Origin of the sequence: Mycobacterium sp. 852002-51152_SCH6134967, from assembly GCF_001667105.1 — a bacterium.
GTDB lineage: Bacteria > Actinomycetota > Actinomycetes > Mycobacteriales > Mycobacteriaceae > Mycobacterium > Mycobacterium neumannii_A.
Genome location: NZ_LZIK01000019.1, coordinates 55,860 through 111,974, shown reverse-complemented (window position 1 = coordinate 111,974; position 56,115 = coordinate 55,860). Strand labels below are relative to the sequence as shown.

Here is a 56,115-nt window from a genome sequence, read left to right as displayed (position 1 = left end):
GTCGCGGGCGGAGCGCTCGGCGTGGTCGGCTTCTTCGTGATCCCCATACTCGGACTCCCGATTGGCTTCGTGCTGGGCATCTATCTCTCTGAACTGACCAACCGGCACGACCGGCGCGTGGCGTGGGTGTCGACGAAGCATGCGCTCAAGGGCGTCGCCTTGTCGGTCGGCGTCGAAATGGCCGGCGCATTGCTCGCCACCGTCGTTTGGGTCATCGGGGTGTACCTGACGCAGTAGCTTGCAGGCATGGCCAAGCTGCGTTTCGGATACTTCATCGCACCGTTCCACCGCGCCGGCACCAACCCGACGCTCGCGCTGCAGCGCGATCTGGAGCTCATCGAGCACCTCGACGCGCTGGGCTTCGACGAGGCGTGGATCGGCGAGCACCATTCGGCGGGAAGCGAGATCATCAGCTCACCCGAGGTGTTCATCGCGGCGGCCGCGCAGCGCGCCAAGAGGATCCGGTTCGGCACCGGCGTCATCTCGCTGGCGTACCACAACCCGCTGTGGGCGGCCGACCGGCTGATGCTGCTCGACCACCTCACCCACGGCCGCATCATCGGCGGCATGGGGCCCGGCTCGCTGCCCACCGACTCGGCGATGATCGGCCTGACGCCCACCGACACCCGTGAACTTCTGGAGACCAACCTCGACATCGTCGTGCGGTTGCTCAAGGGTGAAACGGTCTCGGCCAAGACCGCCACCCACGAACTCCACGACGCCAGACTGCAACTGGCGCCTTATGCGGAGGACGGCATCCCGCTCAGTGTCGCCGCGGTGGCCTCGCCGACCGGGGCGCGGCTGGCAGGCAAGCACGGAATCGGCCTGCTGTCGATCGGTGCGACGCTCGTCGTCGAGGGATTCGATGCGCTCGCGCATCACTGGGGGATCGCCGAGGAACGGGCGGCCGCGTTCGGCACCACGGTCGACCGCCGCAACTGGTCGCTGGTGTGCCCCATGCACATCGCTGAAACCGACGAACAAGCGCGCGCCGACGTCCGCTTCGGTATCGAGCCGTGGTTCAACTACTTCCAGAAGGTCGCCGCATTCCCGCAGATGACGATTCCCGGGGACCGGATCGACGACATGATCGACATCATCAACAACGCGGGCGCCGGAGTGATCGGAACACCCGAACGAGCCCGCGCCCAGGTGCAGCGGCTGTGGGATCAGTCCGGCGGCTTCGGGTGCATGCTCCAGATGGGCCACGAATGGGCCAATCCCGCCGCCACCAAGCGCAGCGCGGAACTGTTCGCCGCCGAGGTCATACCGCACTTCCAGGGTCAGGCCCAGCCGACGCTCGACGCCGCGGCGCGCGCCCGCGATGTGCGCGAGAACCTGGCCCAGACGCAGCTGTCCGCAATCGAGCACATGACGCAGAAGTACGAGGCCGAAAAAGGCGGGGCCTGACCGGATTTCAGCCGAGCAGGACGGTGCGCAGCCGCACGACCTCATCGTCGGTGACGCCGGCGGCCTCGAGGTAGCCCCGCACCGAGCCGTAGTTCTCGACGATCGAACGTCGGGCGGTTTCGAGGTAGTCCTCGCGCACGCCGAGCACCTCCTCGGTAAGCCGCGCCTCGGCGAAGGTGACGATTTCGTCGGTGGTGTCCTCTGACCGGTTGCGGATCGACTCGAGGATGCTTTCGCGAAGCTGCGGTACTGCCTCGTTACTGCGCAGGAAGTCGGCCAGGATGGCATCGCGCTGCACACCGACCGCCTCGAGCACGGTTGCGACCGTGAAGCCCGTGCGGTCCTTACCGGCGAAGCAGTGCGCGATGACCGGGCGCTGCCCGGCGAGCATCGAAATGACCTGGCGCACAGCCAAATGCGCACCGGGCAGCGTCGGGAACTTCTGGTACTCCTCGGTCATGAACCGGCCCGCAGCCACCGTCACGTCTTCGTCGTCGGGTTTTTCGGTCATCATGCGCTGGAAGCTCTGCTCATGCGGCGCCTCCGCGCCGGGTTTGGCAAGCTCGTGAAACGGCAGCCGGTGTATCGCGACGCCGTCGGGCACCCGCCCGGGCCCGCGCCGCTCGACCTCACGATCCGAGCGCAGGTCGGCGACATCGGTGATGTTCAACCGGCGCAACAGCTCGCGGCCCACCTCGTCCAGACCGCTCAGCTCGCTGGACCGGAAGAACTGCCCGGGTCTGATACCGGTCTCCTCCGAGATGTCGCGGAAGTTCCACGCCCCTGACAGGGCGTCGGGGTTGCCCGCCACCTATCCGGCTCCTCCGGCCACCGCCGCGCCTCCGGCCACCGCCGCGCCTCCGGCCGCCGCGGGACCCGATTGGCGGCTCGCCGCGGGACCCGATTGGCGGCTCGCCGCCGTCGCGAAAGCGCTTTTCTCCCTGCCGAGTTCGGCGCGGGCGATGGTCCGCATATGCACCTCGTCCGGCCCGTCGAACAGCCGCATCGCGCGGTGCCAGGCGTACAGCCGGGCCAGGGGCACGTCGTCACAGATCCCCATACCGCCGTGCACCTGGATCGCACGGTCGATGACGTCACACGCCATCTGCGGGGCGACCGCCTTGATCTGGGCGACCAGCACCTGCGCGTCCTTGCTCTTATTGCCCTGCTCGTCGATGGTCCACGCCGCCTTGTGGCACAGCAGGCGGGCCTGGTCGATCTGGTTGCGCGACTTGGCGATCGACTCGCGCACCACCCCCTGCTCGGACAGCGGCTTGCCGAACGCCACGCGGTTCTGCACACGGTCGATCATCAACGCCAGCGCCCGCTCGGCCGCGCCGATCGCGCGCATGCAGTGGTGGATACGCCCCGGGCCGAGGCGGGCCTGGGCGATCGCGAACCCGCTGCCCTCTTCGTGGAGCAGGTTCTCGGCCGGCACCCTCGCGTTGTCGAAGACGATCTCGCAATGCCCGTGCTGGTCTTGGTAGCCGAACACCGGAAGCGAACGTTGGATGTCGACGCCCGGGGTGTCGGTCGGCACGAGGATCATCGACTGCTGCTGGTGGCTGGCCGCATCCGGATTCGTGCGGCCCATCACGATCATGATCTTGCAGCGCGGATCGGCCGCGCCGGTGATCCACCACTTGCGACCGTTGATGACGTAGTCGTCGCCGTCGCGCAGCATCGTGGTCTCGATGTTGCGGGCGTCGCTGGAGGCGACCGCGGGTTCGGTCATCGCGAAGGCGCTGCGGATCTCGCCGGCCAGCAGCGGTTCGAGCCATTGCTTGCGCTGCTGCTCATTGGCGAACAGGTGCAGTGTCTCCATGTTGCCGGTGTCGGGGGCCGCGCAGTTGGTGACCTCGGGCGCGATCTCCATGCTCCAACCGGTCAGCTCGGCAAGCTGCGCGTACTCGAGGTTGCTCAGACCCGACTCGGCGGGCAGGAACAGATTCCACAGCCCGCGTTCCTTGGCGAGCTTCTTGAGGTCCTCGACGATCGGCGGAACGGTGTGGTCCTTGGGACCGGCCTCTTCGCGGTAGCGGTGGTACTCGGCTTCGGCGGGGAAGACGAATTCCGTCATGAATTCGCCCAGGCGCTGGTGGTAGTCCTGAGCCTTGGCCGACATCGCGAAGTCCATGCCCGCCACGATATGTCACCTCCTCAGACGGGTTTGTGCTGCGTCGGGCTTTGCTCGGACTCCCACTTGGCCTCCAGGCTGCGGGTCACCCGGGTGCCCGCTGCGTATTCGACCTGGAACGTCGTACCGTCGTCGAGCTCGTAGGTGATGACGGCCGTGCCGTCGTTGACGTCCTTATGCACCACCTTGGACGGGACGGGTTCGGCGCCGCGGTCGACGAGGACGATGTCGCCGGGCGTGACGTCCTCGATGCGGTCGTTCTCGGAGATGTTCGACATCCATCGACCGTAGCAACGTCGCTGGCGCGAGGGTTCGCGCACTCTGCGATGCCTCCGTCCCGATGGACCCCGAAATACGCTGACAGCGAACCTATTTCACGGCGCCGGTGTGGCCACAATCACGTTCGTTTAGCTTGCCTTCGCACCGAGAAAGGCCGAGTATCGAATACGTAATCTGGACTGAATCCAAACTAAGCGATAAGGATGGTGCTCGCGAATGGCATTGTTGACAATCGGTGACCAGTTCCCCAGGTACGACATGGCGGCGGTGGTCGGCGGTGACCTCTCCGAGGTCGATGCCAAGCAGCCCGATGACTATTTCACCCGCGTGACCAGCGAGGACCACGAGGGCAAGTGGCGGATCGTCTTCTTCTGGCCGAAGGACTTCACCTTTGTGTGCCCGACGGAGATCGCCACGTTCGGCAAGCTCAACGACGACTTCGAGGACCGCGACGCGAAGGTCATCGGCGTGTCCGTCGACAACGAGTTCGTCCACTTCCAGTGGCGCGCTCAGCACGAGGACCTCAAGAAGCTGCCGTTCCCGATGGCTTCGGACCTCAAGCGCGAGTTGTCGCTGGCGACCGGTGTGCTCAACGCCGACGGCGTGGCCGACCGGGCGACGTTCATCATCGACCCGAACAACGAGATCCAGTTCGTGTCGGTGACGGCAGGATCCGTGGGCCGCAACGTCGAGGAGGTGCTGCGTGTGCTCGACGCGCTGCAGTCCGACGAGCTGTGCGCCTGCAACTGGAAGAAGGGTGATCCCACGATCAAGCCGGCCGAGCTGCTGGCAGAGGCGGTGTAACCATGAGCATCGACAGCATCAAGGAAGCGCTTCCGGAGTACGCCAAGGACCTGAAGCTCAACTTCGGCAGCATCGTCAAGACGACCGAGCTGTCCGAGGAGCAGTTGTGGGGCGCCCTGGTGGCGACCGCCGCGGCGACCAAAAACGAGCGACTGCTGCGTGAGATCGCCGAGGACGCTCTGGACATCCTGAGCCAGGAGGCCTACAACGCCGCCCTCGGGGCGGCCGCGATCATGGGGATGAACAACGTCTTCTACCGCACCAAGGGCCAGCTCGACGGCGCCTATGACGACCTGCGGGCCGGGCTGCGGATGAACATCATCGGCAATCCCGGTGTCGCCAAGGAGGATTTCGAGCTGTGGTCGCTGGCGGTGTCGGCGATGAACGGATGCGGCCATTGCGTCGCAGCGCACGAGAAGACCCTGCGCGACGCTGACGTGTCACGCACGGTCATCTTCGAGGCGATCCGGTTGGCCTCGATCGTCTCCGGCGTGGGCCAGGCGCTGCAGACCGCCGAGGTCCTGACCTCGGTCTGACCTGACACGAGAAAGCGGGGGCACCGGTAGGGTGCCCCCGCTTCGCTCGTTGCGCCTCAGCGGTGCCAGGTCGGCTGCTCCACCTCGATATGGTCGATCCGGTGGCCGTGCGTTCCCGACTGGACTCCAGGAGCGTGGACGTTCGGCGTGGCGACGATGCCCGGCCGCGGGGTGTTGTCGGGGGTGTAGGTACCCGCGCTGGCGGCTCCGGCGAAACCGAGTGCCCCGGCGAGGATTCCGGCCCCGAGGACCGGCAGCGCGACGACGCGGGCGAAGCGGCGAGTGGTGTTAGTGTTCATTTCGAATTCTCCTTTGGTTCTTGCTTTTTGGTCTGGCCGACCGGGTAATTCCGGCGATGACTCGAGAGTGCTGCAGCGCGGGCCCGTTGTATGTCCGGCGAACGGCGGTCGAACCGGATGAATCTCGTGTCCCCCAAATGGGGGAAGTGAACGCGCCGCTATGCCAAGCTGATCGCGTGGTGAGCAGCACGGCCGGTGACAAGATCCGGGTGGTGGTGGGTGACGACCATCCGATGTTTCGCGACGGGGTGGTCCGCGCGCTGGTCTCCAGCGGCCAGATCGAGGTGGTTGCCGAGGCCGACGACGGAGCGACCGCGCTCCAGGCCATCCGCGAGCATTCCCCGCAGGTGGCCCTGCTGGACTACCGGATGCCGGGCATCGACGGGTCCGAGGTGGCGGCCGCTGTCATACGGGACGAGCTGCCCACCCGGGTGCTGCTCGTCTCCGCGCACGACGAGTCCGCGATCGTGTATCAGGCACTGCAGAACGGCGCGGCGGGATTCCTGCCCAAGGAATCCACTAGGGCGGAGCTCGTCAACGCAGTACTCGATTGCGCCAAGGGACGAGATGTCGTCGCACCGAGCCTGGCCGCCGGCCTGGCCGGTGAGATCCGCAAGCGCTCCGAACCCAACGGCCCGACGCTGAGCCCGAGGGAACGCGAGGTGCTCCGGCTGATCGCGTCCGGGACCAGCATCCCGGCGATGGCCAAGCAGCTGTTCCTGGCGCCATCGACGGTGAAGACCCACGTGCAGCGGCTTTACGAGAAGCTCGGCGTCAACGACCGTGGCGCGGCCGTCGCCGAGGCGATGCGCCGCAAGCTGCTGGACTGACGCCGTCGTGGTGGACCGGATCGCGGGCTTCTTCGCTGCGGAGCCCGTGCGCGTTTCCGCGGTGCTGCGGCTGCCGCTGCTCGCGCTGATCGCTGTGCTGGTGCTGATCTGGGAGGTCGACCACTGGCTTCCCGGGCTGTACGCGGTGGTGCTCGGGATATGGGCGGTGGCGGCCGTGCTGTGGCTCGTCGCGGTGTTGCGCGGCCCGGTGCCCTGGTGGGGAGGCTGGGCGTCCACCGGCGTCGACGTCCTGATGATCCTGGTGCTGTGCCTGGTCTCCGGTGGCGCCACCGCCGCGCTGCTCCCCGTCTTCTTCCTGCTGCCCATCGCGGTCGCGTTCCAGGACCGACCCATGCTGACCGCGCTGCTCGGAATCGGCACGGCGACGGCCTATCTCGGGGCCTGGGTGGTGTACTCAAAACGCGACGACTCGGTCGGGTTGCCCGATGTCGTCTACACCCAGTTCGGCTTCCTGGTGTGGGGCGCGGTGGCGATGACCGCACTGTGCGTCGTGCTGGTCCGTCGCCAGGCCCGGGTGGCGAAGCTGCAGGCGGTGCGGCGCCAACTGGTCTCCGAGGCGATGCAGGCCGACGAGCGCCACAACCGGGAGGTCGCCGAGAATCTCCACGACGGACCGCTGCAGACACTGCTCGCCGCGCGCCTCGAACTCGACGAACTTCAGGAACACAACGACGATCCCGCGTTGGAAGCGGTTCGCGAGGCGTTGCAGCAGACCGCCGCGGCGCTGCGCTCGACGGTGACCCAATTGCACCCTCAAGTGCTGGCCCAGCTGGGTCTCACTCCAGCGCTACGAGAGCTGTTGCGACAGTTCGAATCCCGCGGTCACTACGAGATCGAGGCGGACCTCGACGATGTGGGCAAGCCCGACTCGCAGCAGTTGCTCTATCGGGCGGCTCGCGAACTGCTGGCCAACATCCACAAGCACGCCGACGCGACAACGGTGCGGGTGGGACTGACGCGGCGAGGGGACCGAGTCGTGCTGACGGTCTCCGACGACGGCAAGGGGTTCGACCCGGCGATCATCGAGCAGTACGTCGCCGACGGTCATATCGGCCTGGGCTCACTGCTGGTCCGGTTCGACGCCATGGGCGGGTCAATGCGGGTGAATTCGGAACAGGGCTACGGCACGCAGGTCACGGTTACCTCGCCGCCCGAACCGTCGCTCGGTGAACCGGCCGAGATCAGGACGTGAGGCCGCGGGCGATGACGAGGCGCTGAATCTGGTTGGTGCCCTCGAATATCTGGGTGATCTTCGCCTCCCGCATGTACCGCTCGACGCGGTAGTCGCGGGTGTAACCGGCACCGCCGAACACCTGCACCGCGTCGGTGGTCACCTGCATAGCGGCGTCGGTGGCGATCAGCTTGGCGACGCTGGCTTGCTGTGAGTACGGCCGGCCCTGATCGCGTCGACGCGCGGCGTCCAGGTACGTAGCCCGCGCACTGGCGACCGCGGCGGCCATGTCGGCCACCAGGAAGCCGAGGCCCTGATGGTCGATGATCCTGCGCCCGAACGTCGTTCGCTCGTTGGCGTAGGCGACCGCCTCGTCGAGCGCGGCCTGGGCCAGCCCGGTGGCGACCGCGGCGATGCCCAGCCGCCCGGAATCCAGTGCGGAGAAGGCGATCTGCAGGCCTTGGCCCTCGGCGCCGATCAGCCGGTCCGCGTCGATGTGGGCGTCGGAGTAGAACGCTGAGGTGGTCGGGATCGCCTGCAGGCCCATCTTCTCCTCGGGCTTGCCGAAGCTCAGTCCGGGCAAGTCACCGGGCACCAGGAAACACGAAATGCCCTTCGAGCCCTCGCCCGTGCGCGCGAACAACGTGTAGAAATCGGCACGCCCGCCGTGGGTGATCCACGACTTGGAGCCGTTGATGACATAGCCGTCTTCGGCTTTGGCAGCCGCGCAGCGCAACGCCGCTGCGTCCGAACCGGCCTGCGGCTCCGACAGGCTGTAGGCCCCGATCTGCTCACCCGACAACATGCCGGGCAGCCAGCGCCGCTTCTGCTCTTCGGCGCCGAACATCAGCAGGGGATGCGACGACAGGCTGTGCACGCTGACCGCCACCGCGACGGCCGCCCACCGGGCCGCCAACTCCTCGAGCACCTGGAGGTAGATCTCGTAGGGAACCCCACCACCGCCCCACTCCTCTGGCTGGGGCAGGCTCAGCAGTCCGGCCGCACCCAGTTGCGCCATCACGCCTTCGGGATAGCGTTCAGCCTTCTCGTAATCGTCGACGATCGGGTCGAGCACCTTGTCGGCGATGTCGCGGGTCAGCGCGATCAAATCATCGGCGTCCGGGGTGGGCAGCAGCCGGTCGACAGCCATCCGATGGCCTCCCGTGGTTGTACTGGTCGAGACCACCATAGGCGGGCCCGGCCGGCGGCTACCGCGCCGTCAGTCGCTGCGTCGCCACCAGGCGGCGAAGTACAGCACCATCGCCCCGGTCAACGCGAGCAGCACCCACAGCACCAGGATCTGATCGATCCACGCGCCCGGCGGCGGCGCGCCGGGCATGAAGTTGCGGATAGGAATGATCGCGAAGAGCGACGCGGCGTACCACGTGCCGAAGGGCGGGAGGAAGTTGCGCCGCCCGCGCAGCATCTCGATCGACACGAAGAGAGCCAGCGCGGGCAGGGTTATCAACACCAGGCACAGGCCCACATCGAAGGCGAGCGGTCCCTTCGCGCGCTTCAACGTCACCGTCTCGTAGTCGCCGTCGTCAGCCGACTGGGTGGCCGGCCCGCTTCGCGTGCTGGTGATGTCCCACCCGTCGAGTCCGCCGGTCACCACCACCCGAGCGGGCTCGAACGTGCGGTCGTCACCGCTTCCGACGATGATGTCGGCTCCCAGAGCGCCGACCGTGTACGAGTCGAAAGGCCACTTGTCCGGGTCGCCCTTCGCGGACAGCGTGGCGCTGATCTGGGCAGGCAACTGGCCCTTCGGCGTCTGCAGGTCGTCGATGTCGATGTTGATCTCGTTGATGAACAGCCGCACCGCGATATCGGTGTTGACCACGTTGAGGTCGTCGTTCATGTGGTTGTCCGACGGGAAGACCACGACCTCGACGTCGATCTGATTGGCGACCGTGTGCAGTTCCGACAGGGTGACCTGGACGATGTTGTCTCCGCTGTCTCCGAGGTCAGGAGGACCCAAGGAGACGGGCTCGCCGGAGAGATAGTGATAACCGACCAGCGACGTGATGTAGACGACCAGGATGATCAGCACCGTGGCGATGTCGGCCAGCCGTGCGCGTCGGCGATTACGGGACTTCGGCAACGACGCTTCCGGCACCTTCGGGATGTTAATTCGCGCCGGCGCCGTTTCCGGTGCGCCGTGCCGGTGGAAATCCGCGACTGACCGTACCGATTTAGATGTGACCAGCGGTAGCGGTTAAGGTGTTCCGTCATGACAGAGCAGACGCATGCTGATGTCGCCGCCGGGGCGGCCCCGACGGTTGGGGTGGTACGCGAATCAGAAGCCGACGAGCGCCGCGTCGCGTTGGTGCCGAAGGCCGTCGCGTCGCTGGTGAAGAGCGGTGTGGCCGTCATCGTGGAGTCCGGCGCGGGCGAGCGGGCCCTTCTGCCCGACGACCTCTACACCGCAGCGGGCGCGACGATCGGTGACGCATGGAGCACCGACGTCGTGGTCAAAGTTGCGCCACCGACCGCCGAAGAGGTCGCCAAGCTCACGAGCGGGCAGACGCTGATCGGTTTCCTCGCCCCACGCAACGACGACAACCAGATCGCCGCCCTGAAGGCCGCAGGGGTGCAGGCCTTCGCCGTCGAGGCGATCCCGCGCATCTCGCGCGCCCAGGTGATGGACGCGCTGTCGTCACAGGCCAACGTTGCGGGCTACAAGGCCGTGCTGCTGGCGGCTTCGGAGTCGACGCGGTTCTTCCCGATGCTCACCACGGCCGCAGGCACCGTGAAACCGGCGTCGGTGCTGGTGCTCGGCGTCGGCGTGGCGGGGCTGCAGGCGCTGGCCACCGCCAAGCGGCTCGGCGCGCGCACCACCGGCTACGACGTGCGCCCCGAGGTGGCCGATCAGGTCCGCTCGGTCGGCGCGCAGTGGCTCGAGCTGGGCATCGAGGCGGCCGGGGAGGGCGGCTATGCCCGCGAGCTCTCCGACGAGGAACGCGCACAACAGCAGAAGGAACTGGAGCAGGCGATCACCGGCTTCGACGTCGTGATCACCACCGCGCTGGTGCCCGGCAGGCCGGCGCCCCGACTGGTGACCGCCGCCGCGGTCGAGGGGATGAAGCCGGGCAGCGTGGTCGTCGACCTCGCCGGCGAGACGGGCGGCAACTGCGAGCTCACCGAGCCGGGGCAGACCGTGGTCCGCCATGGCGTCACGATCGCCTCACCGCTGAACCTTCCGGCCACCATGCCCGAACACGCCAGCGAGCTGTACTCGAAGAACCTGACCTCGCTGCTGGAGCTACTGATCAGCGACGGCAAGCTCATGCCCGATTTCGATGACGAGGTGGTGGCGGCCTCCTGCGTCACCCGGGGAGAAAACTGATGTACGACAACCTGCTGGCCAATCTCGCGATCCTGGTGCTCGCCGGGTTCGTCGGGTTCGCCGTGATCTCCAAGGTGCCCAACACCTTGCACACACCGCTGATGTCGGGCACCAACGCAATCCACGGCATCGTGGTGCTCGGTGCGCTGATCGTGCTGGGCGATCTGCCCGCAGACGCGCCATGGGGTGTGCGGACGATCGCCTTCGTGGCGCTGATCTTCGGCACGCTCAACGTGATCGGCGGCTTCCTGGTCACCGACCGGATGCTGGGGATGTTCAAAGGGCGACGGCCCGCCCAGAACACCGAGCCCAAAGCTGTTGAGGCGGCTGACAAGTGAACTATCTGGTCACCGTCCTCTATATCGTCGCGTTCTCGCTGTTCATCCTCGGCCTGTCCGGGCTGACCGGACCCAAAACCGCGGTGCGGGGCAACTGGATCGCGGCCACCGGTATGGCCATCGCCGTGATCGCCACGCTGATCAAGGTGCGCGACACCGCGCCGATCAACTGGGTGCTGATCGCGGCCGGATTGGCGCTCGGCGTGATTCTCGGTGTGCCACCGGCCAAGAAGACCAAGATGACCGCGATGCCGCAGTTGGTGGCGCTGTTCAACGGCGTCGGCGGGGGCACGGTCGCGTTGATCGCGTGGGCGGAATTCATCGAGACCGATGGCTTCGCGCATTTCACGCCCGACCAGCATCCGACGGTGGCGTTGGTGGCGGGGTCGCTGCTGGCCGCGATCATCGGGTCGGTGTCGTTCTGGGGTTCGCTGGTGGCGTTCCTCAAACTGCAGGAGTCGATCCCCAAGAACGTCGAGAAGCGACTTGTCGCTTCCGCGAAGGTGTTTCAGGCCGCCAACGTCGTGCTGCTGCTCGGTGCGACCGCCGCCGCGATCTACATCGGGCTCAACGCCGGAACCGGTAGCCCCGGGTGGGCGATCGCTCTGGTCCTGGTGTTCGCCGGCCTGATGGGCCTGTTCGTGGTGTTCCCTATCGGCGGCGCGGACATGCCGGTCGTCATCTCGTTGCTCAACGCGCTGACTGGATTGTCCGCGGCCGCAGCGGGTCTGGCGCTGGACAACACCGCGATGATCGTGGCGGGCATGATCGTCGGCGCATCGGGTTCGATCCTGACCAACCTGATGGCCGTGGCGATGAACCGGTCGATTCCGGCGATCGTGTTCGGCTCCTTCGGCGGCGGCGCCGAGGCGGTGGCCGGGCCGGGGGGCGACCAGGGCACGGTCAAGGCCACCTCCGCCGCGGACGCCGCGATCCAGATGGCCTACGCCAACCAGGTGATCGTCGTCCCCGGTTACGGGCTGGCCGTCGCGCAGGCCCAGCACACCGTCAAAGAGATGGCCGACTTGTTGGAAAGCAAAGGCGTCGAGGTGAAGTACGCCATCCATCCCGTCGCGGGCCGTATGCCCGGGCACATGAACGTGCTGCTGGCCGAGGCCGACGTCGAGTACGACTCGATGAAGGAGATGGACGACGTCAACGGCGAATTCGGCCGCACCGACGTCACTTTGGTCATCGGCGCCAACGACGTCACCAATCCGGCCGCGCGTAACGACCCGTCGAGCCCGATTCACGGCATGCCGATCCTCAACGTCGACGAGTCGCGTTCGGTGATCGTGCTAAAGCGGTCGATGAACGCGGGCTACGCGGGCATCGAGAACCCGTTGTTCTTCCTCGACCAGACCTCGATGCTGTTCGGCGACGCCAAGAAGTCGGTCACCTCGGTGATCGAGGAACTCAAGGCGCTCTAGCGCTACCTGCGAGCCGTAAGCTCAAGCGGGTGACGGAGCGACGTTCGCCGGTCGAGGTCCTGCTGGCCCGTGCGGGCGGCGTGCGCGGACTGGTCTACTCCGCGCTGCCGGTCGCGGTGTTCGCGGTATCGTCGCCGACGCTGGGCCTCCTGGTGGCCACCGGAGCCGCCGTGGGCGCCGCGGCCCTCGTGGCGATCGCGCAACTGCTGCAACGAGGTTCGATACGGCCCGCCCTGTTCGGCTTCGCCGGGGTGGCGGTCTGCGCGGTCGTGGCCTTGATCACCGGCCGCGCCAAGGACTTCTATCTGCCGGGGATCTGGATGTACCTCGGTCTGGCGATCGCGTTCACCACGTCGTTGGTGGTGCGGCGTCCGCTGGTCGGAGTCGTGTGGGCGTGGATCACCGGACGCGACAGTGCCTGGCGGCAGGTCCCACGGGTGCGCCTGGCTTTTGACATCGCCACCGCGGTGATGGCCACGTCGTCGTGGTCGCGCTTTCTGGTGCAGTACTACCTCTACGACACCGACCGGGAGGGACTGCTCGCGGTGGCCCGTGTCGCGATGGGGTGGCCGATCTTCGTGATCACCTCGTCGGTGATCTACCTCGCGATCCGCACGGCGCTGCGCACGCTGCCGCGCGCTGCCTAACAGCGGGCGATTCAGCCGGTGCCGGTCGGGTAACCGGACGGCATGGACATGCACGCGCTTCTTCAGATGCCCGAATCGGCCGACTCACTCGACGCGGTCGCGGACCGGACGGCCGATGCTGTCGACCGGATGCTCGGTGACGGCGCGTTGGCACGGGGACTGCGCGGCTCGTGGCTGGGTCACCCCACACATCCGCTGATGGTCACCCTGCCGATCGGCGCGTGGATGTCGTCGATGGTGCTGGATCTACTGTTCAAGGACCGCGACGCCGCGCCGCAGCTGATCGCGATCGGGCTGGCCGCGACACCGCCCGCAGTGCTGGCCGGGCTGGCGGAGTTTCCCACGCTGGGGACGCGGCAGAGGCGAGTCGGCCTCCTGCACGCGGCGGGCAACACGGTCGCGGCAGTGGCGTTCTGGGTGGCTTATCGGAAGTACAAGCGCGGCAAGGTGGGTGCGGCGCGCACGTTCAGCGTGCTCGGGTTGACCGCGGTCTCAGTGGGCGGCGCGCTCGGCGGACATCTGTCCTACGCCCAGGGCGCGGGTGTGCACCGCTGGCAGTTGACGGGTTAAACCGGCGGATAAGCAGGCGGCGGGTACACCCCGCGAAGAATCCACGCGAACCAGTTCACGCCGTACTCCAGCTCGTCGCTCGCGTCATAGTCCGGATTCGGATCCATGGGGTCACCTCTCGAGTACGGGCCGGTAATGACCGAAGTCTAGACCCGCCGTGCGGCCGGCGACACCCCCAACACCTACACTTCCAACCAGTTGATTGACACCCGGACGAGGTTCCGGCCTGCATATAGTGAGTCGCCATGCCCTCTGCGGACGCCGCCACCCCGAACGGGAGGACCCGTCGCGACGAGTTGTTGGCCGTCGCGACCAAGCTCTTCGCCGCGCGCGGCTACCACGGCACCCGGATGGACGACGTCGCCGACGCGGTCGGCCTGAACAAGGCGACCGTCTACCACTACTACGCCAGCAAGTCGCTGATCCTCTACGACATCTACAAGGGTGCCGCCGACTTCACCGTTGACGCGCTGCACGACGACCCGTCGGCGTCCGCGCGCGAAACGATCTACCACTTCACCCGCCGGCTGCTCGTCGGCATCGCCAGCGATATCGAACGCGCTGCCGTCTACTTCCAGGAGGGCCCCTACATCGGCGAGTGGTTCACCGAAGACCAGGTGGCCTATATCCGGGAGAAGGAGACGCAGGTCTACGAACACGTGCGCGACGTCATCGACCGTGGCATCGCCAGCGGCGAGTTCTACGACTGCGATTCGCACGTCCTTGCGCTCGGCTACATCGGCATGACACTGGGCGCCTACCGCTGGCTGCGGCCGCACGGCAGGCGCACCGCACAGGAGATCGCGGTCGAGTTCAGCACGGCGCTGCTGCGCGGTCTGATCCGTGACGAGACCGTGCGCACCGAGTCGCCGCTGGGCATCGAGGTCGACGCATTGCCCGGGGAACCCGACACCGCGACCGCACCGTGAAGTCACTGCTGCTGTCGCGCCGCGACCTCGACTTCCTGCTGTATGAGTGGTTGAAGGTCGAGGAGTTGACCGAGCGCGAGCGGTTCGGCGAACACTCGCGCGAGACCTTCGACGCGGTGCTGGAGCTCTGCGAGCAATTGGCGACGCGGTACTTCGCGCCGCACAACAAGAAGAGCGATGCCAACGAGCCGACCTTCGACGGCGAGAAGGTGACCGTCATCCCCGAGGTCAAGGAGGCCTGGGATGCGTTCGCCGAGGCCGACCTCATCGCGATGTCGATGGAACACCGTCTCGGCGGCGCGCAGCTGCCCGCGACCGTGGCGCAGGCCGCCTTCGCCTGGTTTTCGGCGGCCAACCTGAGCACGACGGGCTATCTGATGCTGACGATGGCCAACGCCAACCTGCTGGCCCGCTTCGGCACCGACGAGCAGGTCGAGGAGTTCGTCAAACCGATGCTGGCCGGGCGGTTCTCGGGCACCATGGCGTTGTCGGAAACCCAGGCGGGTTCGTCGCTGGCCGACATCGTCACCCGCGCAGAACCGACCGACGACGGCACCTACCGGCTGTTCGGATCGAAGATGTGGATCTCGGGCGCCGAACACGAACTGACCGACAACATCGTCAACCTGGTGCTCGCCAAGATCCCCGGCGGGCCACCGGGAACCAAGGGCATCTCGCTGTTCATCGTGCCCAAGTACCTGCCCGGTGCCGACGGCGCGATCGGCGAGCGCAATGACGTCGTCCTGGCCGGGCTGAACCACAAGATGGGTCAACGTGGCATCACGAACACGGTGCTCAACCTCGGCGAGGGCGCGTACACACCCGGCGGGAAGCCGGGTGCGGTCGGATACCTCGTCGGTGAGCCGCACCGCGGGATCGCCTACATGTTCACGATGATGAACGAGGCGCGCCTCGGCGTCGGGATGGGTGCGGTGGCGCTCGGTTACACCGGCTATCTCAAGTCGGTTCAGTACGCCCGCGAGCGCCCACAGGGACGACCGGTCAGCGACAAGGACCCGTCGACACCCCAGGTGCCGATCATCGAGCACGCCGATGTCAAGCGAATGCTGCTGGCCCAGAAGGCCTATGCCGAAGGGGGGTTGGCGTTGCTGCTGTACTGCGCCAAGCTCGTCGACCTCCAGCACAGCGCGGCCTCCGATGAGGAGCGCGACAGCACCACGTTGCTGCTCGAGATGCTGACACCGGTCGGCAAGAGTTGGCCCTCGCAATGGTGTCTGGAGGCCAACAGCCTGGCGATCCAGGTGCACGGTGGCTACGGCTACACCCGCGAATACGACGTCGAGCAGCACTACCGCGACAACCGGCTCAACCCGATCCACGAAGGGACACACGGCATCCAGAGCCTGGACCTGTTGGGCCGCAAGGTCCCTGCGCGCGGGGGTGCCGGGCTGGCGGCGCTGGGTGCGGCCATCGGAGCGACGGTTGCCGAGGCCGGCCCGCTCGGCGGCCGGATCACCGAACACGCAAGTCTGTTGGATGCCGCATTGCAGCGCCTCACCGCCGTCACCGCCGAGATGTTCGGCTCCGGCGACGTCGAGGCCGCGATGGCCAACAGCGTGATCTACCTCGAGGCGTTCGGCCACATCGTCGTCGCCTGGATGTGGCTGCAGCAGGAGATCGCCGCGCACGATCACAGCGGAGACTTCTATGACGGCAAGCGTCAAGCCGCCCGCTACTTCTTTCGCTACGAACTACCCAAGACCGCACCGCAACTCGACCTTCTCGCCAGCCTGGACCGCACCACGCTGGACATGCACGAGCGCTGGTTCTGACCTCTACCCGAAGCGGATGACCTGACGCACGGCGCGGCCATCGGCCAGTTCGTCCATGGCGGAGTTGATTTCGTCGAGCGTGATCGTCGACGACACCAGCGACTCGACCGGCAACCGTCCCGCACGCCACAATTCGACGAAGTGGGGGATCTCGCGGGAGGGGACCGCCGAACCGAGGTAGCTGCCGATCAGCGAGCGTCCCTCGGCGACAAAACCCAAGGGCGACAACGACACCCGCGCATCGGGTGGAGGCAGGCCGACCGTCACAGTACGCCCGCCCGCGGCGGTGAGCTCCACCGCGGTCTCCAGGGCGCTGGGATGACCGACGGCCTCGATCACGACGGCCGCTTTGAACCCCTTGTCCTGAGCATCTTCCGGGGTGTAGGCCTCGTGCACTCCGAGGCCGCGGGCCCGCTCGAGTTTGTCGGGCAGCTGGTCGACGCCGACCACACGGACGTCGTCGGCAGCCAGTGCGGTGAGTACCGCGGCCATCCCGACGCCGCCGAGGCCGACGACGGCCACGGTGTCGCCCGCTCGCGGTCGGCCGGCGTTGATCACCGCACCGCCCCCGGTCAGCACCGCGCAGCCCAGCAGCGACGCCACCGCCGCGGGCACGTCGTCGGGCACCGGCACGACCGAACGGCGGTCGACGACTGCGTGGGTTGCGAAACCGGAGACGCCGAGATGGTGATGGACGGGTTCGCCGTCGCGCGACAACCGGCGCTCACCGGTCATCAGCGTGCCTGCCCCGTTGGCCGCCGAACCCGGCTCGCAGGGCGTGAGACCGTCCGTCGCACACGCCGGACACTCACCGCACCGAGGCAGGAACGTCATCACCACGCGGGCGCCGACCTCCAGGTCGGACCCGCCGGCGCCGATCTTTTCGACGATCCCGGCCGCCTCATGGCCGAGAAGCATGGGCACGGGCCGTACACGGTTGCCGTCGACCACCGACAGGTCGGAGTGACACAGACCCGCGGCCTCCACCTGCACCAGCAGTTCCCCGGGGCCGGGTGTGGCGAGGTCGAGTTCACCGACAGTCAAGGGTTTCGACTCCGCATACGGCCTCGGCAGGCCGATTTGTTCGAGTACGGCGCCGCGAATTCTCATCTCTACAGCTTGCCGTCACGTCTGCTGAGTCGACAATCCAGTGGCGTGGCTGATGCCGCCGTCGCGGAAGCCGCGCGACTCGGACTCCTTTGAGGTAGCCGAAAGGGGCCATCTGCAGAGGATGGCCGCATCGGGCGATGCGTGCGCCACATGCCCACTCCTACGTTTGCGACATGACTGAAGTCGCCGATATGAGGTCGAGCAGCGAACCTTGCGGAAAGCCGCAATCGGCTGCGTGGCTGCAACCGCGCACCGTCGGACGCCTGCGCGCCAGCGGCTTCACGGTCTCGGCCCAGAACGTCGTTTGGCGCGGCATGCCGGCGATCGTCCACCCGCTCGCCATGGGACGGGCGACACGCACCTGACTGCCTTGACTGCGAGACTGCTGCCATGGCCGGTAGCGAGCAGACACACTCCAGCGCGGACTTCCCCGTGCACTGGCCAGTGACCACCAGGTGGGCCGACAACGACATGTTCGGCCATCTCAACAACGCGGTGTACTACGCGCTGTTCGACTCGGCGATCAACGGCTGGATCAACACCAGCCTCGGGATCGACCCGCTGACCGTGCCCTGGCTCGGCGTCGTGGCCGAATCGGGGTGCCGGTACCTGGCCGAGCTTCGGTTCCCGGAACCGCTGACGGTCGGCCTGGCGGTCACCCGGCTGGGCACCAGCAGCGTCACCTACCGGTTAGGGCTCTGGCAGCACGACGGCCCGACAGCGGCGGTCGGGCACTGGGTGCACGTCTATGTGGACCGGGGCGGTCGGCGGCCGGTGCCGATCCCGGCGTCGATCCGCGAGCTGCTGGAAAAGGCGCGCGTGGAGTAGTCGATATGCTCGTCGGATGCCGCTCGTGAGTAAAACCGTCGAGGTGGCGGCCTCGGCCGAGGCGATCATGGGGATCGTCGCCGACTTCGAGGCCTACCCCCAGTGGAACGAAGAGATCAAAGGGTGCTGGGTGCTGGCCCGGTACGACGACGGCCGGCCCAGCCAGTTACGTCTCGACGTCGTCGTGCAGGGGCAGGCGGGCACGTTCATCACCGCGGTCTACTACCCGGGCGAGAACCAGATCTTCACGGTGCTGCAGCAGGGCGATCATTTCGACAAGCAGGAGCAGAAGTTCTCGGTGGTTCCGATGGGCCCCACCTCGCTGCTGACCGTCGACCTCGACGTCGAGACCAAGCTGCCCATCCCGAAGCAGATGGTGAAGAAGGCGATCGGGGACACGCTGGACTACCTGGCCGACAACCTCAAGGCCCGCGCCGAACAGCTGGCCTCCAAGTAGCGCCGCTTCGTCAATCGGGCAGCGCATCCAGCCACTTCTCGAAGTCGCGGCCCGCGAGCATGTCGGCTTCGGCCCGCAGGTCGAGCACCCGCTTGCGAATCCGGTCTGCGGTCGAGCGCGGGGTGTCACCCGGGCCGTAAAGTCCGCGCCGCAGCCGCCGCACCCGGCCGTGTGCCATCTCCCAGCGCAAGGCGTCGGAGACCCACTTGGGCTCCGGTCCGGGGAGTGTGAAGTTGTAGTAGTCGAGTGCGTCGATCAAGTCGGGAATCGTCGTCGGGCCGTGCTGGGACAGATGGAACGTCAGCACGTACCGCAGTTCGACGCCGTAGATGTGCCGCTTGCTGGCCATGGCCACGACTGTGCCGCGAGCCACCGACAGTTCCGGCCCGCCGGGCGCGTCATCCCCAGGCGGTCCCCAGGCGGCTCGCCACCGCCGGGCATATCGACTGCCGACCATTCGCCAAGGTGCCCACCTCGCAGCGAAAAATTCGCTGCCAGCGAATTTTTGCTGATAGGCGGGCACTCGTCTAAATGGTGGGCAGCGGGTGGTTCCTGTGGACGGATGATCTGCGCAAGGCGCCGATCTGGGTGGGGCCGGTCTGCAACGACCGGTCTCTGGCAGCCGGTCTGCGAAGGCGAGTCTCGTCCTGGAGCCTCAGCTCCACAACCCCGTCTCGTCGAGGCGCGCGATCAGCCGCTGGGCCCCGTCGGTGAACTCGCCGGCCGTCAGTGCGACCACGGTGTCGACGTCACGTCGGCGCAGCGCCGCGATGAGCTCGCGGTGCGTCGCCACCGCCGAAACCCCCCACTGCGGGTCGCCCGCGTAGATCTGCCCGGGCAGATAGCGCGCGACGTGCAGAAGGAACCAGGCCAGCTTGATCCGGCCGCTCGAGCGGTTGAACGCGCGGTGGAACACGAACTCCGCGGCAGCAATCTCCTCGACGTCGTGGCGTGAGACGGCGAGCTCCAAGTCGTCGTTGAGCCGGTCCAACTCGTCGATCTCGTCGGTGGTGATGCGTTGGGTGGACGTGGCCGCGAGCTCCCGCGCGATCGAAGCCTGCAGCCAGAAGATGTCCTCGACGTCGGCGCGTGACAGCGGCACCACCACGTGGCCGCGGTGCGGTTCGAGCTGCACCATGCCCTCACCGCGCAGCGTGCGCAGCGCCTCGCGCACCGGGGTGATGCTCACTCCGAGCGCCGCGGCGGTCTCGTCGAGCCTGATGAAGGTGCCCGGCCGCAGCACGCCGGTCATGATGTCGGCGCGCAGACGCGCCGCGACCTCGTCGGACAGTTGTTCACGCCGCACTCCCCGCGGCGGCCTGGGAAGCCGTGCGGTGGGTGCGTTCACTGTGTTCTCCGGTGCGTTCTGGCCATCAACGACGAGGAAATGACGAGGGCTTGTACCCGAGCGGCCGAGGCCATAGTGTGACCGGGGCAACACCATGTTTGATCAAATGTCAAACGCGCGCAACCCCCGAGATTCGATGGAGCAGCAGCAGGTGAGTTCCCTTCCCCCGCCGGAACCCGACCCCACTACACAGCCGTACCTCGCCCGCAGGCAGAACTGGACGAACCAGCTGGCCCGCCATGCGCTGATGCAGCCCGACGCCACCGCCTTGCGCCACCTCGGCAAGACCACGACCTGGCGTGAGCTCGACGAGCGGGTGAACGGGCTGGCCGGCGCGTTGAGCCGCCGCGGGGTGAGCTTCGGCGACCGGGTGCTGATCCTGATGCTCAACCGCACCGAGTACGTCGAGGCGTTCCTCGCGGTCAACAAGCTCGATGCGGTCGCGGTACCGGTCAACTTCCGCATGACCCCGCCCGAGATCGCGTACCTGGTCAGTGACTGCCAAGCCACGGTCGTCATCACCGAGGCGGTCCTGGCCACCGTCGCCACCGCGGTCCGCGACATCGACTCGACGCTGACCACCGTCATCGTGGCCGGCGGCGCCACCGAGAACGACGTGCTCGGCTACGACGACCTGATCGCCGAGTCCGGTGAGCCGGCGACGGTCGTCGACATCCCCAACGACTCCCCTGCGCTGATCATGTACACCTCCGGCACTACGGGCCGGCCCAAAGGCGCGGTGCTCACCCACACCAACATCGCCGGCCAGGCGCTGACGTTCCTGTTCACCAACGGCGCCGACATCAACAACGACGTCGGGTTCATCGGCGTGCCCATGTTCCACATCGCCGGCATCGGCAACATGATCCCCGGCCTGCTGCTGGGCCGGCCGACCGTCATCTATCCGTTGGGCGCCTTCAATCCGGATGAGCTGCTCGACGTCCTCGAAGCCGAGCAGGTGACTGGGATCTTCCTCGTGCCCGCACAGTGGCAGGCGGTGTGCGCCGCGCAGAAGGCACGGCCGCGTCAGCTGCGGCTGCGGGTGTTGTCCTGGGGCGCCGCGCCCGCGTCGGACACCCTGCTGCGCCAGATGGCCGAGACCTTCCCCGGCACCCAGATCCTGGCCGCCTTCGGCCAGACGGAGATGTCGCCGGTGACCTGCATGCTGTTGGGCGAGGACGCGATCCGCAAACTCGGATCGGTCGGCAAGGTGATCCCCACCGTCGCGGCGCGTGTGGTCGACGAGGACATGAACGATGTGCCGATCGGTCAGGTCGGCGAGATCGTCTACCGCGCACCGACTCTCATGGCCGGCTACTGGAACAACCCCCAGGCCACCGCCGAAGCGTTTGCTGGCGGGTGGTTTCACTCCGGCGATCTCGTCCGCCAGGACGAGGGCTACGTCTGGGTGGTCGACCGCAAGAAGGACATGATCATCTCCGGCGGAGAGAACATCTACTGCGCCGAAGTCGAGAACGCGCTCGCCGCCCACCCGGCGATCGCGGAGGTCGCCGTCATCGGGCGCCCGGACGAGAAATGGGGCGAGGTCCCCGTCGCGGTCGTCGCCCTCGGCGCGGCCGAGCAGACCGATCTTGACCTGCGCGAGCTCGACGCGTTCCTCGACGAACGGCTCGCCCGGTACAAGCATCCGAAGGCCGTCGAGGTCGTTGATGCGTTGCCGCGCAACCCCGCCGGCAAAGTCCTGAAAACCGAACTGCGCGCGCGGTTTGGGGCCGACAGGCGGGCTGACGCCGCTGAAAGTAGCTCTGAGGGAACGGTTTCTGCTGCGCCACAGCCGAATTAGAGAACGGAATCGGGTTTGCTAACGGTTACGGGCACAATCCGCCCGATGCCCTGCACGGCGGGAATCGCATCGGGTACATTCCTGTGGTCTGTCTTACTACCGACTGGTAGCGAGACGGGGATAACAACAATCAGGTCGGGGCAAGGAGGGGTCGTGCGACAGGGGCTGCCGGTGCACCGCGACAGTCGCCGTTGCGCCACGGGAGCACACTGGTGACGGCGTCGACCGGCGTTGTCGGTTACGTACGCGATCAGGTCAGACCCGGCCTGGAGGCGGTCGGCGGCTTCGTGCGCATGTGCGTTCTCGTCGGTAAGGCACTGCTCAAGCCGCCGTTCCAGTGGCGCGAGTTCATCCTGCAGAGCTGGTTTTTGATGCGGGTCGCGTTCCTGCCGACGCTGGCGGTCTCCATCCCGTTGACCGTGCTCCTGATCTTCACGCTCAACATCCTGCTGGCCGAGTTCGGCGCCGCGGACGTCTCCGGTGCGGGGGCGGCCATCGGCGCCGTCACGCAGCTTGGGCCACTGGTGACGGTGCTCGTGGTCGCCGGGGCGGGCTCGACCGCCATCTGCGCCGACCTCGGGGCTCGAACCATCCGCGAGGAGATCGACGCGCTCGAGGTCCTCGGCATCGACCCGATCCACCGCCTGGTGGTGCCCCGCGTCGTCGCCTCCACCTTCGTCGCCCTGCTGCTCAACGGCGCGGTGATCACCGTCGGCCTGGTCGGTGGCTTCATCTTCGGCGTGTACCTTCAGAACGTCTCGGCCGGTGCCTACGTCTCGACTCTGACGCTGATCACCGGGCTGCCCGAGGTCCTCATCTCGATCATCAAGGCCATGACGTTCGGCCTGATCGCCGGTCTGGTCGGCTGTTATCGCGGTCTGACCGTCGCCGGCGGCGCGAAGGGCGTCGGCACCGCGGTGAACGAGACCCTGGTGCTCTGCGTCATTGCGCTGTTCGCGGTGAACGTGGTCCTGACCACGATCGGCGTCCGGTTCGGAACAGGGAGCAGTTGAGGTGTCTACGACAACGGTCCTGCGTTCTCGGTTTCCGCGGGGGTTCAGCCGTGCCCAAAGCGTCGCGAGTGCACCCGCGCGGTTCCTCGACAGCGTCGGGCACGTCGCGTGGTTCGTCATCACCTCTGTCGGGTCGATCGGCCACGCACTGCGCTACTACCGCAGGGAGACGCTGCGTCTGATCGCCGAGATCGGCATGGGCACGGGCGCGATGGCCGTGATCGGCGGGACGGTCGCGATCGTCGGCTTCGTGACCTTGTCCGGTTCGTCGCTGGTCGCGATCCAGGGCTTCGCCTCGCTCGGCAACATCGGTGTCGAGGCCTTCACCGGCTTCTTCGCCGCGTTGATCAACGTGCGTATCGCGGCACCGGTCGTCGCGGGTCAGGCGCTGGCCGCCACGGTCGGCGCCGGTGCCACCGCGGAGCTGGGCGCCATGCGCATCAGCGAGGAGATTGACGCTCTCGAGGTGATGGGAATCAAGTCCATCTCTTATCTTGTCTCGACCCGAATCATGGCCGGGTTCATCGTCATCATCCCGCTGTACGCGATGGCGATCATCATGAGCTTCTTGTCAGCGCAGGTCACTACTACGTTGTTCTACGGCCAGTCGACCGGCACCTACGACCACTACTTCCGCACGTTCCTGCGTCCGGATGACGTGTTCTGGTCGTTCATCCAGGCGGTCATCATCTCGATCATCGTGATGCTAAACCACTGCTACTACGGCTACTTCGCCAGCGGCGGTCCGGTCGGTGTGGGTGAGGCCGTCGGTCGCTCGATGCGTGCTTCGCTGGTGGCCATCGTTTGTGTGGTCCTGTTCGCCTCGTTGGCGCTTTACGGCGTCGACCCCAACTTCAACCTGACGGTATAGCGCCATGACCGCACCCCTGAACAATCCGCGCACACCGCCCTACAAGCTGGCCGGGATCGTCCTGACCATCTTCGCGATCGGCGCGTTGATCTTCGTGTATTTCCAGTTCCGCGGGGAGGTTCCGTGGCTGCCGCGCGAGAAACTCACGCTGTTGTCGGGGCGTGCCGGCCTGTCGATGGACCCCGGCGCGAAGGTGACCTACAACGGCGTGGAGATCGGCAGAGTCGGCGCTGTCGACGTGGTCGACGTCGGTGGTGAGCCGAGAGCGAAGATTCTCCTCGAAGTCGACCCCAGGTACCTCGAGCTGATTCCGAAGAACGTCGATGCCAGCATCGACGCCACGACGGTGTTCGGCAACAAATATGTCAACTTCTCGAGCCCGAAAAACCCCACCGAGCAACGCATCACGTCGTCGGACGTGATCGATGTGACGTCAGTCACCACCGAGTTCAACACGTTGTTCGAAACCGTCGTCTCTGTCTCGGAGCAGGTCGACCCGATCAAGCTGAACCAGACGCTGGCCGCGACAGCCGAGGCCCTCGACGGGCTGGGCGACCGGTTCGGGCAGTCGATCATCAACGGCAACGAGATCCTCACCGACGTGAACGCCCGGATGCCCGAGCTCCGCCGCGACACCCGGCTGCTCGCCGACCTCGGCGAGGTCTATGCCGACGCGGCACCCGACCTATTCGACGGGTTGGAGAACGCGGTGACCACAGCCCAGACGCTCAACGAGCAGCAAGCCAACATCGACCAGGCGCTGATGGCGTCGATCGGTTTCGGCAACACTGGGGCCGATATCTTCGAGCGCAGCGGGCCGTATCTGATCCGCGGCGCCGAGGATCTCGTCATCACATCGGAGTTGCTCGACGAGTACAGTCCCGCGCTGTTCTGCACAATTCGAAACTTCCACGACGTCGAACCCAGGTTCGCAGCCTCACTGGGCGGGAACGGGTACTCCCTGAGAACGCTGTCCACAATCGCGGGCGCCGGTAACCCATATGTTTATCCGGACAACCTCCCGCGGGTGAACGCCCGGGGCGGCCCGGAGGGCCGGCCGGGCTGCTGGCAACCCATCACGCCCGAGCTGTTCCCTGCGCCGCTCCTCGTCGCGGATACCGGTGCGTCGAACGCGCCGTACAACCATTTCGAACTGGGCCAGCCGCTGCTGATCGAATACGTCTGGGGACGTCAGGTGGGGGAGTACACGATCAACCCATGAAAATCACCGGTACTGCCATCAAGCTCGGGGCCTTCTCTCTGGTGCTGCTGCTCTTCACGGCGATGATCGTCGTGGTGTTCGGTCAGATGCGCTTCGACCGCACCACCGGGTACACGGCGATATTCTCCAACGCGAGTGGCCTGCGTGCCGGGCAGTTCGTCCGTGCCTCGGGCGTCGAGGTTGGCAAGGTTTCCGGGGTCGAGCTGATCGACGGGGGATCGAAAGCGAAGGTGGACTTCGCCGTCGACCGCTCGCTGCCGCTTTTCGAGGGGACGACCGCGTCGGTGCGGTATCTCAACCTGATCGGCGACCGCTACCTGGAGCTCAAGCGGGGAGACAGCGACAGGCGGATGCCCGGCGGTGCCACCATACCGATCGAGCGCACCGAACCCGCGCTCGATCTCGACGCGTTGATCGGCGGATTCCGGCCGGTGTTCCGAGCCCTCGATCCCGAAAAGGTCAACAGCATCGCCCAGTCGATCATCACCGTCTTCCAGGGGCAGGGCGGCACGCTCAACGACATCCTCGACCAGACCGCGTCGCTGACATCCGCGTTGGCCGACCGGGACCAAGCTATCGGAGAGGTGATCCGCAATCTCAACACCGTGCTTGACACGACCGTGCGCCATCAACGGCAGTTCGACGAGACCGTGCAGAACTTCGAAACATTGATCACCGGGCTGAAGAACCGCGCCGATCCGATTGCCACTTCGGTGGCCGGAATCAGCGACGCGGCCGGGACGGTCGCCGATTTGCTCGCCGACAATCGCCCGCTGTTGCAGAGCACGATCAGCTATCTGGAGGCGGTTCAGCAGCCCCTGGTAGAGCAGCGTGACGAACTCAACAACATCCTCGTCAGACTGCCAACCGCATTCAAGATCATCGGACGCAGTGGCGGTATCTACGGCGACTTCTTCAACTTCTACTCTTGCGACATCTCGTTGAGAATCAACGGGTTGCAGCCCGGCGGGCCGGTCCGCACGGTCAAGCTGTTCAGCCAGCCATCGGGTAGGTGCACGCCACAATGAGGACGCTCGAAGGGTCGGATCGGGTCCGGAACGGACTGATGGGGATCATCATCGTGATTTTGGTGATCGGCGTGGGACAGAGCTTTGCCAGCGTACCGATGTTGTTCGCGCAACCCACCTACTATGCGCAGTTCTCCGACACCGGTGGTATCGGCGAGGGCGATAAGGTGCGCATCGCCGGTGTCGACGTGGGCCTCGTCAAAAGCATGCGGATCGACGGCGATAAGGTTGTCATCGGTTATTCGCTGGGCGGCACCCAAATCGGGAAGGACAGCCGGGCCGCCATTCGCACTGACACGATTCTGGGCCGTCGCAACATCGAGATCGAACCGCGCGGCACCGAACCTCTGCGCGCAAACCAGGTGCTGCCGCTCGGGCAGACCACCACGCCGTACCAGATCTATGACGCATTCTTCGACGTGACGAAGGCGGCCTCGGATTGGGACACTCAGACCGTCAAACGCTCGCTCAATGTGTTGTCGGAAACGATTGATCAGACCTCACCCCATCTGAGCGCCGCGCTCGACGGGGTTGCCCGCTTCTCTGACACCATCGGTAAGCGCGACGAGGACATCAAGCAACTGCTGGCCAACGCCAATAAGATCGCCGGCATCCTTGGCAGCCGCAGCGAGCAGATCAAGAACCTATTGGTAAACGCGCAAACGCTGCTCGGCGCCATCAACGAGCGCAACTACGCGGTCAGCATGCTGTTGGAGCGGGTCGGTTCGTTCTCCGAACAGGTCAAGGGTCTGATCGACGACAACCCCAACCTGAACCGCGTCCTCGAACAGCTACGGGTAGTCAGCGACGTGCTGCGCGAGCGCCAGTTCGACTTACAGGAAACGCTGATCACGGTGGCGAGTTTCGCGGCGTCGTTAGGCGAAGCGTTGGCCTCCGGTCCCTACTTCAAGGTCATGCTGGTGAACCTGCTACCGGGCCAGATCCTACAACCGTTCATTGACGCCGCCTTCAAGAAGCGCGGTATCGATCCAGAGAAGTTCTGGCGCGACGCTGGCCTGCCCGCCTGGCGTTTCCCGGACCCGAACGCCCAGGGTTTCGAAAACGGCGCGCCGCCGCCGAGCCCCGCAGTGATCGAGGGCACCCCGGAGAACCCCGGACCCGGTGTGCTGAAGGGTTCGCCGTGCTCGTACACGCCACCGGCCGACGGGCTGCCGCGGCCCGGCGACCCGCTGCCGTGCGCCGACCTTTCGGTGGGACCGTTCGGCGGTCCCGCATATGGGCCGCCCAATGTGGCCACCTCCGACCCGAACATGCACGGCCCGCAACCGTCGCCGGGCGTGCCCGCCGCCGCGATCCCCGGTCAGATTCCGCCGAGTGTGCCTGGGGCGCACGGCCAGCTTCCGCCCGCACCGCCGGGGGCCCGCACCGTGCCCGTCGGGCAGGACCCTTCGCAGCCCCCATTGCCCGCGGACTTCACGCCCGGCATCGCCCCGCTGCCACCCGCGCTGCCAGCGCCCGCGGTCCCGGGACCTGGTCAGCAACTGGCGCCCGCCGGACAACCGCCCTTACCGGGAAACCCGCCGTTCCTCCCGCCGGGTTCGCAGCAGGGTTAGGGGATAGCAGATGTCGACAATTTTCAACGTCCGAAACATGAAGTTGCCCGCGCTGTCCCGGGCGACGATCGTCATCGGTGCGCTGATCGTGATTCTCGCGTTGGTGGCCGCCTTCGTCGGGTACAGCCTGTACAAGAAGCTGACGACGAACACGGTGGTGGCCTACTTCAGCGACACTCTGGCGCTGTATCCGGGCGATAAGGTGACGATAATGGGCGTGCGGGTCGGCGAGATCGAAACGATCGAACCGGCCGGCGACCGGATGAAGGTCACCTTCAATTACGCGAACTCCTACAAGGTGCCGGCCAACGCCACTGCGTCCATCCTCAACCCGAGCCTGGTGGCGTCGCGCAACATCCAGTTAGCGCCGGCCTACACGGGCGGCCCGGTGATGGAAGATGGTGCCGTCATCCCGATCGACCGCACCCAGGTACCTGTCGAGTACGACGAGCTGCGGGACTCCATCAATCGGATCTTGACGGACCTGGGCCCAACTCCCGAACAGCCTCGAGGCCCGTTCGGCGACATCATCGATTCGGCCGCCGATGGATTCGCGGGCAAGGGTGAGCAGCTCAACAGGACGCTCAACAACCTGTCAGAGGCGCTCTTCGCGCTCAACGAGGGGCGCGACGACTTCTTCAGCGTGGTCAAGAGCCTGGCACTGTTCGTCAACGCCCTGTATCGCAGCGATCAGCAATTCGTGGCGCTCAACGACGACCTAGCTACATTCACCAACGCATTCACCAACACCGACCGCGAGTTGGCCAACGCCCTTCAGGATCTGAACGAGCTGCTGACGACGACCCGTCAGTTCTTCGACCAGAACGCGGAGGTGTTGACCCACGACGTGAACAATCTCGCCGAGGTGACAACTGCGATTCTTCAGCAGGAGCCGCGCGACGGACTGGAAACCGCGTTGCACGTGTTCCCCAACCTCGGCGCGAACTTGGTCAACATCGTCTCACCGGTCACCGGCGGCATTAACAGTTATGCCGTGATCAACAACTTCGCTAATCCGCTGCAGTTCATCTGTAGTGCCGTTCAGGCCGGTAGCCGGCTCGGATACCAGGAGTCGGCAGAGATGTGCGCGCAGTACCTGGCGCCGATCCTGGACGCGATCAAATTCAACTACCTGCCGTTCGGTGTCAACCAGTTCAGCTCCGCGATGACGCTGCCGAAGCAGGTTGCGTACTCCGAGCCACGGCTAAAGCCGCCGGCCGGTTACAAGGACACGACGGTGCCGGGCATCTGGTCGCGGGACACGCTGTTCTCTCACGGCAACCATGAGCCGGGCTGGGTCGCCGCACCGGGCATGCAGGGCATCGACGTGCAGCCGTTCACGGCGAGCATGATGACCCCGGAATGCCTAGCGGAATTGTTGGGCGGACCCGACTGCCCGATCCCCGCCGCGCCGCCTGCGTTCGGGACGACGCGCGACGGCAACCTGCCCGGTCCGCCGAACGCGTTCGACCAGAACAACCCGCTGCCGCCGCCGTGGTACCCGCAGCCCGGACCACCACCGCCGCCGGCGCCGGGCGTTATTCCAGGCGACCCGGGTGGAGCGGCGATGGCCGGCCCGGTACCGGCTCCCGCCGCCGGCGCCCCCGCACCCGCGGGCCCCCCGCTTCCAGCAGAGGCAGGTCGATGATGATCGCGCTCAAATGGAGAAGGCTCGCGCAACGCGCTCTCGCGCTCGGGGCGGTCGCTCTGGTGCTGAGTTCCTGCGGTTCCTGGAAGGGCATTGCCAACGTGCCGCTGCCCGGGGGCCCGGGTACCGGTTCGAATGCGACGACGATTTACGTGCAGATGCCGGACACTCTGGCACTCAATGTCAACAGCCGCGTGCGAGTGGCCGACGTCTACGTCGGTCGAGTACGTGCCATCGAACTCAAGAACTGGGTCGCGACCTTGACCCTCGATGTCGAGCCCACAGTGGAGTTGCCGAAGAATGCGCTGGCACGAATCGGGCAGACGAGCCTTCTCGGCTCGCAGCATGTAGAGCTCGAATTACCGCCGGATCCATCACCCCAACCGCTGCGTGACGGTGACACGATCCCACTGCAGAACGCGTCGGCTTTTCCGACCACCGAGCGGGTGCTGGCGAGCATCGCCTCCATCCTGCAGGGCGGCGGGGTGCAGAACCTCGAGGTCATCCAAACCGAGATCTACAATGTGCTCAACGGCCGAGCCGATCAGATCCGCGATTTCCTCAGCAAGCTGGATACGTTCACCGACGAGCTGAATCAGCAGCGTCAGGACATCACCCGCGCGATCGAGTCGACAGACCGACTGCTGTCGATCGTTGCCCAGCGCAACAACACGCTGGACCGGGTGCTCACCGAGTTCCCGCCACTGATCAAACATTTCGCGGATACCCGCGATCTGTTCGCCGACGCGGTCGAGGCGATCGGCCGGATCAGCGTCGCGGCCGACAACGCGGTGGCGCCGGCCAGCGAAGATCTGAATACCAACCTCGTCAACCTTCAGCGGCCGCTCAAGCAACTGGGCCGTGCTGCGCCGTATGTCATCGGTGCGCTCAAGCTCCTGCTCACTGCACCCTTCTCGATCGAGAACGTCCCGAAGGCAATTCGCGGTGATTACGTCAACGCGTCACTCACGGTCGACTTGACACTCTCAGCGCTCGATAACGCTGTCCTGTCGGGCACCGGCATATCGGGCATGCTGCGTGCACTTGAACAGTCCTGGGGTCGCGATCCGGCGACGATGATCCCAGATGTGAGGTTCGTGCCGAATCCGCACAATGCGCCGAACGGCCCGCTGGTCGAAAGGGGTGAGTAAGCGGTGCTGACCCGGTTCATCAAATTCCAGCTGACGCTGTTCTCCATCCTGACGATTGTCGCCATCGTGGTACTGGGTTGGTATTACCTGCGGGTTCCAAGCATTATGGGTATCTCGCAGTACGAGTTGAAAGCCGAACTCCCGCGCTCGGGCGGGCTCTACGCGACCGCCAACGTCACGTACCGCGGAACCCAGATCGGCAAGGTGACGTCGGTCGAGCCCACCCAGACCGGTGCGATAGCCGTGATGAGCATCGACAACCGATTCAAGATCCCGGCTGATGCGACCGCCAACGTCCACTCCGTGTCAGCAATTGGAGAGCAATACCTGGACCTGGTGTCAACCGGCAACCCGGGTCAGTACCTGTCGCCTGGTTCGACCATCACCGACAGCACCGTGCCCAGTGAAGTGGGTCCGGCACTCGATGCGGCCAACCGGGGCCTGGCGGTATTACCGAAAGAGAAGATCGACACGCTGCTGACCGAGACCTCGCAGGCCGTCGGGGGTTTAGGCCCGGCGCTCCAGCGGTTGGTCGACTCGACGACCAATATCGCGCAGGGGTTCCAGCAGAATTTGCCGCAGGTCAACGACATCATCGAGAACGCAGCACCGATCCTGGACAGCCAGGTCCAGTCGGGCGACAACATCGAGCAGTGGTCGCGTAACCTCAACATCCTGGCAGCGCAGTCTGCCGAGCAGGATGCTGCGCTGCGCAGCGGACTGCAGCAGGCCGCCCCGACGCTGGATCAGGCGAATGCGGTATTCGGTGGTGTTCAGGAGGCGTTGCCTCAGACGTTGGCGAACCTCACGATCGTGATCGACATGCTTAAGCGCTATCACAAGGGCGTCGAACAGTCGTTGGTTCTCTTACCTCAGGGCACTGCGGTGGCGCAGGCCGGCACGATATTCGAGGGTTACGGCCTCCTGCCCTTGACTCTCGGAGGGATTAACCACACGCCGCCGTGCTTCACGGGTTTCCTGCCGGCGTCCGAGTGGCGCTCGCCCGCCGACACCAGCATGGCGCCGTTGCCGCGCGGCACATACTGCAAGATTCCTCAGGAGTACCAGGGTAACGTGGTTCGCGGTGCGCGTAACTATCCGTGCGCTGACATCCCTGGCAAGCGTGCAGCGACGCCGATGGAATGCCGCAACAACGAACCGTATGTTCCGTTGGGCACGAACCCGTGGTACGGCGACCCCAACCAGATCCTGTCCTGCCCGGCTCCGGGCGCCCGCTGCGACCAAGGTGTCAACCCCGGCCGTGGTGTCATCCAGGCGCCGTCGGTCAACAGTGGCATGAACCCCGCACCGGCTAGTGACCTGCCGCCGCCGAATTCGTCGGCGCCGGTCAGCGACCCGCTGAGCCCTCCCGGACAGGGCAACGTTGTCTGCAGTGGACAGCAGCCCAACCCCTGCGTCTACACTCCCGCTCCAGGGCCACCCGGCTCCACAGCGGTGTACAGCCCGACCAGCGGCCAGGTGGTCGGACCCGACGGCGTGAGGTACAACGTCAGCAACTCGAATAGCACAGGAGACGACGGATGGAAGGAGATGCTGGCACCCGCCAGCTGAACCCCACCGATGCTGATGAGACGCCCGACGAGTCGTTAGCAGTATCCCCAGACAGCGAAGCTACCGAGAACCCGGACAGCCCCGAGGACGGGACCCCGGCCAAGCCCCGCCGCCCGTCGCGGATCGGCCGCGGTCTGGCCGTCGGCATCTCCGCGGCGCTGCTGGTGCTGGCCACCGCCGGCGGCGTCGCGGGATTCCTGTTGCTCAAGAACGACCAGAAGGTGGTGGCCGGTGACCGTGCGGAGGCCGCCGCACTGCAGGCGGCCAAGGATTGTGTGGCGGCGACGCATGCCCCGGACACCGCCGCCATGACCGCGGCTCAGTCCAAGATCATCGAGTGCTCGACCGGCGACTTCGCCGTCCAATCCTCGCTTTACGCCGGCGTGCTGGTCGATGCGTACCAGGCCGCGAACGTACAGGTGCAGGTGTCGGATATGCGAGCCGCGGTGGAGAAACACAACGGCGACGGGACATTCGACGTCCTCGTCGCGGTCCGGGTGAAGGTCACCAATTCCGATGTCGCCGATCAGGAGCAGGGCTATCGGCTTCGCGTGAAGATGGCGCCCGACGACGAAGGCACCTACAAGATCGCCAAACTGGACCAGGTCACCTCGTGACGTCGTTGACCGCTGTGCATGAAGCACCCGTAGATCCGGTGGCCGCTGGCGAGGCCGTCGACGAAACGGTGGCCGCGTGGTCGGCCAGGGCCGGCGCATTCGCCGTCGACATCCTGACCGGGCTCGCGGTGCTGGTGACGCTGGCGGTGGTGTCGTTGACCGCACCGCAGCGTAGCTCGTTGTGGTGGGGCTACCTGATCGCGATGGGCGTGGTGGTGCTGGCGATGGCGGTGAACCGCCTGGTGCTGCCGGCGGTGGTGGGATTCTCGCTGGGGCGGGCGCTGTTCGGGCTCGCGGTCCGCAAACGGGACGGTTCGCCGGTGGGAGTGTGGCGGCTGCTGCTGCGCGAGGTCGCTCACCTCCTGGACACCGCCGCCCTGTGCGTCGGATGGTTGTGGCCGTTGTGGGATAGGCGCCGCCGGACCTTCGCCGACCTGTTGGTGCGCACCGAGGTGCGTCCGGTCCAACCGCCGGAGCGCAACATCCGGAAGTTGACCGCGATCGTGCTGACCGTCGCGACGCTGGCTTGTGCAGCCGCGGTCGGGGTGAGCTATTGGGTGGTGTACCGGCACGAACGCGCGGTGGACGAGACCAAGCAGCAGATCGCCGAACAGGGTCCTCGGATCGTGGAACAGATGCTCAGCTTCAAGCGCGACACCATGGCAGAGGATTTCGCGCGTGCACAGTCGCTGACCACCGACGGCTACCGCGAGCAGTTGATCGCCCAGCAGAAGGCCGGCCAGGACGCCGGTGTCAGCTCGAACGAATACTGGGCGGTGAGCAGCGCCGTGCTGAAGGCGACGCCGGACGCGGCCGAGATGCTGCTGGCCATGCAGGGGCAGCGCGGCGACAATCCCCAGGAGTTGAAGTTCATCACGGCGACCGTCCAGGTCGAGTTCGAGAAGTCCCGTGACGGGCAGTGGCGCGTCGCCAAGCTCACCGTGTTGAAGCGGCCGCAGATGAACGCGCAGGGCCAATGAGTCCGCGGCGCAGGGTCGACGCCGACGAGCGCGACTTCTTCGAGGTGGAGCCCAAGCCGCCCCGCCGCTGGGGGCTGCCGATCATCTCGGCCGTCGCCTCGCTTCTCATGGCAGCCGCAATCACGGCGGGTTCGCTGATGTTGGTCAGCCACGAGAACGACCGCCGCACGGTGGCCGACGACCACGCCGCGCTGGTGTACGTCAGTGAGTTCATGACCGAATACACGACGTTGGATCCCTTCAACGCCAACGCCTATGTGGAACGGATCCTCACGAATGGCACGGGCGATTTCGCGAAGATGTTCAAGGAGAAGCAGAACGAGATCCTGATCCAGGTCGCGCAGGCGGAGCCGACCAGCGGCACCGTGCTGGCCGCAGGCGTGCAGCGGTGGAACGACAACGGCAGCGCCGACATCCTGGTCGCGACCAAGGTTTCCCAGAAGGCGCCAGACGGCAAGTCGACGGTCGAGAGTGGAAGTCGTTGGGTGGCAACGACTATCAAGGAAGGACAGCAGTGGAAGATCAGCCAGCTGATTCAGGTGATCTGACCACCGACTCCTCAGCGGAATCCACCCCGGCACCGCGTCGGCGTCGGTGGTTCTTCGGGCGTCGCAAGACGGAAGGCCCTGCCGCCGCGGCGGATACGGAAGCAACAGAGGAAGCGCAAGAAGCGGAGCCGTCGGCGCCGCGGCCGGTCGGCAAGGCGAAACGCCGCGGCCGGGCGCGTGTCGACGACGGGGGCACCGAGATCGCGACCGAGGAGGCGAAACCGCAAGTCACCGAGCCGGAATCGCCGGCGGCCGATGACGTCGCCGAGGAACCGGGCGCCCCAGACGAATCCGAGGTCACGCCGCAGGATGTGCGGTTCGCTCCGCACCGGCCCGCGGGCAAGCGGCTCATCGCCGCGATCGTCGCTGCCGCGGCCCTGTTCGTCGGTGCTGCCGCGTTCGCCGCGTCGACCCTGCAGCCCTACTTGTCGGAGCGAGCCGAGATCAACACCAAACTCGACGTCGCTCGCACCGCGGCCAGCGCGATCTCCACGCTGTGGACCTACACGCCGGACAATATGGAGACGTTGCCGGAGCGGTCGGCGGCGTTCCTCGGTGGCGACTTCGCCTACGAGTACCGCAAGTACATTGACGCGATCGTCGCGACGAACAAACAGGCGCAGGTCACCAACACCACGCAGGTGATGGGCGCGGCGGTGGAGACGCTGACCCCCGACGAGGCCACCGCGATCGTCTACACCAACTCTGTGGCCACCAGCCCGATGAGCAAGAACATCCCGTCGCTGCGCTACCTGTCCTACCGGTTGACGATGGAGCGCCGGGATGCGAAGTGGTTGATCACTCGCATGTCGACCATCACATCGCTGGACCTGACGCCGCAGCTGTAACCCCGGAGCTGGCGCGTGGCGGTCGAATCCCCTGTCTCGCAACGGCTGACGATCGCCTGTCTACTTCTGCTAACGTTCGCGACCGGTTTGATCGACGCGGTCAGCGTGCTCAAGCTCGGCCACGTGTTCGTCGCGAACATGACCGGGAACGTGATCTTCCTGGGATTCTGGCTGGTTCCGCACTCCGGGGTCGACGTCACCGCCGCGCTCGTCGCGTTCACCGGCTTCGTCGCGGGTGCGGTGGTCTGTGGCCGGTTCACCCGCCACCTCGGCACCGATGTCCGCCGGTGGCTGTCGATCACGATGACCTTCGAGGTCGTCCTGCTCGTGGTCCTGTCGGTGCTCGCCGGGGCCGGCGTGCTCGACTATCAGAACAACACGAAACTGCTCCTCATCGCCGGTCTCGCCGTGGCGTTCGGCGTTCAGAATTCCAGCGCCCAGCAGTTCGGCATCCAGGAGTTGTCGACAACGGTGTTGACGACGACCATCGTGCGAATCGGCTTCGACAGCCGGTTGGCCGGCGGAACCGGTGAACGGGAGAAGTTGCGCTACAGCGTGGTTCTGACGATGTGCGGTGGGGCGGTCGTCGGGGCGACGATGACCCGCTTCACCGTCGCGCCGATCATCGGACTCGCCGCGGCACTTGTGGCGCTCAGCGGGATCTTGTTCTGGGTAGGGGACCGGCGCGGCCGCTAGTCTTGCCACATGCCTTCGGTACTCGTCACCGGCGCGTCACGCGGAATCGGCAAGGCCATCGCCGAGCACCTGGCCGCACGTGGATGGCAGGTGATCGCCGGTGTCCGCACTGAGCGCGATGCCGAAGCGGTCACCGCGCTGGATCCGGACCGAATCTCGGCGGTCCTGCTGGACGTCACCGACGCCGGCCAGATCGCCGCCTTGGCCGACGTCTTGCCTGTGCGGCTGGACGCTGTGGTCAACAACGCCGGGGTGGTCGTCAGCGGACCCATGGAGACGGTGACGACCGATGGATGGCGAAAGCAGTTGGAGATCAACGTGATCGGCCAGCTAGCAGTCACCCGGGCGGTACTGCCGCGGATGCGGGAATCGCGCGGCCGGATCGTGTTCATCTCCAGCGTCAACGGCAGGCTGTCGATGCCGTTGCTCGGAGCGTATGCCGCGAGCAAGTTCGCGCTCGAGGCCGCGGCCGACGCGTTGCGGATGGAGTTGCAGCCGTGGCGGATACCGGTCGTCGTCGTCGAGCCGGCGCAGACCGACACCGACATGTGGCGTACCGCCGACACCATGGTGGTTGAAGCCGAGGCCGCCCTTTCCCCGGAGCACCGCGCGCTGTACGCCCAACACATCGCGGGGATGAAGAAGATGGTGCCGGTTGCCCAACGGATGGCCGTTCCTACCGAGAAGGTCTCCGCCGTGGTCGAGGAGGCGCTCACCGCGCGCCGCCCGCGACCTCGTTATGTGGTGGGGTTGGGGCCCAAGCTGCAGGTTGCCGTGGTTCCGAGGTTGCCGACCCGGGTGCGCGACGCAGTGTTGCGCCGGGTGTCCGGCCAGCCCTGACCGATGAGGGAGTTCGTCAAGCGAAACGCCTCCGCGCCTGCGAACTTCTTTGCGTGTGAAGCCGCGGGGTTGCAATGGCTTTCGGCCGCCGACGACGGTGTCCCGTGTGCGACCGTGCTCGGTTACGACGACACCAGTCTCACGTTGGAAGAGCTGCAGAGCGTCGCGCCGACCCGATCCGCGGCGCGAGAGTTCGGGTGTCGACTCGCGCGCACGCACGACGCCGGAGCCGCGGCGTTCGGGGCCGCGCCGGGCGGATGGGAAGGGCCCGGATTCTTCGGGCCGATGCAGGATCCGCTGCCCATGTCGTTGACGGGGCATGAGCGCTGGGGCACCTTCTATGCACGCGAGAGGTTGGCGCCGATGGCACGCGCCGCGGCGGATCAACTGGACGCGGAGTGCCGCGCGGCGATCGACACGGTGATGGTCAAGTGCGAAGACGGTGACTTCGACGACGACGATCCGCCCGCCCGCCTGCACGGCGATCTGTGGAGCGGCAACGTGATGTGGACACCGGGCGGTGTGGTGCTGATCGACCCCGCCGCCCAGGGCGGTCACCGTGAGACCGATCTGGCGATGCTTGCGCTGTTCGGCTGTCCCCACTTCGACGAGGTGATCGACGGCTATCAATCCGTGCGGGAGTTGCGGGCGGGATGGCGCGGCCGCGTCGGATTGCATCAGCTCTATCCGCTGTTAGCCCACGCCGTACTGTTCGGAGGCGGTTACGCCTGGCAAACATCGGCCGCGGCGCGCAGCGCCCTCGCCGGGTGATGGGCGAATGCGCTGGTTGGCCCGTCTAGTTCGATAACTAAACTTATTTACCGAGCAAACGAATTTGCTCAAATTGTAGTCTCGTGAGAGCCTGCCTGTTACGGTCACGTAAATAGCTGTTTCGTTCGAAAGGACCGGATCAGTGGCTGGCAGACACGGCAGGCATGGCAAACGCAGCCGGACCTCCAAAACAATCGCGGCGATCGGCGCAGCCACTGCGACGGCCACGGCGCTCACCATCGGCGCCGCACCCCTGCCCAAGCCGAGCGACGACTCGAAGACTCTAGTAGATACCGACGTCAACTTGGCCGCGGCGGTGAATCAGTGGCCCGGGCCCGATGAGATCCCCGACCTCACGTTCGGCCTCGGTCCGGCGGTCTACGACCTTGGCCAGGTCGCCGCAGAGGTGCTGGTCCGGCTGGTAGTGGAGAACTTCAACCTCGCCGTGCTGGCGCAGGCGGCCGGCGCCGACCCGGAGTCGGTGCTCAACAATCTGCTCGGCGGGGTGCTAGGGGAGATCCCCCCAGGTTTGCTGAAAGACGTGGTAGGCGCGATCCCGATCGACATACCGGGAGTCGCCGGCGCGCTCATCGATCCCCTCGGGATACTCACACCCGACGTGGAACAACAGCTCAGCAACCTACTGGCAGGCTCGCTACCGGAAACCATCGGCGGCCTGTTCGGGCTGCTCGGCCTCGACCTCAGCGATCCGTTCAACCTCTCCAACCTCCCCGGACCGGTCAACGTCATCACCGCGGGTCCCGTCTTCACCGTGCTCAAGTTGTTGGGAGTCGACCTCGGCTGGGTGCCCGGCTTGCCGCGCGCCATCGCCGAGGAGGTCAACAAGACCCCGTACCTCGACGTGGAAGTCAGCCTCGAGTCAGTGCTGCGCGAGCTGGAGATCCTGAACCCGGTGTTGGATCTGCTCGACATCCCCATCCCCGACATAGACGCCGTCGAGGTCCGGGTGCCGGTGGTTTTGAGCATGGGGCTCGGCGCCTTCTCCGCTGGGGCGGCATACGAGCGGATCGTCGCCGACCTGGTGAATCAACCGGGCGGAGAGAACGCCGCCGAGCATCCGCTCCTGGGCAGCATCACCATCCTCCCGATGATCCTGCTGCGCAATCCCGGGCGGGCCAACGGCGGAATGTTCGCTCGCTTCTATCCTCTGTTCGGCCTGGCGGGCATCAAGACGGTGACGCCGGAGACGGAGGCCTCCTACAGCGGCGGCCTCCCGCTGCCCGGCACCGGCCTTTCCGTCGGCGGCGCGAACCTGATCCCGATCAAGCTCGACGCGACGGTTCAGTACGACATGCTGAGCGACTTCGCGGCGTGGCCGAACCCATTCTCGTTGGCCAACAACCTCTTTGCGGGCCTGCTTCCGACCTACATGCTTCGCGGCGTCACGTTCGACCCCCAGCAGCTGCTGGAGCTCGACGATCTCGCGCAGCGCATCCGGGACGGCGATCCGCTCGCGGTCAACCTCTATCTCACGCTGCGCTCGGCGACCCTGCCGCTGCTCGAGCCGCTGTACCTTGCCGCCGACGTGCTCAACCTCGTCACGCTCGGAGGGGTCGCGCGCTACAACCCGTTCAGCATGGTGGCCAACGCGCTTGCCCCGGCGTTGACCAGCCTGGTGAACCTCGGCTACACCGACGTCTACTACAACCCGCAGACCGGCGGTTACGAGCGGTCACTGGACGAGGCCGGCGACCCGACGCCGTTCATGTCGTTCCCGAATGTCGACTGGGCTCAGGTTCCCGGCGTCATCTTCAACCAGTTGGTCCAGGGCATCTTCAAGGAGTTCTTCAGCGGCCACCCGACGGTGGGCACGCCGAACGTCCTGACCAGTCTGCTCAGGTTCCTGACCGGCGGATCCCTCTGGGGCACGACGCCAACCAGTGTGCTGACCGACATCGTCGACGAGGCGCTGGAGGAGGCCACCGAGGATATCCTCCCGGGCACCGCGCAGGAGGAAGGCGAACTACCATCGCCGACCGGCCTGCCCGATTCCGGCGCGCGGATGCTCACCCTCGTGACCGACGAACCGCAGGGCGAGGAAGCGGTCGACGAAGTTGTCGCAGGCCAGGCTGCAGACCAAGTGATCGCAGACAAGCTCAAAGACGAAGTCGTCGTTAAGAAGCCGGCGGAGGAAGGGGTCGTCGCCGAAGAGACCGTGACCGAGGGGGTGAAGCCCGCCGAGGACGACGGCGAAACCACGGTGAGCGAGACCGGCACCAAGACCGAGGACTCCAAGACCGCCGAGACCCCTGCCGATAAGACCACCGCCGATGAGACGAAGACCGGCGAAACGAAGACCGGCGGCAAGGACGGTGACACGTCGAAGAAGGGCTACAAGCCGGGCAACAAGTTCAGCCCGAGCACGGGCGCCAAGTCCGGCCCGAAGCACGCCAAGCCGGACAACGGCGAACCTGTCAAGGCGGTACCGGGATCCTCACCGCGACATGCCAAGCCCGACAACGACTCTCCGAGCGCGACCACCGGCGACGCCGGCAGCAGCACGTCCGGCACCACCTCCGGCACATCCGGTGAGGGATCCGGCAGCGCTGCGGCCTGATTTGAACGGTCTAGTTGAACGCGAGCCAGCTCGGTAGTCCGCGTTCGCGCGAATCGCACAGCACCTGCCGGGTGTCACAGGATCCGCGGGGCACGCCCGCGCCGGTCCACATACCGCCGGTGTCGCGGCGCAGCACGATCGACGACGAGCCGCCGCCGTCGAGCAGGATCGCGGTGTCACTGCCCAACCCGCGGAACAGATCCTGAATCTGGTCGGGGGTGTAGCTCCCGCCCTGGAAGACGTACATCTCGTCCTTGTCCTTGGAGTACGCGAGCGCGGTGCGCGCCGCACTCGGTCCGCCGTCGTTGAGCTGACCGGTGTCACCCGGCGCGAGCAGACCGATACCGGCGACCGCGACGAACCGCGCGCCCTCGTCGACCAGCCGCTGCACCACCGGCGAAGCCGCATCGTAGTCGTCAGGACTGGCAGGCGGCACCACATACGGCGCTCCGCCCACGGGAATGATCATGGTGGACAACGCTTTCCAGTGCTCGTTGCCGCCGGACAACCCCTGTTTACCCGCATAGGAGACGGTGCCGGTCACCGCTACGTTCGCCTTACCCTCTCCGCGGGTGTTGTCGACGTAGGCCCCCAACGGTGAACTGCATCCGGTGGACTTCCACGAGCCGCCTCGTTGGCCGCGCACGTCGAAGAAGTTGGCGTTGATCGCGATCGTCGGCTGCCCGAGCGCCTGCCAGGCCTGCAGCGGAGTGAAGATCTCCGACGCCTGCAACAGCCCCTCCCCGGTGCGGGCGCGGGGATCGCGTTCGCAGCGCGCTTGATAACCCCGGTGCGAGTCGACCAGCAGACGCGGCGCAAGCCGGGTGGAGGCCGCCTTGATGATCATCAGACGCCCGCCGCTGGTGGCCTCGTACCAGCCGCCGCCCGCGTTCAGCATCGGGGCGGGATGGCCACCGCCGAAGTTGTAGACGAGATAGGACCCTCGGGTGTTGGCGATCGCGGTGGCGAGCTTCTCGCGTGCGCCGGCGGCATTGGCGGCGGGGGCCATGGACAACACCGCAGACAGCACCGCGCACAGCAGCAGCGTCGCGACTGATGCCGCGAAGCGTCTGATGTTTGCTGGTGGCGCCGACACGCGAGGCCCCTTTGATGTTGGCGGAGGAACGAATACCACATTATTCACTACAGTCCCACTGTCAACATATATCGCAGTTACATCACGGTTGCGTTGCTGGCGGGTCGCGATTCGATGCTCCGGCGCCATGGACGGTCCCGCAGGAGTCAAATCATTGGTGTGCGACCACGCACCCGGAGAAGAGCGGGAGGCCGAATCAAGGGGTTACGAACCGCTTAAGACGGGCACTGTGTGCTTAGCGGCACATAGTGCCGCCAACTGAAGGAGTCACATATGTGGACGATCATTGTTGCGCTCGTCGTCGGCGCAATCCTCGGCGCACTGGCGCGCCTGATTCTGCCCGGTAAGCAGAACGTCGGTGTTCTCATCACCGTGCTGCTCGGTGCGGTGGGAGCCCTGCTCGGCTCGTGGATTTCGAATGAGATGTTCGGCACCGGGGACAAGATGTTCTCCCCGATCCCATTCGTCATCGGGCTGGTAGTGGCCATCATCCTCATCGGCATCTACGTAGCGATCACCGGACGGCGGGGCACGGGAGCGCCGAGAACGCGCTAACGCCCCGGCGGGGCCAACCGGTAGACCGCGTCGGCGTAGTCGTCGGTGATGTAGACGGCGCCGTCGGGCCCGGCGACCGCGGCGACCGGGCGGCCCCACCGCGAGCCGTCTTCGGACTGGAACCCGCCGACCAGCGTCTGCTTGTCGGCGAGTTCTCCGTTGCGCCAGCCGAAGAACGCCACCTCGGGGGCATACGGCGGCTCCCGGTTCCACGACCCGTGCACGCCGACGAGGGCGCCGCTGGAGTACGGGGCCGGTAGCACGCCGTCGGTGAAGCTCATACCGAGCGGGGCGGCATGCGCGCCGAGGCTCTGTTCGATCGGCGGCAGGGCCGCACAGTCGAGGCGGCTGCCGTCGGCGTTCGTCTGTACGTCGCGGATCAACGGCAGCCGCGCCGGGCCACCGTCGGGATTGCAGAAGGGCCAGCCCAGTTCGCGCCCAGGCGTCAGTCGCGCCACCGATTCCGGCGGATGCAGACTGACGTAATCCTGGCGGACCTCGCCGGTCTGCGGGTCGGCGATGTTGTCGCGGTTGTTGACGGCGGTCCACACCGCTCCGTCCGGCGCGATCGCCAGGCCGGTCCCATTGCGGACCCCGGTCGCGAACGGCTCGGCGGGGCCACCGCCCGGCGGGACCCGCATGATCGTGGCGCGCGGCGGATCGGCGTCGCGATCGGCGGCAGTGATGTTGCCCGTCGAGCCAATCGAGAAGTAAACGCTGCCGTCGGGGCCGATCGCGACTGATTTGAGGGCGTGGGCATACGCGCCGCGCAGGTCCGGACTTCCCGCGTCGGGTAGATCCCCCGCCAGGGTGCGCCGATCGGTGGCCGCGCCTTCGGCGTAGGTGTAGGCGTCGACCTGGTCGCTTTCGGCGACGTAGAGCGTGTCACCTGCGAACGCGAGCCCGTGCGGTTGATCGAGTCCTGAGAGCAGGGTCGACTGGCGGGGTTGCGCATCGGTGGGCTGCAGCCGCAACACCTCGCCCGTGCTGGGCTGCGACACCAGAAGCGCGCCGTCAGGTGCCCACGCGGCCAGCCTCGCCTTCGGGACGCGCGCCCACACCGCCATCGACCAACCGGCGGGAACGAGCGCCTGACGCGGCTCATCGAACGGCGCCTGCGCCAGGGCAGGGTCGACGGCGACGGTCACCTCGGACAGCTCCGAGGTCGCTTCCGCGGTGGCCGAGGGTTCACTCGGGGGCGGGTCCGGCGCCGGCGCTCGCCCGGAATCCGACGAACAGCCCGTCGCCAGCATCACACCTGCCATGCAGGCGATCGCGTTATGCCGCAGCCAAACTCGCATGCATCTCCCAGACCAGAATTTCGGCCGACGTCGTGGCGGTGACGCGCTGGCCACCCGTACCCGTGAAACGAACGGCGTCGCCCTCACCCAAGGGGCCCGCGCCCTCGAGCGTGACCTCGCCGCGAGGCACGAACAGGTGGAGATACGGGGCGTGCGGCAACTCGACGCTGTCACCGGCGCGCATCCGCGCTCCGTGTAGGGCGGCGTCCTTGTTGTGGATGAAGATTGCGGTCTGGTCCCGGTGTTCAGGAATACCGCTGGCGATCGTGATCAGACCGCCGCACAGCAGTTCGTCATCGATCTCGAGTTGCTGATAGCCGGGCTCGATTCCCGACTCGTCGGGGATCACCCACATCTGGACGAAATGCACAGGCTCACTGTGGGATTCGGTGCCCGTCAAGGTCCATGAGTCGTTCTTCTCGGAGTGCATGATGCCGCGACCGGCCGACATCCGTTGTGCCAGACCGGGATAGATCACGCCGGAGTTGCCGGTGGAATCCTGGTGCACCAGCGATCCGCGCAACACCCAGGTGACGATCTCCATGTCCCGGTGCGGATGGGTATCAAATCCGGTACCCGGTGCTACCCGGTCGTCGTTGTTGACCAGCAGCAGGCCGTGATGGGTGTTGTCCGGCTCGTAGTGGCTGCCGAAGGAAAACGAGTGCTTGGAGTCCAGCCAGGAGATCGCGGTCTTCGCGCGGTTGTCTGCCCGGCGGATCTCGACGGTGGGGGCGGTCATGGCTTACCTCTCGCTCGGCGCCCAGCCTAAAGGGGGCTACTGGACGCGACAACATAGATGATGTGTCATGTATTTCGTGTGGCTGACGAGGCGCGAACAAGAGGTCTGGCGGAAGTACCTGACGGTCACGAGCCGTCTGCAGACGGCCATGCACCGGCAACTGCAACGTGACTGCGAGCTGTCGCTGGCGGACTACGAGGTCCTCGTCGCGCTAACCGAGCGCGGTCCGCAGCGCATCAACGACCTGGCCGAGGCGCTCGGGTGGGAGCAGAGCAGATTGTCACACCAGCTGCGGAGGATGCGCGGGCGCGCACTGCTCGAGCGGCACGGCAGCGACGACGACCGGCGCAGCGCCAGCGTATCGATCACCGACGGTGGGCTCGGAGCGCTGCAGAGGGCTGCTCCGGGGCACGCAGAACTCGTGCGCAGCACGGTGTTCGAGGGGTTGACACCACAACAGCTTCAGGTGTTCGAGGACGTTTTGAACGCGGTGCTGGACCGGCTGGCTACCAGTCCGCCTCGTCGTAGGTGACGACGCCGCGGATGTTCTTACCGTCGAGCATGTCCGCATAGCCGGAGTTGATGTCCTCGAGGCGGTAGGTCCTGGTGACCATGTCGTCGATGTTCAGCAAGCCCGACTTGTACAGGCCGACCAGCTTCGGGGTCTCGATGTGCGAGCTGCCGCCGCCGAAGATGTTGCCCTTCAACGTCTTCTGCAACATCGTGAACAAAAACAGGTTGAGCTTGACGTCGACGTCCATCATCGAGCCCATGCCCGTCACGACGCAGGTGCCGGTCTTGGTGGTCAGCGTCAGCGCCTCTTCGATGTACTCGCCCTTCATATCGCCGACGGCGATGATCGTCTTGTCGGCCATCACGCCGTGGGTGAGGTCGATGACGGGTGCGATCGCCTCGGCCATCGACGGGTAGACGTGGGTGGCGCCGAACTTGATCGCCTGTTCGCGCTTCCACTCGTTGGGGTCGATCGCGACGACGTGGCGGGCCCCGGCGATGACCGCTCCTTGCAGTGCGCTCATGCCGATACCGCCGACGCCGACGATCACGACGGTCTCGCCCGGGTTCACCTCGGCCACGTTGGTGGCCGACCCGAAGCCCGTCGGGACCGCGCAGCCCAGCAGGGCCGCCGACTCGAACGGAATGTCTTTGTCGATCTTGACGACGGAGTCCTTGTGCACCGTCATGTGCGGCGCGAACGTGCCGAGCAGGTTCATCGGCGAGACCTCGGTGCTACCGGCATGCACGCGGGAGGTGCCGTCGGCGATCGCCTTGCCGCCGAGCAGTACCGCGCCGCGGTCGCACAGCGAGCGATGGCCCTTGAGGCATGGTGCGCATTGCCCGCACGCCGGGATGAACGCGAGGATGACGTGGTCGCCCTCCTCGAGGCCGGTGACGTTCCTGCCGACCTTCGTGATCACGCCGGCGCCCTCGTGTCCGCCGAGCGCAGGCAGCCCGATCGGGGTGGCGCCGGTGGTCAGGTGGTAGTCCGAATGGCACATGCCCGCGGCGTGCATTCGGATCTGTACCTCGTCGGCGACGGGGTCACCGATCTCGATCTCGTCGATGCGGAACGGTGAGTTGAGCTCCCACAGCAGCGCGCCCTTGGTCTTCATGGCCGCTGACTATAGAACACGTTGCAGAACAGGTGTCAACTCCGCCTTGAACTGCGCAGATAGGGGCTTCGGGCCGTCGCAGGCACCGCTGTCGGCCAGCCACCTGCGCGTCGAGCCGCTTTTGCGCGCCCCCTCGTAATACGCTGCCCGCGATGAGCACACCTTCGCCGCGATGGCGCGCTGTGCGGGCGTTTGGCGTGTTCGCCATGGCGGTGGTGTTGCTGATGGCGGTGAGCCTTGCGTTGTACGCGTCCAGCAGGCACTGGGCCGAGGACGGTCTGCAGCTCGGCGACTTCGACAAGCCCGACCGTATAGACCTGACCGTGTGGGTGAATCGGGTCGACACGGAAACGACGACCGTGGCGGCCACCGTCACCGACATCGTGGCCAACGGAAAGTACGCCGATGATGACGGCCATCTGAACCTGGACACCAAGCTGCTGAGCAATTCCTTCACCAACCCCTCGGTGAACCTGCCGAGCGGAGAGACCGTGCCTGTCATCGAGCAGAAGTTCGGGATGGTCGGGATCCCGACCGACTACCCCTTCGATCGCTACACCGCCTTCCTGGGGCTCAACATCGCGGCCGACGACGGCACCTCGCTGCCCACGACGCTCACCGTGTTCAACAACGACTCCTTCTTCCGGGTCGCGCTGGGCCCCGACCCGGACGTCGAAGGCGACAGCGTCGACGCGGATCTCTTCCTGCACCGCAGCGCACCGACGCTGGTGTTCGCCGTGTTCGTGATGCTGCTCATGCTCGGGTTGGCCGCGGCCGCCGTCACGGCGTCCTACTACGCGCTGCGGTGGCGCAGAGGCCTTGTCCTGCCAGCCTGCTCGATGATGGCGGCGATCCTGTTCGCACTGATCCCTCTGCGCAACGCCGTGCCCGGCGGCCCGCCGATCGGCTCGCTCATCGACTTCGTGGCGTTCTTCATCGCCGAGGGCGTCATCTCGATCGCGTTGATCACCAGCGTCGTGCTCGGCTACCGGCACGACATCGCCTATGAGCGCGCCGAAGCGGAAAGGTGGGCCTGACCATCGACGAGTACGCGCTGGGCCGTAAGCCGTAGTTCAGACGGTGTCGGCGAGCCCGAAGGGGGCGAAGGTCGTGGCGTGGAACGCCACGACGTGCGCGATGCCGCGGGCCGTCACGTCGAGCACGTGCATCTGGAAGGCCTCGTGTGCCCCGGTCTCGCGGTTGAGCATGTAGAGCGCGGCGGCCGGCTGACCGTTGGCGGTGGTCCGAATGAACCGCATATCCCCGGGCCCTTCGGCAGGGCAGTGCGTTTTCGACAGAGCCACGATGTTCTCCGGGCCCTGGTACCAGCCGTCGAACGGCGGCATCTCCCACACGGCATCCGCGGTGAACAACTCGACGAGCTTGTCGACGTCGTAGCTCTCGAACGCTGCGATATAGCGCGTCAGCAGGTCTTGGGCCTCCGGCGACTGCGGCGCGCGCAGCTCGTCGTCCTCGCTCGGGCCGACGGCGTCCAGCTGCGCCCGCGCCCGCTGTAGCAGGCTGTTCACCGCCGCCGTCGACGCGCCGACCGCGTCGGCGACCTCGGACGCCTTCCACTGCAGCACGTCGCGCATCACCAGAACGGCGCGCTGCCGCGGCGAGAGGTGCTGAAGTGCCGCGACGAATGCCAGCCGCACGGATTCGCGAGAGCCCACGATGACCGACGGGTCGGCCGGGTCGACCGCCTGATCGGGCAGCGGCTCGAGCCACGGCACCTCCTCGCGGGCGACGATATCGTCGAGCGGATCGGAACTCGGGGCCCCGAGGCCCGTCGGCAGCGGCCTGCGCTGCCTGCTCTCCAGCGCGGTCAGGCAGGTGTTGGTGGCGATCCGGTACAGCCACGTGCGCACCGACGATTTGCCCTCGAAGCCTTTGAACGACTTCCACGCCCGCAGATAGGTCTCCTGCACCAGATCCTCGGCGTCGTGCAGGGAACCGGTCATCCGGTAGCAGTGCGCGAGCAGTTCACGGCGATACCGCTGGGCATCGGCCAGGAAGGCATCCTCGGCGCTGCTGTCGTCGACATCGTGGGCCAGGACCGTCACGCCGCCGAGCTTAATCAGTGGGTCCGACAACGGATAGTCTCGCTGCGTGGCCACGACCCGCAGCGAACGCAGCTTCGACGGTATCGGCGGTGTGCGCATCGTCTACGACGTCTGGACTCCCGAGGGTGATCCGCGCGGTGTGGTCGTGCTGTGCCACGGATACGCCGAGCACGCCCGCCGGTATGACCACGTCGCGCACCGGTTCGGCGAGGCCGGTCTGCTCACCTATGCGCTCGACCTGCGCGGCCACGGGCGCTCCGATGGCAAACGGGTTCACCTGCGCAACATCGGCGAATACACCGGCGACTTCGGAACCCTGGTGACGATCGCCGCCGAAGAGCACCCCCGCCTGCCGCGCATCGTCCTCGGCCACAGCATGGGCGGCGGCGTTGTCTTCGCCTACGGCGTCGAGCACCCCGACGACTACACCGCGATGGTGCTGTCGGGGCCCGCCGTCTACGCCCACGACGCGGTGTCACCGGTCATGATCACCGTGGCCAAGGTCCTCGGCAGCATCCTGCCGGGCCTGCCCGTCGAGCAACTGCCGACCGAAGCGGTGTCGCGGGACCCCGACGTGGTGGCCGCGTACATGGCCGACCCGATGGTGCACCACGGCAAGCTCCCCGCCGGGGTGGCCAAGGCGCTGATCAAGGTCGGCGAGACGATGCCGCAGCGGGCGTCCGCGCTCACCGCGCCGCTGCTGGTGGTGCACGGCGAACAGGACAAGCTCATCCCCGTCGCGGGCAGCCGCCACCTGCTGTCGTGTGTCGCATCGACCGATGCGCACCTGAAGGTCTATCCCGAGCTCTACCACGAGGTGTTCAACGAGCCCGAGCGTGACCTCGTGCTCGACGACGTCACCTCGTGGATCGAGGCCAAGCTTTGAAAGCAGTTGTCGCGGGGGCGCTTTCACTGATCATCGTACTGTCGGGATGTTCGCCCTCGGGCGACGTGCAGTGGGTCGACGAGAACGTCGGCTTCACCGCCGACGAGCTGACCATCCACGGCACTTACCGGCACGAGACCGGCGACACGGTGGGGCCCGCCGCGCTTCTGATCTCCGAGAGCGGCGCCACGGACCGAAACGGCGACAACCAGGTCGCCGGGCCGGTCGGCAACATGCGCCAACTCGCCGAACTGTTGTCGGACCGCGACGTGGCCAGCCTGCGCTACGACAAGGTCGGCACCGGCCAGACCGGTCTCGGCCCGTACGCGCAGCGGCCCACCGAGGTGGTCAGTTCGGTCTACACCACGGGTGCGAAGGCGGCGGTGCGCTACCTGGCCGATCAGCCGCGGACCGACGACTCCCGCATCTCGGTCTACGCGGTGGGCGAAGGCACCATCCACGCGATGACGCTGGCTGGCGACACCGACGCCGGTGCTCCAAAGATCCACGCGCTCGGCCTCTTTCAGCCGCTGCCCGGCCGCTACCTCGACATGATCACCAACCGGGTGCGCGCCGGCGCCGCTGCGGGGACCCTGACCGCGTGGCTGGCGGCCGTCGAGCAGGTCCGGACCACGGGGACGGCGCCTGCGAACCTGCCCGAGGGACTCGGCGCGATGCTGAACCCGGGCAACGTCAATGCGGTCGTCGAAGCCGACAAGATCGACCCGCTGACGCTGGCGGCCAAGGTGCCCGCGGGCACACCGGTGCTGCTGACCTGTTCGGACTCCGACGCGCAGGCGTCGTGCGACTCGATCCGCCCCCTCGCGGACGCGCTTGGGCACACCGCGCTGACGGTCGTGGAACTCAAGGGCGTCAACCACGTGCTGCGCGACGACCCGAGCGACAACGTCGCCGACTACGCCTCCCAAGATCCGCTTTCTCCACAGGTTGTCGAAGCGCTGGACCGCTTTGTCGCCGAGCAGCCCTAATCTGGCGCCATGAGTGACGACAAGATGCTGGCCCGCATCGCCGCCCTGCTGCGGCAGGCCGAAGGCACCGACAACGCGCACGAGGCGGAGGCGTTCATGGCCGCGGCGCAGCGGTTGGCGACGGCCACCTCCATCGACCTGGCCGTGGCGCGGTCGCACTCCGACCAGCGCACGAAGGCGCAGATGCCGGTGCAGCGCACGATCACGATCGGCAACGCCGGCACCCGAGGATTGCGGACGTATGTGCAGTTGTTCACCGTGATCGCGCACGCCAACGACGTGAAATGCGATGTCGCGTCGAACTCGACATTCGTCTACGCCTACGGATTTCCCGAGGACATCGACGCCAGCCATGCGCTGTACGCGGGCCTGGTCATGCAGATGGTCAGGGCCTCGCAGGCCTACATCGAGTCGGGCGCTCACCGCCCCACGCCCACCATCACCGCGCGGATCAACTTCCAGTTGGCGTTCGGCGCCCGCATCGGCCAGCGGCTGGTCGAGGCGCGGGAGGAAGCACGCCGGGAGGCCACGAACAGCCGCGACAGCCAGCCGGGCACCGCGATCGCGTTGCGGGACAAGGACCTCGAGTTGCGCGACTTCTACCGCGAAACCTCCGAGGCGCGCGGGACGTGGCGGGCGACCAGCGCGACGGCCGGCTACTCCTCGGCCGCCCGCCGTGCCGGTGACCGCGCGGGCCGCAAGGCCAGGCTCGGGCCCAGCCCGGAAATCGCCAATGCGCGTTCGGCGCTGCCGGGGAACGGGCGCCGCGCCTCCGGGGAGACGTGACGCCGCGCGACACCCAGAGGGCGAAGGTGTACGCCGCCGAGGAGTTCGTCCGGACGTTGTTCGACCGGGCCGCCGAGCACGGCAACCGCGCCATCGACTTCTTCGGGACCTCGTTGACCCTGCCCCCCGAGGCACGGTTCGCGTCGGTGGAGTCGGTGCAGCGGTATGTCGACGAGGTACTGGCGATGCCCGCCGTGCGTCGACGCTGGCCACGGGTGGCCCCACTCGACGTGCGGCCCAGGCGGGGAGCCAGCGCCGCTCACTACGAACTCGACGACGATGGCGCCGTCATCGCGGTGCCCGAAGTCCGGACCCGTTGGGCGCTGCGCGAATTGGTGGTGCTGCACGAGATCGCACACCACCTGTGCGAGGCGGCGCCGCCGCACGGGCCGCAGTTCGTGGCCGCCTTCTGTGAACTCGCCGACACGGTGATGGGGCCGGAGGTGGCCCACGTGTTAAGCGTGGTGTACGCGAAAGAGGGTGTGCGCTAGCGGTTCCCGTCGGTGATGTCGGCGACGGCGGCGTCGATCCGGTCCCGGTCGGCCTCCAGCGACGCGGTGGCCGCGGCCGTCGCGGAGTCCAGCGCCTCGTTGAGCCGCTTCTGGACCTCCTCGACGCCCAGGCTCAGCAGGCCCTCCTCGATGACCACGCCCGCCAGCTGGTGGTGACCGTCCAACGTCACCTGGACGGTCTCGGATTCGTCGGTGCCGGTGAAGGTTTGAGCATTCATCCGGTCCAGCTGGTCGTCCATGAGCGACTGCAACTGCTGCGCCTGCCGCAACACAGCGGCGACGTCGGGGTGCATGTCGTCGCTCATGTGTCGTCTCGGCTCTCGCCGTCGGCGACCGCCCTGCGCCTACGAATGCCGACGACCGCCTCGGTCCACGGCCGGTCCTCGGTGTAGAGATCCTCGTCGGGCGCGACTCGGGGATCGCGTCGCTTTTCCTTGCCCTGTTGGGCGCCCGCACCGTGCGCCATCGGGGCCATACCGCCGGCCATGGGCGTACCCGCGCGGCCGTCCGTCGACGATCCCGGTGCGCCACCCGCCGCGGCAGGCACGGTCGGCGCAGGCGCGACCGTCTCCGCGGTCACCGGGGCTGACATCGGCGTCGCAGGCATGCCACCGCCGCCTGCGGCACCACCGCCCCTGCCACCGCCTGCCCCGGCACCACCGACAGCGGCGGGGCGCACGTGGGGTTCGGTCGCCTTCGGGCCTGACGTCGAAGCCCCAGCCGGCGCACCACCGCCCGAGGGCGCACCACCGCCCGACGGCGCGCCACCGCCCGGGGGCGCACCACCGCCCGCCGGAGCGCCACCGCCGGCCCGGGCACCACCCGAACGCGCCGCACCATCGGTCCTGTCCGCTATCGGGGACCGCTGCGGCCCGTACGACGGCACACCCGCGCGACCGCGGCCGGGTTGCGCCTCGTTGCCGCCCGGGCCACCGACGACGGCAGCGCTGTCGGTGTCGGGGGCGGACGGCATCGCGGGCCGCACGGGTGAGAAGGTGGCGCCGCTCGCATAGTCCTGGCGCACGTCGTCGGACCGCTGCTGCAGCTCCTGCAGCCGCTTTCCGATCTTGGCCATCTCGTTGGAAGTCGCGACAGAGTTGCCCACCGTCGTCTGCGCCGCGAGCTCACGCAGCTGGGTCTCCAACGCCACGTACTCGGTATGGATTCCCGCATGCTCGGCCTTCGCGGCGTCATGGGCCGCAACGATTTTCGCCGCGGCTTCCGCGAGGTCGTGCCAGCCCTCGGCGAGTTGTTCCAGCCAGCCGCTGAACTCGGCCATCCTCGCGTACGCGGCGTCGGCGGCCCGGCCCTCCCAGTCGCCGCTGGGCGGCCGCGGCGCGGCGTCCCTGACTCGGGTACTGGCCAGACCCCACTGCAGCATGGCCATTTTCAGCGATGCACCGTCGTCCCCGGCGACCAGGTCAGCCTGCGTCTCGTGCACGTCGCTGTAACCGGCCGCACCGAGTGGCTGCGGAGTGCCGACCGGATGGGGAAGCGCGGGCGGCGGCGTCGCCGGGGCGGGCACCGCGATCGCCTCGATCGCTGCCCGTCGGTCGGGGTTCTCGATCGCTCGCCCGCAGGTTTCGTCGACCTCGGTGTAGGCGTCGGCGGCGATCTGCAGCATCTCGGCGATGCGCTGGTTCTCCGTCTCGGCCCACCGCTGAAACTCCAGCAGCGACTGCGCGTTCGCGTTCAGGTTGGCGACCGCGGCCGCCGAGGACGGCAGCGCATCCGGCGGCACCACCGCTTCGGCGACGGGGGTGTGCCACTGCGTCCCGTGCATCTCTGCGGACTGCTTGGTGAGCTCCGCCGGTTCGACCCGCTGGATCTCGCCCATCGTTACCCCTGCGCCCGCATGTCGGCTCAGCCCTCGAGGACCATCTGGTAGCGGCTTTCCTCGCGCGGATTGATCAGCCTTATCGGCAATTGGCGATGACGGGGCGTCTCGATGTAGTTGTTGCGCAACGTCACCCGGCCGAGGCCCGGGTGCGGGCTCAAGTACGTCGTCGCATGCGGCCACGCCACCTTGGCCTCGTCCCCGATCCTGGCGTTGACGTATCCGGCGAACTCGTTGAACTGCGGCGTCAGGGTGACCACGGCGCCTGCCGCCGCCGACCGCACGATGAACTGGGTGAACAGCCGCGAGTCGCCGAGGTTGATGCTCACGTCGATGTCGTCGAACGGTATGTAGACGGGGTACCGGTCGGCGGTCTCACCGACCAGCACCCCCGCCGACCCGATCGGCAGCTCGTAGTGGCGGTCGCCGACCGGGCTCATGCCGTGCAGAGCCGCTCGCTGCCCGCCGAACAGACACGAAAAGCCGCGCGGTGTGGCCGGATTGGCCAAAGTGGTCAGCAGCACCGTCGAGCGCGGGGCCTCACCGGGCCGGATGCGGACCCGGGTGATCGTATGGTCGGCGCGCGCCGACCACCACACGTCCGGTCCGCCCGGCGCGGTGTAGGCCGCGGTGAACGTGCTGCGGCCCTTGATCGCCGACCATGTCTCACGCTCGAAACTGATCTCGGTGGCCCGGTCGAGATCGTCGAAACTGCGCGCGGGGCGCGCGTCGATTCCGTTGCCGGCCAACTGATCCGCGATCCGGGTGGCCGAGGACACCAGGTACCGCGCAAGCCCGGCGACCCCGGACTCGCGGCGCTGCGACGACTTGCGCGTGGACTCGGGATCGGCGCGCAGCACGATCCAGGTGCGCCGGTTCGCTGGAGCCGGGTACGGGCCGACGACCTGCTCGTACAGCGAAATCAGCGTTGCGGGAGCGGTTTTGCCGACGCGATACCCCGACGACACCACGTCGGCCTCCAGGTCCGGGCAGTGCGCGGCCACGAGTTGTTCGACGAGCCGGGTGTCGACGACGTCGTCGGTGAACGCCGCGCCGTTGACGATCACCGTCGGGGTGAAGGGACGCGGCACCAGTTCGATCGCCGCGGTCAGGTGCTCGTCCTGCCATCGCACGGCGACGTGATCGCCCGGCATCACAGTCGCGCCCACCGCGGGTTCGGACGGACGCTGCGGAACGTCGCGGTTCCTGCGCCGCCACGCGAACACCGCCGCCACCCAACCGGTGATCCGCAGCCCGCGGATGGTCACCACCGAGCCCAGCGCGATCAGCACCGCGAGCGTGATTCCGAGCCACAACAGGTTCAGCTCGGCGAACACCAGTATGGTCGCGGGGATCAGGGCCGCCGCCCAGATCGCGTGGCCCGTCGTGAGGCGCAGGCCGAACATGCCGAGGACCCTGTTCATCGGCGCCTCAGTGCGCGACGGGCCAGCGCGCCGAGTCCGAGCGCGGCCGCAAGCCCGGCTCCGGCGACGACCACCGCGGTGATCGGCCCCCGATCCGGCGGCGGGGTGAACACCGGCGGCGGAAGCTCCTTGACCCGGTACTGCACCTGCTCCGGGCCGGGAGGCACGTCCCACGTCAACGCGGCGACGGGGTCGACCGCCCCGGCGCCCACATAGTTGTCGACGCCGCCGCCCGGGTGACGCGCCGTCGCGGTGATCCGGTTCATGAGCTGGGCCGGCGTAAGCGCGGGGAAGCGCTGTTTGAGCAGCGCCGCCAGCCCGGAGACGTAGGCCGCGGCGAACGACGTCCCGCTGATGGGGATCGGGCCGTCCTGGCCCTGCAGCGCGTTGACCGGATTGCCGTCGTAGCCGAGCGCGACGAGGTTCTCGGCAGGCGCCGCGGCGCCGAGCCACGGACCCGACATCGAGAACGTGCTCGGTTGTCCGTTCGGGGCGATCCCGCCGACCGTCAGCACCAGGGGTGAATACCAGGCCGGGCTGACGATCGTCTGCACCTGCTTCCAACCGCGCGGATCGGTCGGAACCGCGGGATCGGCGGGCGGGTTCTGCGCGCAATCCTGGCCGGTGTTGCCCGCGGCGACGACGATGACCGCGCCCTTGACGTTGACCGCGTAGTTGATCGCGGCGCCCAGGCTGGTCTCGTTGATCGGACGGGTGACCTTGTAGCAGGCCGCCTCGCTGATGTTGATGACCTGCGCGCCGAGATTGGCCGCGTGCACCACCGCGCGCGCGAGGCTGCGTAGCGATCCTGCGGTCTGGGTGGCATTCGGGTCGTTGGGGTCCTGGCGCGTCCCCACTGTCTGGAACGCCTCGGAGGTCTGGCGCAGCGACAGGATGCGGGCGTCGGGCGCGACCCCGACGAAGCCGTCGTTCGGCGCGGGCCGGCCCGCGATGATCGACGCTGTCAACGTGCCGTGCGCATCGCAGTCCGACATGCCGTTCCCGGCCTGGTCGACGAAGTCTCCGCCCGGTTCGGCGGGCACCCGCGGTGAGCCGACGACGCCGGTGTCGATCACCGCGACGGTCACGCCCGCGCCCGTCGCGAACTTCTGCGCCTCGGACAACCGCAGGTAGTCGTTCGCCCAGGGCCGGTCGGCGAAGTTCGCGTTCGGAAACACCGTCGGCGCCGAGCAGACCCGGCGCTGCTCCATCGGCTGATCCGGCCCGGTCTCATCCGGGGGCACGGCCGCCGGATCGATCGTCGGCGGCTCGATCGCCGTCGCCGGAGGGGCGGCGATCAAGGTCAGCAACAGCACAGCCGTCAGCACGCCGACGCGTTCGAAGAGGCGCCGCACGCGCTACGCACCTCCCCGGCGGCCGGACTGGTCGGCGGTGTGCCACGACACCGGCAGCAAACTGAAATCTGCCCGCTGCGCAGGGCAAACGCTCACGTCACGCCGATGGGCCGATTGCACGCAGCCAATCTTAAGGGGCCGCTCGGGGGAGTCATTCCACTATCTGGTGGCGCACGCCCGCCACCAGGGGCGGCCCCGTCGGTTACCGCACCGCCTGTGACCTAGGTGACCGCGATGTCCAGACCGTCGACGTCGAGGGTCAGTGCCCCCGCAGGGTCGGCGCGGAACTTCCCGTTGCCGGCGGCATCGGCCAGCCCGCCGGTGCCCGATGCGATCCGCACCTCTCCACTGGCCACGCCGTTCCGGTAGGCGCCGTCGTGCAGCAACACCAAACCGCCGGTCGCGCCCGCGATGGTGCCGGTCACATGTTCGATGCCGACGAACAGCGCGCTCTTGTCCGGTCCGTAGGCCAAGAGCCACTTGGTCGTCGACGTGCCCTCGATGTCGCCCTCGTAGCGTTTCGAGACCAGGGCCTCGGTGAGCTTGGTGGCTTCGTCGCCGTTCTCGAACGGCGTCTCATCCCAGCTGGCGATCTGGAAGGTCGCCTCGATGTGTCTGCTCATGACCGGCGGATACCCGGTCGCCGGAGCGCGGAACCGAGAGGCCGACGGGCAGCACCCCCGGTCACTGTGATAGTCAAGGCATCACGGTCGCGTTGCGTCCGCTAGCACGTCAAACTATAGTCTGGACACATGTCCAGAAGGTTCGGAGTTGTTGCGTGACACGATTTGTCCAGCTCACCGGCTCTGGATTCAGCCGCTTCTGCGCATCGTCTTGAGTTGAACATGCGCATCGCACTTCTGTCGTACCGGAGCAAGACCCACTGTGGTGGGC

60 protein-coding genes and 1 pseudogene (2 of these 61 running past the window's edge) are annotated in these 56,115 nt (G+C 66.9%); 41 read left to right on the top strand and 20 right to left on the bottom strand.

Annotated features, from left to right (window positions below; genetic code table 11):
• A protein-coding gene (locus A5790_RS06520; RefSeq protein WP_066842012.1) for a DUF456 domain-containing protein crosses the window boundary here: on the top strand, positions 1-237 show its 3' end. Its footprint begins 249 nt before the window's first position; the window shows 237 of its 486 coding nt (coding positions 250-486); its start codon lies off the left edge, out of view; it ends in the stop codon at positions 235-237.
• Positions 238-246: 9 nt separating this feature from the next.
• Positions 247-1,410, top strand: a complete 1,164-nt coding sequence (locus tag A5790_RS06515) for an LLM class flavin-dependent oxidoreductase (protein WP_066842010.1) — start codon at positions 247-249, stop codon at positions 1,408-1,410.
• 7 nt (positions 1,411-1,417) lie between these two features.
• Here the strand turns inward: A5790_RS06515 and A5790_RS06510 are convergent, their stop codons facing one another.
• The 3 genes from A5790_RS06510 to A5790_RS06500 are packed head-to-tail and all read right to left on the bottom strand — an operon-like array spanning position 1,418 to position 3,825.
• Entirely contained in the window at positions 1,418-2,221 is an 804-nt protein-coding gene (locus tag A5790_RS06510) for a tyrosine-protein phosphatase (protein ID WP_066842008.1), read from the bottom strand.
• The gene (locus A5790_RS06505) at positions 2,222-3,535 is read right to left on the bottom strand and encodes an acyl-CoA dehydrogenase family protein (RefSeq protein ID WP_197696724.1); all 1,314 of its coding nucleotides are present in this window, start codon (positions 3,533-3,535) and stop codon (positions 2,222-2,224) included.
• A gap of 35 nt (positions 3,536-3,570) precedes the next feature.
• Positions 3,571-3,825, bottom strand: a complete 255-nt coding sequence (locus tag A5790_RS06500) for a hypothetical protein (protein ID WP_066842004.1) — start codon at positions 3,823-3,825, stop codon at positions 3,571-3,573.
• 217 nt (positions 3,826-4,042) lie between these two features.
• Here A5790_RS06500 and A5790_RS06495 point away from each other — a divergent pair, with 217 nt between their 5' ends.
• Complete coding sequence (locus A5790_RS06495; protein ID WP_066842002.1) at positions 4,043-4,630, top strand: peroxiredoxin; 588 nt, start codon at positions 4,043-4,045, stop codon at positions 4,628-4,630.
• 2 nt (positions 4,631-4,632) lie between these two features.
• Positions 4,633-5,166, top strand: a complete 534-nt coding sequence (ahpD, locus tag A5790_RS06490; protein WP_066842000.1) for an alkyl hydroperoxide reductase AhpD — start codon at positions 4,633-4,635, stop codon at positions 5,164-5,166.
• Positions 5,167-5,222: 56 nt separating this feature from the next.
• Here ahpD and A5790_RS06485 read toward each other — a convergent pair whose 3' ends face one another.
• Positions 5,223-5,465: a hypothetical protein gene (locus A5790_RS06485; protein WP_066841998.1), complete on the bottom strand. Its 243-nt coding sequence runs from the start codon at positions 5,463-5,465 to the stop codon at positions 5,223-5,225.
• 179 nt (positions 5,466-5,644) lie between these two features.
• On the opposite strand from A5790_RS06485, the gene A5790_RS06480 reads away from it, so the two are divergent.
• Both A5790_RS06480 and A5790_RS06475 read left to right on the top strand, forming a co-directional pair.
• Positions 5,645-6,295 (top strand): response regulator transcription factor, encoded by a 651-nt coding sequence (locus tag A5790_RS06480; protein ID WP_197696723.1) that lies wholly within the window; start codon positions 5,645-5,647, stop codon positions 6,293-6,295.
• Between the two features lie 7 nt (positions 6,296-6,302).
• Entirely contained in the window at positions 6,303-7,508 is a 1,206-nt protein-coding gene (locus A5790_RS06475) for a sensor histidine kinase (RefSeq protein ID WP_066841996.1), read from the top strand.
• Here the strand turns inward: A5790_RS06475 and A5790_RS06470 are convergent.
• Entirely contained in the window at positions 7,498-8,637 is a 1,140-nt protein-coding gene (locus A5790_RS06470) for an acyl-CoA dehydrogenase family protein (protein ID WP_066841994.1), read from the bottom strand. The genes A5790_RS06475 and A5790_RS06470 overlap by 11 nt on opposite strands.
• Positions 8,638-8,706: 69 nt before the next feature.
• On the bottom strand, positions 8,707-9,603 hold the full coding sequence (locus tag A5790_RS06465; protein WP_197696722.1) for a DUF4436 domain-containing protein: 897 nt from the start codon (positions 9,601-9,603) through the stop codon (positions 8,707-8,709).
• Between the two features lie 114 nt (positions 9,604-9,717).
• On the opposite strand from A5790_RS06465, the gene A5790_RS06460 reads away from it, so the two are divergent.
• The 5 genes from A5790_RS06460 to A5790_RS06440 are packed head-to-tail and all read left to right on the top strand — an operon-like array spanning position 9,718 to position 13,818.
• Positions 9,718-10,833 carry a Re/Si-specific NAD(P)(+) transhydrogenase subunit alpha gene (locus A5790_RS06460; protein ID WP_066841990.1) on the top strand — a complete coding sequence of 372 codons (1,116 nt, stop codon included), beginning with the start codon at positions 9,718-9,720 and terminating at the stop codon, positions 10,831-10,833.
• Positions 10,833-11,171 (top strand): NAD(P) transhydrogenase subunit alpha, encoded by a 339-nt coding sequence (locus A5790_RS06455; protein WP_064394622.1) that lies wholly within the window; start codon positions 10,833-10,835, stop codon positions 11,169-11,171. The genes A5790_RS06460 and A5790_RS06455 overlap by 1 nt, the downstream gene beginning before the upstream one ends.
• Positions 11,168-12,601 carry an NAD(P)(+) transhydrogenase (Re/Si-specific) subunit beta gene (locus tag A5790_RS06450; protein ID WP_064427985.1) on the top strand — a complete coding sequence of 478 codons (1,434 nt, stop codon included), beginning with the start codon at positions 11,168-11,170 and terminating at the stop codon, positions 12,599-12,601. Before A5790_RS06455 ends, A5790_RS06450 begins: the two co-directional genes overlap by 4 nt.
• A 29-nt stretch (positions 12,602-12,630) precedes the next feature.
• Positions 12,631-13,248 (top strand): DUF3159 domain-containing protein, encoded by a 618-nt coding sequence (locus A5790_RS06445; protein ID WP_066841985.1) that lies wholly within the window; start codon positions 12,631-12,633, stop codon positions 13,246-13,248.
• Positions 13,249-13,290: 42 nt separating this feature from the next.
• Positions 13,291-13,818: a DUF2231 domain-containing protein gene (locus A5790_RS06440; RefSeq protein WP_066841984.1), complete on the top strand. Its 528-nt coding sequence runs from the start codon at positions 13,291-13,293 to the stop codon at positions 13,816-13,818.
• Here A5790_RS06440 and A5790_RS25950 read toward each other — a convergent pair.
• A pseudogene (locus A5790_RS25950) lies at positions 13,815-13,928 on the bottom strand (CAP domain-containing protein); the annotation flags it as partial. The gene A5790_RS06440 and the pseudogene A5790_RS25950 sit on opposite strands and share 4 nt — an antisense overlap.
• A gap of 135 nt (positions 13,929-14,063) precedes the next feature.
• Here A5790_RS25950 and A5790_RS06435 point away from each other — a divergent pair.
• Together A5790_RS06435 and A5790_RS06430 are read left to right on the top strand one after the other, a co-directional pair.
• Positions 14,064-14,747 (top strand): TetR/AcrR family transcriptional regulator, encoded by a 684-nt coding sequence (locus A5790_RS06435; protein ID WP_066841983.1) that lies wholly within the window; start codon positions 14,064-14,066, stop codon positions 14,745-14,747.
• Positions 14,744-16,540: an acyl-CoA dehydrogenase gene (locus A5790_RS06430; protein ID WP_066841981.1), complete on the top strand. Its 1,797-nt coding sequence runs from the start codon at positions 14,744-14,746 to the stop codon at positions 16,538-16,540. The genes A5790_RS06435 and A5790_RS06430 overlap by 4 nt, the downstream gene beginning before the upstream one ends.
• Before the next feature lie 3 nt (positions 16,541-16,543).
• Here the strand turns inward: A5790_RS06430 and A5790_RS06425 are convergent, their stop codons facing one another.
• Positions 16,544-17,650, bottom strand: a complete 1,107-nt coding sequence (locus A5790_RS06425; protein WP_066841980.1) for an alcohol dehydrogenase catalytic domain-containing protein — start codon at positions 17,648-17,650, stop codon at positions 16,544-16,546.
• A gap of 173 nt (positions 17,651-17,823) precedes the next feature.
• Here A5790_RS06425 and A5790_RS25945 point away from each other — a divergent pair, with 173 nt between their 5' ends.
• The 3 genes from A5790_RS25945 to A5790_RS06410 are packed head-to-tail and all read left to right on the top strand — an operon-like array spanning position 17,824 to position 18,935.
• Positions 17,824-18,015 (top strand): hypothetical protein, encoded by a 192-nt coding sequence (locus tag A5790_RS25945; RefSeq protein WP_066841979.1) that lies wholly within the window; start codon positions 17,824-17,826, stop codon positions 18,013-18,015.
• 25 nt (positions 18,016-18,040) lie between these two features.
• Positions 18,041-18,478 (top strand): thioesterase family protein, encoded by a 438-nt coding sequence (locus A5790_RS06415; RefSeq protein ID WP_066841978.1) that lies wholly within the window; start codon positions 18,041-18,043, stop codon positions 18,476-18,478.
• Positions 18,479-18,494: 16 nt separating this feature from the next.
• Positions 18,495-18,935, top strand: coding sequence for an SRPBCC family protein (locus A5790_RS06410; RefSeq protein ID WP_066841977.1), 441 nt, complete (start codon positions 18,495-18,497; stop codon positions 18,933-18,935).
• A gap of 10 nt (positions 18,936-18,945) precedes the next feature.
• On the opposite strand, the gene A5790_RS06405 is transcribed toward A5790_RS06410, so the two are convergent.
• Positions 18,946-19,284, bottom strand: a complete 339-nt coding sequence (locus tag A5790_RS06405; RefSeq protein ID WP_066841976.1) for a hypothetical protein — start codon at positions 19,282-19,284, stop codon at positions 18,946-18,948.
• 306 nt (positions 19,285-19,590) lie between these two features.
• Positions 19,591-20,283 carry a GntR family transcriptional regulator gene (locus A5790_RS06400; protein WP_066841974.1) on the bottom strand — a complete coding sequence of 231 codons (693 nt, stop codon included), beginning with the start codon at positions 20,281-20,283 and terminating at the stop codon, positions 19,591-19,593.
• 136 nt (positions 20,284-20,419) lie between these two features.
• On the opposite strand from A5790_RS06400, the gene fadD5 reads away from it, so the two are divergent.
• From fadD5 to A5790_RS06315, 17 genes are all read left to right on the top strand, one after another.
• Positions 20,420-22,087 carry a fatty-acid--CoA ligase FadD5 gene (fadD5, locus tag A5790_RS06395; protein ID WP_066841972.1) on the top strand — a complete coding sequence of 556 codons (1,668 nt, stop codon included), beginning with the start codon at positions 20,420-20,422 and terminating at the stop codon, positions 22,085-22,087.
• 212 nt (positions 22,088-22,299) lie between these two features.
• Positions 22,300-23,100 carry an ABC transporter permease gene (locus A5790_RS06390; RefSeq protein WP_066841970.1) on the top strand — a complete coding sequence of 267 codons (801 nt, stop codon included), beginning with the start codon at positions 22,300-22,302 and terminating at the stop codon, positions 23,098-23,100.
• 1 nt (position 23,101) lies between these two features.
• Positions 23,102-23,971, top strand: a complete 870-nt coding sequence (locus tag A5790_RS06385) for an ABC transporter permease (protein WP_066841968.1) — start codon at positions 23,102-23,104, stop codon at positions 23,969-23,971.
• Between the two features lie 4 nt (positions 23,972-23,975).
• Positions 23,976-25,193 carry an MCE family protein gene (locus A5790_RS06380; RefSeq protein WP_064418135.1) on the top strand — a complete coding sequence of 406 codons (1,218 nt, stop codon included), beginning with the start codon at positions 23,976-23,978 and terminating at the stop codon, positions 25,191-25,193.
• Positions 25,190-26,221: a virulence factor Mce family protein gene (locus A5790_RS06375; RefSeq protein ID WP_064418136.1), complete on the top strand. Its 1,032-nt coding sequence runs from the start codon at positions 25,190-25,192 to the stop codon at positions 26,219-26,221. Before A5790_RS06380 ends, A5790_RS06375 begins: the two co-directional genes overlap by 4 nt.
• Positions 26,218-27,795, top strand: coding sequence for an MCE family protein (locus A5790_RS06370; protein WP_064418137.1), 1,578 nt, complete (start codon positions 26,218-26,220; stop codon positions 27,793-27,795). The genes A5790_RS06375 and A5790_RS06370 overlap by 4 nt, the downstream gene beginning before the upstream one ends.
• A gap of 10 nt (positions 27,796-27,805) precedes the next feature.
• Positions 27,806-29,443 carry a virulence factor Mce family protein gene (locus A5790_RS06365; RefSeq protein ID WP_066841966.1) on the top strand — a complete coding sequence of 546 codons (1,638 nt, stop codon included), beginning with the start codon at positions 27,806-27,808 and terminating at the stop codon, positions 29,441-29,443.
• The gene (locus A5790_RS06360; RefSeq protein ID WP_369816181.1) at positions 29,443-30,594 is read left to right on the top strand and encodes a virulence factor Mce family protein; all 1,152 of its coding nucleotides are present in this window, start codon (positions 29,443-29,445) and stop codon (positions 30,592-30,594) included. Before A5790_RS06365 ends, A5790_RS06360 begins: the two co-directional genes overlap by 1 nt.
• Before the next feature lie 3 nt (positions 30,595-30,597).
• Positions 30,598-32,166 (top strand): MCE family protein, encoded by a 1,569-nt coding sequence (locus tag A5790_RS06355; protein WP_064418140.1) that lies wholly within the window; start codon positions 30,598-30,600, stop codon positions 32,164-32,166.
• Entirely contained in the window at positions 32,136-32,783 is a 648-nt protein-coding gene (locus tag A5790_RS06350) for a hypothetical protein (RefSeq protein ID WP_064418141.1), read from the top strand. Before A5790_RS06355 ends, A5790_RS06350 begins: the two co-directional genes overlap by 31 nt.
• 5 nt (positions 32,784-32,788) lie before the next feature.
• Complete coding sequence (locus tag A5790_RS06345) at positions 32,789-33,763, top strand: RDD family protein (RefSeq protein ID WP_066842049.1); 975 nt, start codon at positions 32,789-32,791, stop codon at positions 33,761-33,763.
• Positions 33,760-34,311, top strand: coding sequence for a mammalian cell entry protein (locus A5790_RS06340; protein WP_066841964.1), 552 nt, complete (start codon positions 33,760-33,762; stop codon positions 34,309-34,311). The genes A5790_RS06345 and A5790_RS06340 overlap by 4 nt, the downstream gene beginning before the upstream one ends.
• On the top strand, positions 34,278-35,159 hold the full coding sequence (locus A5790_RS06335) for a mammalian cell entry protein (protein ID WP_066841961.1): 882 nt from the start codon (positions 34,278-34,280) through the stop codon (positions 35,157-35,159). Before A5790_RS06340 ends, A5790_RS06335 begins: the two co-directional genes overlap by 34 nt.
• Positions 35,160-35,174: 15 nt before the next feature.
• Positions 35,175-35,855 carry a YoaK family protein gene (locus A5790_RS06330; protein ID WP_066841960.1) on the top strand — a complete coding sequence of 227 codons (681 nt, stop codon included), beginning with the start codon at positions 35,175-35,177 and terminating at the stop codon, positions 35,853-35,855.
• Positions 35,856-35,864: 9 nt separating this feature from the next.
• Entirely contained in the window at positions 35,865-36,695 is an 831-nt protein-coding gene (locus A5790_RS06325; protein ID WP_066841958.1) for an SDR family NAD(P)-dependent oxidoreductase, read from the top strand.
• Between the two features lie 3 nt (positions 36,696-36,698).
• Positions 36,699-37,466 carry a fructosamine kinase family protein gene (locus A5790_RS06320; RefSeq protein ID WP_066841956.1) on the top strand — a complete coding sequence of 256 codons (768 nt, stop codon included), beginning with the start codon at positions 36,699-36,701 and terminating at the stop codon, positions 37,464-37,466.
• 142 nt (positions 37,467-37,608) lie between these two features.
• The gene (locus A5790_RS06315; RefSeq protein WP_066841954.1) at positions 37,609-40,044 is read left to right on the top strand and encodes a hypothetical protein; all 2,436 of its coding nucleotides are present in this window, start codon (positions 37,609-37,611) and stop codon (positions 40,042-40,044) included.
• A 10-nt stretch (positions 40,045-40,054) separates the two neighbouring features.
• Here A5790_RS06315 and A5790_RS06310 read toward each other — a convergent pair whose 3' ends face one another.
• A complete protein-coding gene (locus A5790_RS06310) occupies positions 40,055-41,140 on the bottom strand; it encodes a phosphodiester glycosidase family protein (RefSeq protein ID WP_066841952.1) in 1,086 nt (361 codons plus the stop codon).
• A gap of 273 nt (positions 41,141-41,413) precedes the next feature.
• Here A5790_RS06310 and A5790_RS06305 point away from each other — a divergent pair, with 273 nt between their 5' ends.
• A complete protein-coding gene (locus A5790_RS06305; RefSeq protein WP_066841950.1) occupies positions 41,414-41,695 on the top strand; it encodes a GlsB/YeaQ/YmgE family stress response membrane protein in 282 nt (93 codons plus the stop codon).
• Here the strand turns inward: A5790_RS06305 and A5790_RS06300 are convergent.
• A complete protein-coding gene (locus tag A5790_RS06300; protein ID WP_066841949.1) occupies positions 41,692-42,996 on the bottom strand; it encodes a sorbosone dehydrogenase family protein in 1,305 nt (434 codons plus the stop codon). The two genes, A5790_RS06305 and A5790_RS06300, sit on opposite strands and share 4 nt — an antisense overlap.
• Positions 42,974-43,735: a pirin-like bicupin family protein gene (locus tag A5790_RS06295; RefSeq protein WP_066841946.1), complete on the bottom strand. Its 762-nt coding sequence runs from the start codon at positions 43,733-43,735 to the stop codon at positions 42,974-42,976. Before A5790_RS06295 ends, A5790_RS06300 begins: the two co-directional genes overlap by 23 nt.
• Positions 43,736-43,802: 67 nt before the next feature.
• Here A5790_RS06295 and A5790_RS06290 point away from each other — a divergent pair, with 67 nt between their 5' ends.
• A complete protein-coding gene (locus A5790_RS06290) occupies positions 43,803-44,267 on the top strand; it encodes a MarR family winged helix-turn-helix transcriptional regulator (protein WP_066841945.1) in 465 nt (154 codons plus the stop codon).
• Here the strand turns inward: A5790_RS06290 and A5790_RS06285 are convergent.
• On the bottom strand, positions 44,242-45,366 hold the full coding sequence (locus A5790_RS06285) for an NDMA-dependent alcohol dehydrogenase (RefSeq protein ID WP_066841943.1): 1,125 nt from the start codon (positions 45,364-45,366) through the stop codon (positions 44,242-44,244). The genes A5790_RS06290 and A5790_RS06285 overlap by 26 nt on opposite strands.
• Positions 45,367-45,518: 152 nt before the next feature.
• On the opposite strand from A5790_RS06285, the gene A5790_RS06280 reads away from it, so the two are divergent.
• Positions 45,519-46,403 (top strand): DUF4436 family protein, encoded by an 885-nt coding sequence (locus A5790_RS06280; RefSeq protein WP_231987618.1) that lies wholly within the window; start codon positions 45,519-45,521, stop codon positions 46,401-46,403.
• Positions 46,404-46,439: 36 nt separating this feature from the next.
• Here the strand turns inward: A5790_RS06280 and A5790_RS06275 are convergent, their stop codons facing one another.
• Complete coding sequence (locus A5790_RS06275) at positions 46,440-47,462, bottom strand: sigma-70 family RNA polymerase sigma factor (RefSeq protein WP_066841941.1); 1,023 nt, start codon at positions 47,460-47,462, stop codon at positions 46,440-46,442.
• Between the two features lie 16 nt (positions 47,463-47,478).
• Between A5790_RS06275 and A5790_RS06270 the strand changes: the two genes are divergently transcribed.
• From A5790_RS06270 to A5790_RS06255, 4 genes are read left to right on the top strand one after another with little or no spacing between them, the layout of a single operon-like run.
• Positions 47,479-48,318 (top strand): alpha/beta hydrolase, encoded by an 840-nt coding sequence (locus A5790_RS06270; RefSeq protein WP_066841939.1) that lies wholly within the window; start codon positions 47,479-47,481, stop codon positions 48,316-48,318.
• A 26-nt stretch (positions 48,319-48,344) separates the two neighbouring features.
• Positions 48,345-49,307, top strand: a complete 963-nt coding sequence (locus A5790_RS06265) for a hypothetical protein (RefSeq protein WP_369829769.1) — start codon at positions 48,345-48,347, stop codon at positions 49,305-49,307.
• Between the two features lie 9 nt (positions 49,308-49,316).
• Positions 49,317-50,093: a DUF2786 domain-containing protein gene (locus tag A5790_RS06260; RefSeq protein WP_066841934.1), complete on the top strand. Its 777-nt coding sequence runs from the start codon at positions 49,317-49,319 to the stop codon at positions 50,091-50,093.
• On the top strand, positions 50,090-50,584 hold the full coding sequence (locus tag A5790_RS06255; RefSeq protein WP_066841932.1) for a TIGR04338 family metallohydrolase: 495 nt from the start codon (positions 50,090-50,092) through the stop codon (positions 50,582-50,584). Before A5790_RS06260 ends, A5790_RS06255 begins: the two co-directional genes overlap by 4 nt.
• Here A5790_RS06255 and A5790_RS06250 read toward each other — a convergent pair.
• From A5790_RS06250 to A5790_RS06230, 5 genes are all read right to left on the bottom strand, one after another.
• Positions 50,581-50,910, bottom strand: a complete 330-nt coding sequence (locus A5790_RS06250; protein WP_066841931.1) for a YbaB/EbfC family nucleoid-associated protein — start codon at positions 50,908-50,910, stop codon at positions 50,581-50,583. The genes A5790_RS06255 and A5790_RS06250 overlap by 4 nt on opposite strands.
• Positions 50,907-52,442 carry a hypothetical protein gene (locus A5790_RS06245; protein WP_066841929.1) on the bottom strand — a complete coding sequence of 512 codons (1,536 nt, stop codon included), beginning with the start codon at positions 52,440-52,442 and terminating at the stop codon, positions 50,907-50,909. Before A5790_RS06245 ends, A5790_RS06250 begins: the two co-directional genes overlap by 4 nt.
• Positions 52,443-52,468: 26 nt before the next feature.
• Positions 52,469-53,866: a type VII secretion protein EccE gene (gene eccE, locus A5790_RS06240; protein WP_066841924.1), complete on the bottom strand. Its 1,398-nt coding sequence runs from the start codon at positions 53,864-53,866 to the stop codon at positions 52,469-52,471.
• On the bottom strand, positions 53,863-55,221 hold the full coding sequence (gene mycP, locus A5790_RS06235; protein ID WP_066841922.1) for a type VII secretion-associated serine protease mycosin: 1,359 nt from the start codon (positions 55,219-55,221) through the stop codon (positions 53,863-53,865). The genes eccE and mycP overlap by 4 nt, the downstream gene beginning before the upstream one ends.
• Positions 55,222-55,442: 221 nt before the next feature.
• The gene (locus tag A5790_RS06230) at positions 55,443-55,844 is read right to left on the bottom strand and encodes a DUF3224 domain-containing protein (protein ID WP_066841920.1); all 402 of its coding nucleotides are present in this window, start codon (positions 55,842-55,844) and stop codon (positions 55,443-55,445) included.
• 222 nt (positions 55,845-56,066) lie between these two features.
• Here A5790_RS06230 and A5790_RS06225 point away from each other — a divergent pair, with 222 nt between their 5' ends.
• On the top strand, positions 56,067-56,115 hold the beginning of the coding sequence (locus A5790_RS06225) for a glycosyltransferase family 4 protein (RefSeq protein ID WP_066841919.1). It continues 1,187 nt past the right edge of the window; only the first 49 of its 1,236 coding nucleotides appear in the window; its start codon is at positions 56,067-56,069; the stop codon falls past the right edge of the window.

Excerpts from the sequence above, each read along its gene's own strand:
- A5790_RS06515 (WP_066842010.1), top strand. The coding sequence starts at position 247 with ATGGCCAAGCTGCGTTTCGGATACTTCATCGCACCGTTCCACCGCGCC.
- A5790_RS06505 (WP_197696724.1), bottom strand. The coding sequence starts at position 3,535 with ATGTCGGCCAAGGCTCAGGACTACCACCAGCGCCTGGGCGAATTCATG.
- A5790_RS06500 (WP_066842004.1), bottom strand. The coding sequence starts at position 3,825 with ATGTCGAACATCTCCGAGAACGACCGCATCGAGGACGTCACGCCCGGC.
- A5790_RS06495 (WP_066842002.1), top strand. The coding sequence starts at position 4,043 with ATGGCATTGTTGACAATCGGTGACCAGTTCCCCAGGTACGACATGGCG.
- ahpD (WP_066842000.1), top strand. The coding sequence starts at position 4,633 with ATGAGCATCGACAGCATCAAGGAAGCGCTTCCGGAGTACGCCAAGGAC.
- A5790_RS06485 (WP_066841998.1), bottom strand. The coding sequence starts at position 5,465 with ATGAACACTAACACCACTCGCCGCTTCGCCCGCGTCGTCGCGCTGCCG.
- A5790_RS06470 (WP_066841994.1), bottom strand. The coding sequence starts at position 8,637 with ATGGCTGTCGACCGGCTGCTGCCCACCCCGGACGCCGATGATTTGATC.
- A5790_RS06460 (WP_066841990.1), top strand. The coding sequence starts at position 9,718 with ATGACAGAGCAGACGCATGCTGATGTCGCCGCCGGGGCGGCCCCGACG.
- A5790_RS06455 (WP_064394622.1), top strand. The coding sequence starts at position 10,833 with ATGTACGACAACCTGCTGGCCAATCTCGCGATCCTGGTGCTCGCCGGG.
- A5790_RS06440 (WP_066841984.1), top strand. The coding sequence starts at position 13,291 with ATGGACATGCACGCGCTTCTTCAGATGCCCGAATCGGCCGACTCACTC.
- A5790_RS06435 (WP_066841983.1), top strand. The coding sequence starts at position 14,064 with ATGCCCTCTGCGGACGCCGCCACCCCGAACGGGAGGACCCGTCGCGAC.
- A5790_RS06425 (WP_066841980.1), bottom strand. The coding sequence starts at position 17,650 with ATGAGAATTCGCGGCGCCGTACTCGAACAAATCGGCCTGCCGAGGCCG.
- A5790_RS25945 (WP_066841979.1), top strand. The coding sequence starts at position 17,824 with ATGACTGAAGTCGCCGATATGAGGTCGAGCAGCGAACCTTGCGGAAAG.
- A5790_RS06415 (WP_066841978.1), top strand. The coding sequence starts at position 18,041 with ATGGCCGGTAGCGAGCAGACACACTCCAGCGCGGACTTCCCCGTGCAC.
- A5790_RS06410 (WP_066841977.1), top strand. The coding sequence starts at position 18,495 with ATGCCGCTCGTGAGTAAAACCGTCGAGGTGGCGGCCTCGGCCGAGGCG.
- A5790_RS06405 (WP_066841976.1), bottom strand. The coding sequence starts at position 19,284 with ATGGCCAGCAAGCGGCACATCTACGGCGTCGAACTGCGGTACGTGCTG.
- fadD5 (WP_066841972.1), top strand. The coding sequence starts at position 20,420 with ATGGAGCAGCAGCAGGTGAGTTCCCTTCCCCCGCCGGAACCCGACCCC.
- A5790_RS06380 (WP_064418135.1), top strand. The coding sequence starts at position 23,976 with ATGACCGCACCCCTGAACAATCCGCGCACACCGCCCTACAAGCTGGCC.
- A5790_RS06375 (WP_064418136.1), top strand. The coding sequence starts at position 25,190 with ATGAAAATCACCGGTACTGCCATCAAGCTCGGGGCCTTCTCTCTGGTG.
- A5790_RS06370 (WP_064418137.1), top strand. The coding sequence starts at position 26,218 with ATGAGGACGCTCGAAGGGTCGGATCGGGTCCGGAACGGACTGATGGGG.
- A5790_RS06365 (WP_066841966.1), top strand. The coding sequence starts at position 27,806 with ATGTCGACAATTTTCAACGTCCGAAACATGAAGTTGCCCGCGCTGTCC.
- A5790_RS06360 (WP_369816181.1), top strand. The coding sequence starts at position 29,443 with ATGATCGCGCTCAAATGGAGAAGGCTCGCGCAACGCGCTCTCGCGCTC.
- A5790_RS06350 (WP_064418141.1), top strand. The coding sequence starts at position 32,136 with ATGGAAGGAGATGCTGGCACCCGCCAGCTGAACCCCACCGATGCTGAT.
- A5790_RS06340 (WP_066841964.1), top strand. The coding sequence starts at position 33,760 with ATGAGTCCGCGGCGCAGGGTCGACGCCGACGAGCGCGACTTCTTCGAG.
- A5790_RS06325 (WP_066841958.1), top strand. The coding sequence starts at position 35,865 with ATGCCTTCGGTACTCGTCACCGGCGCGTCACGCGGAATCGGCAAGGCC.
- A5790_RS06320 (WP_066841956.1), top strand. The coding sequence starts at position 36,699 with ATGAGGGAGTTCGTCAAGCGAAACGCCTCCGCGCCTGCGAACTTCTTT.
- A5790_RS06305 (WP_066841950.1), top strand. The coding sequence starts at position 41,414 with ATGTGGACGATCATTGTTGCGCTCGTCGTCGGCGCAATCCTCGGCGCA.
- A5790_RS06300 (WP_066841949.1), bottom strand. The coding sequence starts at position 42,996 with ATGCGAGTTTGGCTGCGGCATAACGCGATCGCCTGCATGGCAGGTGTG.
- A5790_RS06295 (WP_066841946.1), bottom strand. The coding sequence starts at position 43,735 with ATGACCGCCCCCACCGTCGAGATCCGCCGGGCAGACAACCGCGCGAAG.
- A5790_RS06290 (WP_066841945.1), top strand. The coding sequence starts at position 43,803 with ATGTATTTCGTGTGGCTGACGAGGCGCGAACAAGAGGTCTGGCGGAAG.
- A5790_RS06285 (WP_066841943.1), bottom strand. The coding sequence starts at position 45,366 with ATGAAGACCAAGGGCGCGCTGCTGTGGGAGCTCAACTCACCGTTCCGC.
- A5790_RS06280 (WP_231987618.1), top strand. The coding sequence starts at position 45,519 with ATGAGCACACCTTCGCCGCGATGGCGCGCTGTGCGGGCGTTTGGCGTG.
- A5790_RS06260 (WP_066841934.1), top strand. The coding sequence starts at position 49,317 with ATGAGTGACGACAAGATGCTGGCCCGCATCGCCGCCCTGCTGCGGCAG.
- A5790_RS06250 (WP_066841931.1), bottom strand. The coding sequence starts at position 50,910 with ATGAGCGACGACATGCACCCCGACGTCGCCGCTGTGTTGCGGCAGGCG.
- A5790_RS06245 (WP_066841929.1), bottom strand. The coding sequence starts at position 52,442 with ATGGGCGAGATCCAGCGGGTCGAACCGGCGGAGCTCACCAAGCAGTCC.
- eccE (WP_066841924.1), bottom strand. The coding sequence starts at position 53,866 with ATGAACAGGGTCCTCGGCATGTTCGGCCTGCGCCTCACGACGGGCCAC.
- A5790_RS06230 (WP_066841920.1), bottom strand. The coding sequence starts at position 55,844 with ATGAGCAGACACATCGAGGCGACCTTCCAGATCGCCAGCTGGGATGAG.